The 57,671-nt window shown below is 56.4% G+C and carries 49 protein-coding genes and 1 other RNA gene (1 of these 50 running past the window's edge); 20 read left to right on the top strand and 30 right to left on the bottom strand.

The genetic code is table 11. From position 1 onward, the window contains the following. The 4 genes from HY298_08795 to ggt all read left to right on the top strand — a co-directional run. Positions 1 to 396, top strand: the 3' portion of a protein-coding gene (locus HY298_08795) for a Re/Si-specific NAD(P)(+) transhydrogenase subunit alpha (protein MBI3850371.1). It extends 735 nt beyond the left edge of the window; the window shows 396 of its 1,131 coding nt (coding positions 736-1,131); its start codon lies off the left edge, out of view; its stop codon occupies positions 394 to 396. 146 nt (positions 397 to 542) lie between these two features. Next, complete coding sequence (locus tag HY298_08790; protein ID MBI3850370.1) at positions 543 to 950, top strand: NAD(P) transhydrogenase subunit alpha; 408 nt, start codon at positions 543 to 545, stop codon at positions 948 to 950. Further along, positions 947 to 2,326 (top strand): NAD(P)(+) transhydrogenase (Re/Si-specific) subunit beta, encoded by a 1,380-nt coding sequence (locus HY298_08785; GenBank protein ID MBI3850369.1) that lies wholly within the window; start codon positions 947 to 949, stop codon positions 2,324 to 2,326. The genes HY298_08790 and HY298_08785 overlap by 4 nt, the downstream gene beginning before the upstream one ends. A 154-nt stretch (positions 2,327 to 2,480) precedes the next feature. After that, positions 2,481 to 4,130 (top strand): gamma-glutamyltransferase, encoded by a 1,650-nt coding sequence (gene ggt / locus HY298_08780; GenBank protein ID MBI3850368.1) that lies wholly within the window; start codon positions 2,481 to 2,483, stop codon positions 4,128 to 4,130. Between the two features lie 60 nt (positions 4,131 to 4,190). Here the strand turns inward: ggt and HY298_08775 are convergent, their stop codons facing one another. Then, the gene (locus tag HY298_08775) at positions 4,191 to 4,556 is read right to left on the bottom strand and encodes a response regulator (GenBank protein MBI3850367.1); all 366 of its coding nucleotides are present in this window, start codon (positions 4,554 to 4,556) and stop codon (positions 4,191 to 4,193) included. A gap of 208 nt (positions 4,557 to 4,764) precedes the next feature. On the opposite strand from HY298_08775, the gene HY298_08770 reads away from it, so the two are divergent. The 7 genes from HY298_08770 to HY298_08740 all read left to right on the top strand — a co-directional run bounded on the left by HY298_08770 (position 4,765) and on the right by HY298_08740 (position 15,390). Then, a complete protein-coding gene (locus HY298_08770; GenBank protein MBI3850366.1) occupies positions 4,765 to 7,335 on the top strand; it encodes a long-chain-fatty-acid--CoA ligase in 2,571 nt (856 codons plus the stop codon). Positions 7,336 to 7,500: 165 nt separating this feature from the next. Continuing rightward, positions 7,501 to 9,921 (top strand): bifunctional YncE family protein/alkaline phosphatase family protein, encoded by a 2,421-nt coding sequence (locus HY298_08765; GenBank protein MBI3850365.1) that lies wholly within the window; start codon positions 7,501 to 7,503, stop codon positions 9,919 to 9,921. Position 9,922: 1 nt separating this feature from the next. Then, positions 9,923 to 11,206, top strand: coding sequence for a Gfo/Idh/MocA family oxidoreductase (locus HY298_08760; protein MBI3850364.1), 1,284 nt, complete (start codon positions 9,923 to 9,925; stop codon positions 11,204 to 11,206). Beyond that, positions 11,203 to 11,886 carry a DUF1080 domain-containing protein gene (locus tag HY298_08755; GenBank protein ID MBI3850363.1) on the top strand — a complete coding sequence of 228 codons (684 nt, stop codon included), beginning with the start codon at positions 11,203 to 11,205 and terminating at the stop codon, positions 11,884 to 11,886. Before HY298_08760 ends, HY298_08755 begins: the two co-directional genes overlap by 4 nt. 23 nt (positions 11,887 to 11,909) lie before the next feature. Further along, positions 11,910 to 13,340 (top strand): hypothetical protein, encoded by a 1,431-nt coding sequence (locus HY298_08750; protein ID MBI3850362.1) that lies wholly within the window; start codon positions 11,910 to 11,912, stop codon positions 13,338 to 13,340. Continuing rightward, positions 13,337 to 14,410: a Gfo/Idh/MocA family oxidoreductase gene (locus tag HY298_08745; GenBank protein ID MBI3850361.1), complete on the top strand. Its 1,074-nt coding sequence runs from the start codon at positions 13,337 to 13,339 to the stop codon at positions 14,408 to 14,410. The genes HY298_08750 and HY298_08745 overlap by 4 nt, the downstream gene beginning before the upstream one ends. Then, positions 14,410 to 15,390, top strand: coding sequence for a sugar phosphate isomerase/epimerase (locus HY298_08740; protein ID MBI3850360.1), 981 nt, complete (start codon positions 14,410 to 14,412; stop codon positions 15,388 to 15,390). Before HY298_08745 ends, HY298_08740 begins: the two co-directional genes overlap by 1 nt. Positions 15,391 to 15,994: 604 nt before the next feature. Here the strand turns inward: HY298_08740 and HY298_08735 are convergent. After that, positions 15,995 to 16,507 carry a type II toxin-antitoxin system VapC family toxin gene (locus HY298_08735; GenBank protein MBI3850359.1) on the bottom strand — a complete coding sequence of 171 codons (513 nt, stop codon included), beginning with the start codon at positions 16,505 to 16,507 and terminating at the stop codon, positions 15,995 to 15,997. A gap of 449 nt (positions 16,508 to 16,956) precedes the next feature. On the opposite strand from HY298_08735, the gene HY298_08730 reads away from it, so the two are divergent. The 4 genes from HY298_08730 to HY298_08715 all read left to right on the top strand — a co-directional run bounded on the left by HY298_08730 (position 16,957) and on the right by HY298_08715 (position 20,935). After that, positions 16,957 to 17,760 (top strand): alpha/beta hydrolase, encoded by an 804-nt coding sequence (locus tag HY298_08730; protein ID MBI3850358.1) that lies wholly within the window; start codon positions 16,957 to 16,959, stop codon positions 17,758 to 17,760. Between the two features lie 265 nt (positions 17,761 to 18,025). Next, the gene (locus tag HY298_08725) at positions 18,026 to 18,667 is read left to right on the top strand and encodes a ribulose-phosphate 3-epimerase (protein ID MBI3850357.1); all 642 of its coding nucleotides are present in this window, start codon (positions 18,026 to 18,028) and stop codon (positions 18,665 to 18,667) included. Between the two features lie 7 nt (positions 18,668 to 18,674). Then, positions 18,675 to 19,595 carry a permease gene (locus HY298_08720; GenBank protein MBI3850356.1) on the top strand — a complete coding sequence of 307 codons (921 nt, stop codon included), beginning with the start codon at positions 18,675 to 18,677 and terminating at the stop codon, positions 19,593 to 19,595. Continuing rightward, entirely contained in the window at positions 19,592 to 20,935 is a 1,344-nt protein-coding gene (locus HY298_08715; protein ID MBI3850355.1) for a hypothetical protein, read from the top strand. The genes HY298_08720 and HY298_08715 overlap by 4 nt, the downstream gene beginning before the upstream one ends. 75 nt (positions 20,936 to 21,010) lie before the next feature. Here the strand turns inward: HY298_08715 and HY298_08710 are convergent, their stop codons facing one another. The 4 genes from HY298_08710 to HY298_08695 all read right to left on the bottom strand — a co-directional run bounded on the left by HY298_08710 (position 21,011) and on the right by HY298_08695 (position 26,433). Continuing rightward, positions 21,011 to 21,337, bottom strand: coding sequence for a cytochrome c (locus HY298_08710; protein ID MBI3850354.1), 327 nt, complete (start codon positions 21,335 to 21,337; stop codon positions 21,011 to 21,013). 262 nt (positions 21,338 to 21,599) lie between these two features. Further along, positions 21,600 to 23,720: a hypothetical protein gene (locus tag HY298_08705; GenBank protein MBI3850353.1), complete on the bottom strand. Its 2,121-nt coding sequence runs from the start codon at positions 23,718 to 23,720 to the stop codon at positions 21,600 to 21,602. A 17-nt stretch (positions 23,721 to 23,737) separates the two neighbouring features. After that, on the bottom strand, positions 23,738 to 24,364 hold the full coding sequence (locus HY298_08700; protein ID MBI3850352.1) for a hypothetical protein: 627 nt from the start codon (positions 24,362 to 24,364) through the stop codon (positions 23,738 to 23,740). A gap of 257 nt (positions 24,365 to 24,621) precedes the next feature. Continuing rightward, positions 24,622 to 26,433 (bottom strand): hypothetical protein, encoded by a 1,812-nt coding sequence (locus HY298_08695; GenBank protein ID MBI3850351.1) that lies wholly within the window; start codon positions 26,431 to 26,433, stop codon positions 24,622 to 24,624. A gap of 187 nt (positions 26,434 to 26,620) precedes the next feature. On the opposite strand from HY298_08695, the gene HY298_08690 reads away from it, so the two are divergent. Further along, on the top strand, positions 26,621 to 27,568 hold the full coding sequence (locus tag HY298_08690) for a Gldg family protein (protein MBI3850350.1): 948 nt from the start codon (positions 26,621 to 26,623) through the stop codon (positions 27,566 to 27,568). 273 nt (positions 27,569 to 27,841) lie between these two features. On the opposite strand, the gene HY298_08685 is transcribed toward HY298_08690, so the two are convergent. From HY298_08685 to HY298_08590, 20 genes are all read right to left on the bottom strand, one after another. Then, positions 27,842 to 30,229, bottom strand: a complete 2,388-nt coding sequence (locus tag HY298_08685; GenBank protein MBI3850349.1) for a hypothetical protein — start codon at positions 30,227 to 30,229, stop codon at positions 27,842 to 27,844. Positions 30,230 to 30,643: 414 nt separating this feature from the next. Next, the gene (gene ccsB, locus HY298_08680; GenBank protein MBI3850348.1) at positions 30,644 to 31,441 is read right to left on the bottom strand and encodes a c-type cytochrome biogenesis protein CcsB; all 798 of its coding nucleotides are present in this window, start codon (positions 31,439 to 31,441) and stop codon (positions 30,644 to 30,646) included. Beyond that, a complete protein-coding gene (locus tag HY298_08675) occupies positions 31,377 to 32,525 on the bottom strand; it encodes a glutamyl-tRNA reductase (protein MBI3850347.1) in 1,149 nt (382 codons plus the stop codon). Before HY298_08675 ends, ccsB begins: the two co-directional genes overlap by 65 nt. Beyond that, a complete protein-coding gene (locus tag HY298_08670) occupies positions 32,522 to 33,766 on the bottom strand; it encodes a cytochrome c biogenesis protein ResB (GenBank protein ID MBI3850346.1) in 1,245 nt (414 codons plus the stop codon). The genes HY298_08675 and HY298_08670 overlap by 4 nt, the downstream gene beginning before the upstream one ends. Then, on the bottom strand, positions 33,763 to 33,984 hold the full coding sequence (locus HY298_08665; GenBank protein MBI3850345.1) for a hypothetical protein: 222 nt from the start codon (positions 33,982 to 33,984) through the stop codon (positions 33,763 to 33,765). Before HY298_08665 ends, HY298_08670 begins: the two co-directional genes overlap by 4 nt. A gap of 309 nt (positions 33,985 to 34,293) precedes the next feature. Then, the gene (locus HY298_08660) at positions 34,294 to 35,634 is read right to left on the bottom strand and encodes a hypothetical protein (protein MBI3850344.1); all 1,341 of its coding nucleotides are present in this window, start codon (positions 35,632 to 35,634) and stop codon (positions 34,294 to 34,296) included. 5 nt (positions 35,635 to 35,639) lie between these two features. Next, a complete protein-coding gene (locus tag HY298_08655; protein ID MBI3850343.1) occupies positions 35,640 to 35,957 on the bottom strand; it encodes a hypothetical protein in 318 nt (105 codons plus the stop codon). Continuing rightward, positions 35,911 to 36,129: a hypothetical protein gene (locus HY298_08650; GenBank protein MBI3850342.1), complete on the bottom strand. Its 219-nt coding sequence runs from the start codon at positions 36,127 to 36,129 to the stop codon at positions 35,911 to 35,913. The genes HY298_08655 and HY298_08650 overlap by 47 nt, the downstream gene beginning before the upstream one ends. A gap of 39 nt (positions 36,130 to 36,168) precedes the next feature. After that, positions 36,169 to 36,378 (bottom strand): hypothetical protein, encoded by a 210-nt coding sequence (locus HY298_08645; GenBank protein ID MBI3850341.1) that lies wholly within the window; start codon positions 36,376 to 36,378, stop codon positions 36,169 to 36,171. 38 nt (positions 36,379 to 36,416) lie between these two features. Next, a complete protein-coding gene (locus tag HY298_08640; GenBank protein MBI3850340.1) occupies positions 36,417 to 37,781 on the bottom strand; it encodes a glutamate-5-semialdehyde dehydrogenase in 1,365 nt (454 codons plus the stop codon). After that, complete coding sequence (locus HY298_08635) at positions 37,762 to 40,164, bottom strand: hypothetical protein (GenBank protein ID MBI3850339.1); 2,403 nt, start codon at positions 40,162 to 40,164, stop codon at positions 37,762 to 37,764. Before HY298_08635 ends, HY298_08640 begins: the two co-directional genes overlap by 20 nt. Positions 40,165 to 40,294: 130 nt before the next feature. After that, entirely contained in the window at positions 40,295 to 40,849 is a 555-nt protein-coding gene (locus HY298_08630; protein MBI3850338.1) for a L,D-transpeptidase, read from the bottom strand. Next, entirely contained in the window at positions 40,846 to 41,505 is a 660-nt protein-coding gene (locus HY298_08625) for a class I SAM-dependent methyltransferase (GenBank protein ID MBI3850337.1), read from the bottom strand. Before HY298_08625 ends, HY298_08630 begins: the two co-directional genes overlap by 4 nt. A gap of 2 nt (positions 41,506 to 41,507) precedes the next feature. Then, positions 41,508 to 42,785, bottom strand: coding sequence for an amino-acid N-acetyltransferase (gene argA, locus HY298_08620; GenBank protein ID MBI3850336.1), 1,278 nt, complete (start codon positions 42,783 to 42,785; stop codon positions 41,508 to 41,510). A 299-nt stretch (positions 42,786 to 43,084) separates the two neighbouring features. Next, entirely contained in the window at positions 43,085 to 43,261 is a 177-nt protein-coding gene (locus tag HY298_08615) for a DUF5615 family PIN-like protein (protein ID MBI3850335.1), read from the bottom strand. Continuing rightward, the gene (locus HY298_08610) at positions 43,258 to 43,515 is read right to left on the bottom strand and encodes a DUF433 domain-containing protein (protein ID MBI3850334.1); all 258 of its coding nucleotides are present in this window, start codon (positions 43,513 to 43,515) and stop codon (positions 43,258 to 43,260) included. The genes HY298_08615 and HY298_08610 overlap by 4 nt, the downstream gene beginning before the upstream one ends. A gap of 70 nt (positions 43,516 to 43,585) precedes the next feature. After that, the gene (locus HY298_08605; protein MBI3850333.1) at positions 43,586 to 44,689 is read right to left on the bottom strand and encodes a histidinol-phosphate transaminase; all 1,104 of its coding nucleotides are present in this window, start codon (positions 44,687 to 44,689) and stop codon (positions 43,586 to 43,588) included. A gap of 30 nt (positions 44,690 to 44,719) precedes the next feature. Further along, positions 44,720 to 45,814 carry an AAA family ATPase gene (locus HY298_08600; protein ID MBI3850332.1) on the bottom strand — a complete coding sequence of 365 codons (1,095 nt, stop codon included), beginning with the start codon at positions 45,812 to 45,814 and terminating at the stop codon, positions 44,720 to 44,722. A 57-nt stretch (positions 45,815 to 45,871) separates the two neighbouring features. Continuing rightward, complete coding sequence (locus tag HY298_08595) at positions 45,872 to 46,930, bottom strand: phosphotransacetylase (GenBank protein ID MBI3850331.1); 1,059 nt, start codon at positions 46,928 to 46,930, stop codon at positions 45,872 to 45,874. Between the two features lie 131 nt (positions 46,931 to 47,061). After that, the gene (locus HY298_08590; protein MBI3850330.1) at positions 47,062 to 48,516 is read right to left on the bottom strand and encodes a trypsin-like peptidase domain-containing protein; all 1,455 of its coding nucleotides are present in this window, start codon (positions 48,514 to 48,516) and stop codon (positions 47,062 to 47,064) included. Between the two features lie 224 nt (positions 48,517 to 48,740). Here HY298_08590 and HY298_08585 point away from each other — a divergent pair, with 224 nt between their 5' ends. After that, a complete protein-coding gene (locus HY298_08585; GenBank protein ID MBI3850329.1) occupies positions 48,741 to 49,469 on the top strand; it encodes a hypothetical protein in 729 nt (242 codons plus the stop codon). Positions 49,470 to 49,611: 142 nt separating this feature from the next. Then, positions 49,612 to 50,035, top strand: an RNA gene (gene rnpB, locus HY298_08580) — RNase P RNA component class A. An 18-nt stretch (positions 50,036 to 50,053) separates the two neighbouring features. Here the strand turns inward: rnpB and HY298_08575 are convergent. Beyond that, on the bottom strand, positions 50,054 to 51,523 hold the full coding sequence (locus tag HY298_08575) for a family 10 glycosylhydrolase (GenBank protein MBI3850328.1): 1,470 nt from the start codon (positions 51,521 to 51,523) through the stop codon (positions 50,054 to 50,056). Between the two features lie 318 nt (positions 51,524 to 51,841). Between HY298_08575 and smc the strand changes: the two genes are divergently transcribed. Further along, positions 51,842 to 55,633, top strand: a complete 3,792-nt coding sequence (smc, locus tag HY298_08570; protein ID MBI3850327.1) for a chromosome segregation protein SMC — start codon at positions 51,842 to 51,844, stop codon at positions 55,631 to 55,633. 16 nt (positions 55,634 to 55,649) lie between these two features. Here the strand turns inward: smc and HY298_08565 are convergent, their stop codons facing one another. Both HY298_08565 and HY298_08560 read right to left on the bottom strand, forming a co-directional pair. Further along, complete coding sequence (locus HY298_08565; GenBank protein MBI3850326.1) at positions 55,650 to 56,042, bottom strand: type II toxin-antitoxin system VapC family toxin; 393 nt, start codon at positions 56,040 to 56,042, stop codon at positions 55,650 to 55,652. Next, positions 56,039 to 56,266 (bottom strand): AbrB/MazE/SpoVT family DNA-binding domain-containing protein, encoded by a 228-nt coding sequence (locus tag HY298_08560; GenBank protein MBI3850325.1) that lies wholly within the window; start codon positions 56,264 to 56,266, stop codon positions 56,039 to 56,041. Before HY298_08560 ends, HY298_08565 begins: the two co-directional genes overlap by 4 nt. Before the next feature lie 18 nt (positions 56,267 to 56,284). Here HY298_08560 and HY298_08555 point away from each other — a divergent pair, with 18 nt between their 5' ends. After that, positions 56,285 to 56,578, top strand: coding sequence for a hypothetical protein (locus HY298_08555; GenBank protein ID MBI3850324.1), 294 nt, complete (start codon positions 56,285 to 56,287; stop codon positions 56,576 to 56,578). 221 nt (positions 56,579 to 56,799) lie between these two features. Here the strand turns inward: HY298_08555 and HY298_08550 are convergent, their stop codons facing one another. Next, on the bottom strand, positions 56,800 to 57,633 hold the full coding sequence (locus HY298_08550) for a hypothetical protein (GenBank protein MBI3850323.1): 834 nt from the start codon (positions 57,631 to 57,633) through the stop codon (positions 56,800 to 56,802). Between the last annotated feature and the right edge of the window lie 38 nt (positions 57,634 to 57,671).

The raw sequence follows: 57,671 nt of genomic DNA, 5'->3' as shown, positions 1-57,671 counted from the left end.
AAGTTTTGCGCCGATGCGGATGTCGTCATCACGACAGCACAGGTCTTCGGTCGTAAAGCGCCGGTGATTGTGACCGCCGACATGGTGGCGGCCATGAAACCGGGCAGCGTGATCGTTGACCTCGCCATCGAAAGCGGCGGTAATGTCGAAGGCGCGGCTTTGGGCGAAGTCGCCGACCGCCATGGAGTGAAGATTGTAGGGCTGCCGAATCTGCCGGGCCGTGTTCCCGCGCACGCTAGTCAGGTTTATTCCACGAACCTGACCAATCTGATCGAGGAGTTTTGGGACAAGGTCACGAAACAATTTGTGCTCAAGCTCGACGATGAAATCATTCAAGGCTGCCTCGTCACGCACGCGGGAGAAATCTGCAACCCCAAACTCAAGGAGAAGTTGTGAGTGCAAATCGTCTGGCAAAGAAACCTCAGTGCTTTGGTAGCCGCCGACATGAGGAGGCGGAATTGCGCGAAAAGCGAAATGTGATGCCCGCCTCCTCCCGCCGGCGGCTGCTGCTGGAACTCGCCACCCCGGTGGTCAGGAGCAGCATGGCCGGTTGCGTGGTGCTGTTCGCCGTTCTCCTGACGTTCGGGCAATCCCTCGCCGCAGCGGCGGCGCCGGTTGCGAAACCGCCACAGGCGACACACGCCAGTGGAACGAACTTCGACAGCGTTTCCGCGCTGTTCGTGTTCATGCTGGCGACGTTCGTCGGTATCGAGGTCATCCGGCGGGTCTCGCGACTATTACACACACCGCTCATGTCGTTGACCAATGCGATCTCAGCCATTGCCGTCGTGGGCGCGATCCTCGTCGCCGGGCCGCAACATCCCACGTTCATCCATGTGCTGGGCCTGATTGCGGTCGTGGCGTCAGTGACGAACATCGTGAGCGGATTCCTGATCACCGACCGCATGTTGAAAATGTTCAGGAAGAAAGACGACCCGAAACCGAAGTGAACTATTCGATTCAATTCGCGTATTTGATTGCGACGGCGCTGTTCGTCTTTGCGTTGAAGTGGATGAACAAACCGGAGACCGCCCGCCGCGGGGTGCTGGCCGGAGTGACGGCCATGTTGCTGGCGGTTATCGGCACGCTGGAGACGCCCGGCATTGTGAACTTCGGTCACATGGCCATTGCGGTCGTGATTGGCACGGCGATTGGCATCCCGCTTTCGCGCGTGCCGTTGACGGCTGTGCCGCAACGAACGGCCCTTTCCCACGCGTTCGGCGGATTGGCCGCCGGGTTGGTCGGCACGGCGAAATATTATCTCTGGCTCGGAGAAGGCGGAGGAGAACTGACGCCGCTCCGGATCATCGCCATCAGCGCCGAAGTCCTGCTGGGATTCCTGACGTTCACCGGCAGTCTGATGGCGGCGGGCAAGCTGCAGGAAATTCTTCCGACGCGACCCGTCACGTATCGGAATCAAAACGTGTTGAACCTCTCATTGCTCGGCGTCGCGGTCGCCTGCGCAGTCGTGTTGGTGCTGAATCCGGCCTGGCAATGGCTTTTCCCGATCATCATCGCTCTTGCGCTGACGTTCGGCGTGCTGTTGATCCTGCCCATCGGCGGCGCGGACATGCCGACGGTCATTTCGCTGCTCAACTCGTATGCCGGACTCTCGGCGGTCGCGATGGGTTTCGTGCTCGACAACAAACTGCTCATCACGGCCGGCGCGCTCGATGGGTCATCGGGTTTCATTCTCTCCGTCATCATGTGCCGCGCCATGAACCGCAGTTTCACCAACGTCCTCTTTGGCGCATTTGGCACTGTTGCCGCCAAGTCCGCACAAAAGGTGGAAGGTGAACTCAAACCGATCACGGCTGAAGAAAGCTTTGCGATTCTGGAAGGCGCGCGTTCCGTCGTGTTTGTGCCTGGCTACGGCCTGGCGGTGGCGCAGGCGCAACATGCCGTGCGCGAGCTGGCCGAGTTGTTGGAAAAAAACGGCGCCGAGATTCGTTACGCCATTCATCCGGTGGCCGGTCGCATGCCGGGCCACATGAACGTGCTGCTGGCCGAAGCCAACGTGCCGTACGACCAACTCTACGATATGGAAGCCGTCAACCGTATCATCGACACCGTGGATGTGTGCGTGGTGATTGGTGCGAACGACGTGGTGAATCCGGCCGCGCGCGAACAAAAAGACAGCCCGATCTACGGCATGCCGATCGTTGAAGTCGATCGCGCGCGAACGGTGATTGTGCTCAAGCGCTCCATGGCGCCGGGTTTCGCTGGCATCGAGAATCTCCTGTTCTACAAGGAGAACACGCGGATGCTCTTTGGCGATGCCAAGGCGACCTTGCAGGCGCTGGTGGCGGAGTTCAAGGCAACGTAGATCAACGCAGCGCCATCCAAATCCAGAATGTCTATGAATAAGAACATTTGGTCTGCACGGATTTTTTGTTTTTTTTCCATTAGCGAATGCAGTAGAGTGTGCACTCGTGAACCCGTCAGCCAAATCACACTGGATTCTCGTCATCATCGTGACCATGCAAAGCCTCATCGCCGAACCAACCGAAGCGCAGGATCGCACCCAGGCGCGCTCGATGGCCGTGTCGCGCGGCGGCATCGTCGCATCAGAGCATCCGTTGGCGTCGCAGGCCGGCGCCACCATACTCGCGGAGGGCGGCAATGCCATTGATGCGGCCATTGCTGCCAACGCCACGATGGGCGTCGTGGCGCCGATGATGTGCGGCATTGGCGGTGACTTGTTCGCAATCGTGTATGAGGCGAAGAGTGGAAAGGTTTACGGCTTGAACGCGAGCGGCTGGGCGGCGCAAGGATTGAGCATCGAGTTTTTGAAGAGCAAGGGTTTTGCAGCGATGCCGTCGAAGGGAATTCATTCGGTGACGGTGCCAGGCGCGGTGGAAGGTTTGGAAAAGTTGAACCGTCGCTTTGGCAAAAAGAAACTGGCGGACGTGCTCGCGCCGGCCATCCACTTTGCGGAAAAGGGTTTTCCGGTCACTGAACTGGACGCGGAATACTGGGCCGGTGGCGAAAGTTTGTTGCGCAAGGATGAAAACGCGACGCGCACCTACTTGCCGAATGGCCGCCCGCCGCGGCTGGGCGAAATCTATCGCAATGAGGACCTGGCTAAGTCTTACCGACGGATCGCGGCGAAGGGTCGCGATGGGTTTTACCAAGGCGAGACCGCCCGGCACCTGGTCGAGTATTCAATACGCCAGGGGGGAACAATTGACGCCGACGACCTCGCTAAATATTCATGTGAATGGGTCGAACCGATTTCCACCACCTACCACGGCTGGACAGTTTATGAAATACCGCCGAACGGCCAGGGGATCGCCGCCCTCACGATGCTGAACCTGATGGAAAATTTTCCGCTCGCCGAATATGGACACAACTCCGTCACGGATTTGCACGTGATGATTGAAGCCAAGAAACTGGCCTATGCCGACATGCTGCGCTACGTGGCCGATCCGAAGTTCAGCAAAATTCCTGTCGCGGGCATTCTATCCAAGGAGTACGGCCGGCAGCGCGCTAAACTCATCGACATGGACAAAGCGAATTGCCACGTCGAGGCGGGAACTCCGCCCGCAGCGGGCAACGAAACAACTTACCTCTGCGCAGTGGATCGGGACGGGAACATTGTTTCGCTGATCCAAAGCAATTACGGTTCGTTCGGTTCAGGTCTCGTGCCGGATCAATGCGGCTTTGTGCTGCAAAACCGGGGTGGCCTGTTCTCGCTCGATCCCAAAAGTCCGAATCATCTCGTCGGACACAAACGGCCGTTGCACACAATTATTCCGGCAATGATGGCGAAGGGCGACCTGCGCATCGCGTTCGGCATCATGGGAGGATGGAATCAATCACAGGCCCACGCGCAGTTTGTTTCCAACGTGGCGGACCACAAGATGAACCTTCAGTCGGCGTTGGAAGCGCCCCGCTTCAGCAAAGGTTCGTTCGAGGGTTGTGACGTTGCCGTGGAGTCGCGTATTCTGGCGAGAGTCATCGAAGCGCTGACGGCCAAAGGGCATCAGGTTCAGGTGAAAGGCAGCTTCAGCCAGACGGTGGGCGGCGGCCAGGCGGTGATGCGGGATTTTTCAGCGGGCGTGAATTATGGCGCTTCCGATCCGCGCAAAGACGGAGCGGCCATTCCCGAACCGTTGTTGAAAAAGTGAACGGGGAAAAACGTCTGCCTTGGAATTCGCCGAAGACGCCCCCGACTTGAAGACGACCGTTCAGCTCTGGAGCGCCCGTTGCACTTCGGCGAGCATCTCCGTGAGGGGTTGGGTTTTGTGAATGTAACCGGTCGCCCCTTTTTGGCGCGCCAGCGCCAACGATTCTTCATCCAGACCGATACCCGAAAAGATGATGATCGGAATCTGAGGATGGGCCTTTTGAATCGGCGCCAGCAGGTCCAGGCCGTTGGAATCGCCGAGGTTGAGATCGAGAATCACGAGCTGCAGCGGCATTTCGTTGACGAGGCGCAGGGTGTCCTCGGCGGTGCTGGCCGTGCTCACATCGTAGCCGCGCTTTTTGAAGTAGAGGGAAAGTAATTCGCGGGTGGGCGCTTCATCGTCCACCACCAAGATACGTTGATTCATAAATCATTTATCGAGCCGCAGCTCAAACTGCATACAGACCAGTCGGCGTTGAAAAACCGGACTATAGATTCTTGGAGACAGGAGTCTAGCCGTCCAGAAACTCGATTGCCAATGTTGTTTTTCGTCAATTTTCGAGACCCTCCAAGTCGGCGAACTCAGCGTGATGAAGCTTGTTTGTTGACCGGAATTCTGAAATGCTTTCCTGCACATGGAACTCTACCAGTTACGTTACTTCGTCGAAGTGGCGCGGGAACAAAGTTTTACGCGCGCCGCCCGCCGGTTGAATCTGGCCACCCCTGCACTCAGTTTGCAAATCCAGAACCTGGAAAAAGAATTCGGCACGAACTTGTTGATCCGTGGCCAGCGGCAAACGGTTCTGACCCCCGCCGGCGAAATTCTCTTTGAGAAGGCGCAAGCCCTGCTCGGCATGGCGGAGTCGATGAAACAATCCGTTGTAGAAGTGTCTGAGTTGCGCGCCGGAAAATTGACCATCGCTTTTATTCCCGCACTCGGCACTTATTGGTTGGCGGATATTTTTCGAAGCTTTCGCCGCGAATACCCGTGCGTCAATCTGGTGTTGCAGGAGGAAACTTCGCTCGGCGTGGCGGCCTTGGTGGAGGACTCCAGCACCGAGCTGGGCTTCTTGCAGCTTCCCTGCAACAACCAACTCTTCGAAGCGCGGGAAATCTGGAACGAACCGTTCTTTGCCGTTTTGCCAGGCGAGCATTCATTGGCGGATAAGAAGAGCCTGGAGTTGCGTCAGCTTCAACGCGACCAGTTCGTCGTCATTCGTGGCGTGCATCAGGAACGCACCAATGCTTTCTGCCGGGTTGCCGGGTTCGAGCCACAAATTGTCTGTGAATGCAGCGAGCAGGAAACCGCCATCTCTTTGGTGCAGGCCGGCTTGGGCGTCATGCTGCTCCCGCAACTGGTGGCCTGCGTCCTGCGGGACAACGTGGTGGCGGTGCCGGTCCGCGAACCAAAATTGTTTCGCGAGATTGGCTTGATTTCGCGACGCGGAAAAGAACTGTCGGCGGCGGCACGGGCATTTGTCGATCTGGTCAAGAAAGCTCCCTTCCCGGCGTCGGCGAGTCAGCGCGCACCATCGGAGCGCGCTCGCAACAACGTGGTCACTCACTCTGCTGAGACGTCCTTGGCGCATCCGAATAACGACCACAGTGCGCCGCAAGGCTTGCTCACGCCGTTGAAATTCCTGGAACGCAGCGCGCTGGTGTACCGCGACAAGATGGCCGTCAAATATAACGCGCAATCCTGGACCTACGGCGATTTGCAGCAACGAGTAAACCGGCTGGCGTCCGCCTTGCGCAATGCCGACCTCGAACCGGGAGACCGGGTGGCTTTCATTTGTTCCAACGTGCCTGCCATGTTGGAAGCTCACTTCGGAGTGCCGCTGGCCGGTGGTGTATTGGTGCCGATCAATTTCCGACTCGGTTCGGGAGAAATCGCATACATTCTCGGCCATTCGGGCAGCAAGTTTCTATTTGTCGATTCGGAGTTCAGCAATACCGTGCGGCCCATTCTAAGCAATCTGGAAAAGTTCAAGCAGGTGGTGGACATCATCGACACACGCGGCGCCAAACCGCTCGGTGAAATTGAATACGAAGAATTTCTTCGCCGGGGGAATCCCAAGCCACTGGCGTGGCTTCTCAAGGATGAAGACGAACTCATCAGCCTGAACTACACCAGTGGCACGACCGGCAAGCCCAAAGGCGTGATGGTGGTGCATCGGGGGGCTTACTTGCACGCGTTGGGCGAAATCATCGAGGACGGCCTTACGCCGCAGACAAAGTATCTTTGGACCCTGCCGATGTTTCATTGCAATGGATGGTGTTTTACGTGGGCGGTGTCGGCCATTGGCGGCACGCATATTTGCCAGCGCAGATTTGACGCTGGCCGGGCCTGGCAGCTGATCCTCAATGAAGGAGTGACCCATTTGTCCGGCGCCCCCAACGTCATGGCCGCGTTGATCAATCACGCCGATCGCCCGAAAACTTTACGTCAGCCGTTGACGGTGGTGATCGGCGGCGCGCAACCTTCTCCCAGCCTCATCCAACACTTGCAAGAACTGGGTGCTCGCGTCATCCACGGTTACGGGCTGACCGAGACTTACGGAGCTTACACGGTCTGCGAAGCTCAGGCTCACTGGAAAGAGCACTCGGTTTCCCAACAGGCGAATCTTTTGTCCCGCCAGGGCGTTCCGCGCGTCATCGGCGATCCGGTGCGCGTGGTGGACGAAAACCTGCGCGACGTACGATCCGACGGTCAAACCATCGGTGAAGTTATCATGCGCGGGGCTACCGTGATGAAGGGTTACTACAAAGAACCCGAGGCCACTGCCAAGGATTTCCGGGGTGGCTGGTTTCACAGCGGCGATCTGGCCGTGGTGCATCCTGATGGTTACATCGAGCTTCACGACCGGTTGCGCGATATCATCATCACAGGCGGCGAGAATGTTTCCTCCAACGAGATTGAGCAAACGCTCTATACCCATCCGGCGGTGGCGGAAGTGGCCGTGGTTGGCGTGCCGCATCAAAAATTGGGGGAAACGGCCAAGGCTTTTGTCGTAATCAAAGACGGCGTCAAGGCCAGCGAACGGGAATTAATCAAATTCTGCCGCGGCAAACTCGCCAGCTTCAAAATCCCAACGGCCATTGAGTTTCGTCCCTCGTTGCCGCGAACCAGTTCGGGCAAAATCCAGAAGTTCCTGCTGCGCGAAAAGGAATGGGCCGGACACGAAAAGCGAATTCAGGGAGTTTGAACCAGAACTCACCTGACCCTCCCTTCTGATTCAAGCCTGCTCCCTTGCGGCTTGACGCGCGTTTGCAACTCGCTACAACAGTGACAGTGCCCATTTAATTGCCGACAAAATGTTCCTATTATGAAACAAACATCACTCATACTCGCCGTTTCGCTGTCTATCACCATGATTGCGCTTAACACTCAAGGGCAATCGAACACACGCAAGGCGAACGAGGACGTCAACAGCGCCGACTTGCGGCAGCGGCCCGGTCTGAAACCAGACGAGAATCTTTTGTTCAATGGCTGGGGCGTGTCGCCAGCGGGCAAGCATGTCCTGTTGGGCGACATGCCACTCAAAATGATGATCTCGCCCGACCAGAAAATGCTCGTGGCAGTGAGCGCCGGTTTCATCAACGTTGGCTTGACGCTGATCGATCTTGAAGGCAAACGCGTGGCGCAATTTGTGCCGTTGCCGGTGGCGTGGAATGGTCTGGCCTTCAGCAAGGATGGCAAACGGATTTTCGTGTCGGGTGGAGATTCCGGTAGTATTCACGCCTTCAAATACGCAGACGGCAAAGCCACCACGAACATGACGGTGAAACCATCGCCCGATGCGGTGGGAACTTTTCTTGGCTCCATCGCTGTCCATCCCTCGACTGGCAAACTCTATGTGTGCAATCAGGGCAATCACGAAATCTGGGTGGTCAATCCCGACACGCTCGCGTTGGAGATGACGATTCCCGTCGGCCAATACCCACACTCGTGCGCGATGGGTGCCGACAAGCGTTACCTTTACGTGAGCAACTGGGGAAGTCGGAGCTTGAGCATTATTGACACGGAAAAGAACCGGCGCGAGCGCGACATCACCGTCGGTCTCCGACCCAACGACATGACGCTGGCGCCGGACGGCCGATTGTTCGTCGCCTGCGCCGGCGACAACACGGTGCACGTCATCATGACAAAAGCATTGGAAAACCCCGGCCTTCCGGCCAGCCCGGCGCGCCCGTTGTGGGCCGGGACGCGCGAAATCATTTCCACTTCGCTCTACCCGCAATCGCCGGAAGGCAGCACGCCGTCCGCCGTCGCCGTTTCGCCGGATGGCAAGACTTTGTTCATCGCCAATTCGGACAACAACAACGTGATGGTTGTCAATATCACCGACGAAAAAACGTCAGTCGCCGATGGCTTCATTCCCGTCGGCTGGTATCCGAGCGCACTCGCCGTCAGTCCGGACAATCGCACACTTCTGGTCGCGAACGGCAAAGGGCTGAAGTCGCGCGCCAACGTGCCAGCCCGGACGAAAGAACCCGACCGCCTGCACAAACCACCGGCGTTTGATTATATCGGCGACACGTTTGAAGGCTCCATTTCGTTCATCGCCAAACCCGGTTCGGCGCAAATGGCGACTTATACGGAACAGGTCCGACGCAATTCACCTTACACACCCGAGGCGTTGCATCGCGCGCCGATGCGGAGTCACAGTGTCATTCCCACCCAGGTTGGTGAACCCTGTCCCATCAAATACGTCCTCTACATCATCAAAGAGAACCGCACCTACGATCAGGTCTTTGGCGATTTCAAGGACAGCGACGGCAAACCCGCCGGCAACGGCGATCCCAAGCTCACCATGTATGGCGAGAATGTGACCCCGAACCATCATCAACTCGCGCGCGATTACGTCTTGCTCGACAATTTTTATTGCAATGGCGAGGTCAGCGTGGACGGACACAGTTGGTGCGACGCCGCCATCGCCACAGATTACAATCAGCGGTCCTGGATTCTCTCCTACTCCAAGCACGGTCGCATGCATGGCAACGAAGAAATGGAAAATCCCGCCGCCGGTTATCTCTGGGACTTGTGCCGCCGCCACGGGGTGAGTTTCAAAAACTACGGTGAAGGCGCGCAACGTGTTCCCTCAATCAATCGTGGGACTTGGGGTCCTGGACGCGACAAGGACCGGGTGGACTGGTGGATCAAGGATTTGCAGGCCGCGGAAAAGAGCGGCGATCTGCCGCGCTTCATGATCATGTCCCTGGGCGAAAACCATACGCGCGGCACTCGACCCGGCGAGTTTACACCGGACGCCTGCGTGGCGAGCAACGACATTGGGCTCGGCAAGATCGTGGAAGCGGCGACGCGCAGCAAATTCTGGAAGGAGATGGCCATCTTCGTCACTGAGGACGATGCGCAGAATGGTCCCGATCACGTGGACGCGCATCGTACCGTCGGTCTGGTCATCAGTCCATATTGCAAGCGGCACATTGTCGATAGCACGCTCTACACGACCGCCAGCATGATCCGCACGATGGAATTGATCCTCGGTCTGCCGCCGTTGACGCAGTACGACGCGGGCGCGACCCCAATGTTCAATTGCTTTCGTCCCGCGCCCATAGCGACTCCCTACACCATGTTGACGCCCAAGGTCGATTTGTATGCAAAGAACACGGCGAAATCTCCCTTCGCGAAAGAATCCAGTCGGATGAACTTCAGCGAATATGATCTCGCGCCGGAAGATGAACTCAACCGCATTCTTTGGTACGTGGCCAAAGGGCCGCATGTGCCTTACCCCGCGCCGGTTCATCGCGCACTGTTTACCCAACCGTGAAATGAGTGCCAGCAACCTTACTCGACGCGATTTTCTGAAAACTTCCGCAGCTTCCGCCGGGGTTCTGGTGATCGGCGGTTTGACGCCCCAGACTGTATTAGGTGCGAATGACCGTCTCGGCTTCGGTGTCATTGGCTGTGGTGGTCAAGGCACGGGGCACGTGAACAGCCTCGTGAAACGGAGCGAGCCGGACAATATCAAGGTGCTGGCGGTCTCCGATGTTTACCAGCGTCGGGTCACGCGGGCCAAAAGCATTTGCGTAGGCGACGGCTATCTCGATTACCGGAAACTTCTGGAACGAAAAGATATTGACGCGGTGCTCATCGCCACACCCGATCATTGGCACGCGAAGATTTCCATCGATGCGATGGAAGCCGGCAAGCACGTCTATGTCGAAAAGCCGATGACCCATACCGTCGCGCAGGCGATTGAATTGCGCGAAGCCGTGAAGCGCACCAAGAAAATCCTGCAAGTCGGCCCAAACGGAACGGCCAACGACAGTTTCTGGCAGGCGCGTGAAGCGATCCAGGCCGGGCGCATCGGCAAAGTGACGTGGGCACACGGCAGCTACAATCGCAACGCGCGCGTCTGCCTGTTCAACACACATCAAACGATTGATTCGTCCGCCGGCCCGCATAAAACCGGCGAGGATTACATTGATTGGGACATGTGGCTCGGTCACAAGTGGGGACTCGCACCGAAGATTCCGTGGAATCCCGAACACTTTTTTCGCTTTCGCAAATACTGGCCCTACAACGGCGGCGTCGCCACGGATTTGCTTTATCACAAGCTTGCGCCGTTGCTCATCGCAATCGCCGGGCCGGACGGCGAATATCCGCGCCGCGTCAACGCCAGCGGCGGCCTCTACATCGAGAAGGACGGCCGCGACATTCCCGACACGTTCCTGATGACCGCGGATTATCCGAGCGAGTGGTCGCTCTTCCTGGTCAGCACGCTCACCAATGACGCCGGCATTCCTGACCGCATCTACGGGAAGTACGGCACGATGGAACTCGGCGGCGAACCATTCCTGCGTTTCAACGGCGATTTCGGCGCAGAGTTCAAAGCGAAGAACGACGGCAAGGAAGAAGTCCGCATCCCGCTCAAACCGCGCCGCGACTTGGAAGGCAACTTCATTGATGTGCTGCGCGGCAACGGCACGCTCCATTGCAATGTGGATCTCGGCGCATCCACGATGGTGGCGATAAAACTCGCCGTGGAATCGTATCGTCAGAACAAGACGATGCTTTGGGATGCGAAAAAGGAAGAAGTCGTGGCGGCATGAGAACATCAACCGTTGCAATCCTCCTTGCGCTTGCCTCAACCCTATTTGGCGCTGACAACGAATTGACGGACCACGAAAAACGCGCAGGTTGGATTCTACTTTTTGATGGCAAGACACAATCCGGTTGGATGAACAGCAACCGTACGCCACCCCGCACACCGGTCGAAGAGGGCGCGCTCAATCCGCACAAGGCCGGACATTACATGCTGGTGCACACGCAACAGTGGGAGATCTTTGTTCTCTCGCTCGACTTCAAGATCAGCAAAGGCTGCAACAGTGGAATCTTTGTTCACACGTTTTCGCTCACGCCCTTGCCCGGCAAGGACGTTGGTTGGAACGGAATGGAAGTCGCCATCGACGACACATCCGGTGCGGGCTATCACGACACCGGCGCGATTTATGATCTCGTGAAGCCGACGAAGAACGCGATGAAGCCGGTCGGCGAGTGGAATCATATCGAGATCACCTGCAACAAGAGCCTGATCGACGTTGTGTTGAACGGCGAGCACGTCACGCACATGAATATGGACGAGTTCACGCAACCCAACCGGCGTCCCGACGGCCGCGAGCACAAGTTCGACATCGCCTACAAGAACCATCCGCGCAAAGGTTACATCGGTTTGCAGGACCACGGCAGCCCGTGTTGGTTCAAGAACATCAAGCTGCGGCCGTTGAAGTAAGATTGCCGACGGTGTTATTTTCAATGAGCGCCATTGACTCAGCGACTCTCAACTCACTCTGGCACGATGCCGACGCTCGCGAAGTGCTCTTGCGGGCAATAATCACCGAACGGTTGGCCGCCAAACCACCGCCGATGGATGTTGACTTCATCGTCACAACTTATTTCTTCGCGCTTCGGAGTTGGAGTCTTGATCACGCGGCCAAGGAAATCAGTTACCACGCGACGAGTGGAACGAAGCACATCCCGCCCGGTTCATTGTTGGAGCAATGCACCGCCAAAACTGTCGGCGTCGATGCGTTTGATGCCACGGGGCGCCTCGGTTTGTTGCACATCGCCTTTCCGTTGAAAATGTTGTTGCAGCCGGATGGTCATCTGACGTCATGCGACATTCTTCACACCATCGCCGGGGCGATCATCTTTGATGTGTACGAGGTTCAGGACGTGCGCTTGGTCGCGTTGCAAATTCCGGAGAAAGTCATCCGCACATTTCCCGGCCCGGCTTATGGGCCTCAAGGCGTTCGCAAGCTGACCGGTTTTGCTCCCGCAGAACCTGCGTTCGGCACCATTCTCAAGCCAACGGCTGGCATCACGCCGGAGGAGGTTGGCGTGTTGGTCGAAGAGGCAGCGGCGTGTCCGCTGTTTTTGTTTGTGAAGGAGGACGAGAATCTTTATCCCCGGCTCGATTACTCACCGGCGAAGGAACGCACGCGTCAGGCTGTGGCAGCCATTCAACGTGCGCGTGACAAACGGGGCGGACGCGGACTCATCTTCGCTCCGCACATCAGCGGGGCGCCGAATGAAATTCTCGAAACCGTCCATGCCGTGATTGAAGCGGGCGCGACTGGTGTGATGTTCAGCGAAACGTTCGCCGGCGGCACCGTGCGCATGGTGCGCGAGGCCACCAGACACATGAAGAATCCGCCTGCGATCTACGGTCACAACGCGGGCATCGGCGTCAAGACGCGTGGCGGCATCTGGCGCGAGGTGATTGATCTGCTGGCGCGGCTCGACGGCATTGACTTTCGCCAGACCGCACCCGTGAAGCCGGGTGAACCGTTTCTCAAGCCTTACGGTCTCGAATGGGAAGCGTCCGAGGCGACACTCACGCGCCCGTTGCCCGGCATCAAACCGACAATGATCGCCCGCGCCGGCGGATTGGACCAGGGCAACATCGGCATCAACCTCGCCGACGTGGAAAAGCGCGGCATGGCGGAGAATGTTTTGTTCCTCGCCGGTTCGGCGATCAACTCGATCAAAAACGCCGCCGGCAAAACCGATCCGAAACTTGGCGCGGAAGCGATGATGCAGGCCCTTGAAGTCCATCGCTCCGGTGAATTGCGCGACGTGCCAATGGAGGAGCATCTTCCGGCCTTGATTGCGCTGGCCGAACGGAAGCAACTCAAAACATTGCGCGAAGCGTTGCGCCAACGGTATCCTGCAGAAGCGCGATGAAAAAAGAATCTCGTCTCCTGCGGGTCGGTGTCCTCGGCTGCGGCCCCATTTCACAGATTGCCCATTTTGACGCCATTCGCAAAGCGCGCAATGCGGAGTTGTACGCCGTATGCGATCTGGCCGATGACTTGCGCGAGAAGATGACGGCCATTCACGAACCGCGCGTGGCATACTCCAAGTTTGATGAGATGCTGGCCGACCCACAAGTGGAGGCGGTCGTCATCGCGGTTGCCGATCAATTCCACGTGCCGCTCAGTCTTCAGGCGATTGCCGTGGGCAAACACGTCCTCGTGGAGAAACCTTTGGGCGTGGCGATTGAAGAGTGTGAATCGTTGCGGCAGGGTTTGCGTGAAACCAAACTGGTTTTTCAAATCGGGAACAATCGACGCTTCGATCCCGGCATCGCCTTCGCTCAGCGCTTCATTCGAGAGGAACTCGGTCAGATGATGGCGTTCAAGGCGTGGTATTGCGATTCCACCTATCGCTACACCATGACCGACAATCTCCAGCCAATTCCGTTGACCAGTTCGCAAGCGCGGCGGCCCGAAGGAAATCCCAAAGCGGACAAGCGGCGTTATTTCATTCTCACGCACGCCAGCCATCTCGTGGACACAGCGCGTCTTCTGGGTGGCGAACTGGTCAGCGTTCGAGCGCGGCTGGCGGAAAAGTTCGGCGCGTTTTGCTGGTTTGTGGAAGTGGAATTCGCGAACGGAGCGCTGGGGCATCTCGATTTAACCATTCCGGTGCGCGGCGATTTTGAAGAAGGCTTCCAGGTTTATGGAGAACAAGGCAGCGTGAACGGCAAGATCTATCTGCCTTGGTTTCACAAATCGAGTGTCGTGGAATGTTTTTCCGCAAAGGACGGGCAGTATCATCGTCCGCTAGGCGAGGATGCGCACACTTACAAGCGACAGATCGAAGGGTTTGCCGACACGATTCTGCACAGCGCCCCGCAACACGGCGCGAACATCGACGACGGCGTCGCCGCAATGCGGGCGATGGTTGCCATCGCCCGTTCAGTCGAAATCGGCAAGAGCGTTCAACTGGCCCATGTGACCGGAGGCGTCTGATGCAGCTTGGAATCTTCGCCAAGACTTTTGTTCGACCGACGCTCGGTGAAACGCTGGACGCCGTGGTCCACCACGGCCTTGACTGCATCCAATTCAACTTCTCCTGTGTCGGCCTGCCCACGTTGCCGGAGCAGATTGATGCCGCGCTTACGGATCAAATCCGTCGCGAGCTGGCAACCCGCCGGCTGACGATGTCCGCCGTCTCCGGCACATGCAACCTCATCCATCCTGATCTCCAAAAGCGACGCGATGGGCTGCGGCGATTGAAGGTGTTGATCACGGCGGCGCGCCAATTGGGCACGTCGAGTCCGTCGCGGATGGAAATCAGCAAAGAGATAAACCAACCCCTCACCCGACCTCCGGTCACCCTCTCCCCCTCCGAGGGGGAGAGGGGCGGGGTGAGGGGGCGTTCGGTTGGTTGGAAAGAGAGCCACAGTCAACAGTCGCCGGTTATCACGCTCTGCACCGGCACCCGCGACCCTGAGGACATGTGGCGTCGGCATCCCGACAACGATTCACCGGAAGCCTGGCGCGAGTTGCTTGCGAGCTTGAGCGACGTGCTGCCGGTGGCCCAAACCAACGACGTCACGCTGGCGTTCGAACCGGAAGTCAGCAACGTGGTGGATTCGGCGCGCAAGGGACGCCAGTTGCTCGACGAACTGAAATCGCCGAATCTGAAAGTTGTGATGGACGGCGCCAACCTGTTCCACGCCGGTGAACTGCCGCGCATGAAGGGGATTTTGACCGAGGCGTTCGATTTTCTAGGCCCGAACATCGTCATCGCCCACGCCAAAGACTTGAGTCGCGATGGTGAAATGGGAAACGTGGCGGCGGGCAAAGGCTTATTGGACTACGACCTCTATCTCTCACTCCTCGACGGCGTTGGATTCAGCGGCCCTTTGATCTTGCACGGGATGGAGGAAAAGGAAGTGCCAGAGGGGGTCGCGTTTCTACGTGGCAAAACGGAGATCATGAAATGAAAATGCGAATATTTTTGTCGATGCGAATGCCTCTTGCGCATTCATGTCAGTTGATATATTTACCGGCGGCGGGATCATCAATGTTTAGGCTGCGCGAGACACTATGTTCAAATTACGCCCCAAGACCGAAATGATATGGGCAGCCTCTGGTCTGGCATTTATGTCCTTGGCGTTACTCTTATCTCTGATAGGCACGATACCTCCATACCTGAAATTCCGGAAAATGGCAGGCGACCAGATCGTATTTTCAGCCGACGGCTACGCCAGATTGCTGGAGGCTTATCGGGCTCTCATGTTTATGCTACTGCCAGCACTGGCGGTTCTCTCTGGAGTCGGAGCGTGGGTTGTGTTTAAGAACTTGAAGCGGATTAGAGATGATACGCCAAACGCAGACTAAAACCACCAAAGCCATCCCGTAAAAGCCAACGGCAGATGGTGTTGTCTTGCCCCGCCTCAGGCACGGTTGTTTTGCTAACATCAAGCATGGCTGTTCTTGAACACGAAGGTTTGAGTTTCCACTTCCTCGACAAAGGCAGTGGCACGCCGTTCTTTTTTCAGCATGGATGGGGCGGCGATGTGAACCAGACATTTGAATTGGCTGCGTTCAAAAGAACTTGGCGGTAATTTCGCGGGGCGTGGCGATTACTGGCATATCCACGTCGAACGCCTTCAACTCCAAGGCCGCGCGTTGAAAATCCAATCCTCGCAAGTGAGCGTCGCCACTCAGAAGAATGGCGCATCCCAACAAAGCCGCCTCAGCCAGAATGAGTCCATCGTTATACTCTTCGGCAGGCAGCAGCCTCGAATCCTGGAATTTGTCAGCAATCCGTTCGACGATGCCATGTTCGACCGGAACGAGATTGACCAATTCGAGTCCCCATCCACTCAAACCCAGCAAGGCCCGCGTAGCCTGGTCAGCGTCGGTGGTAGCGTCACATTCTTCGGCGAGATACACCAGTTCTTGAAAAACAGTAGGAGTGACCAACATGCGTCCTGGCTTCAGCCGTCGGCGGAGAACCTCCAGCGCATCAAGAATGTGCTCCTTGCGATCGGCAAGGTCGAGAGGGACGTTCGTGTCAACCGCGATGAGTGGCCTTCGCAGCGGAGGAGTTGCCATAAATAATCCGAAGCCCGCGGGCCATGAGCTTCTGACGTTCCGCATCAGTCAAGCGGCTCATGCGTGGACGATGTTTTTCCACCAACTTCATTCCCGAAGATTTTTGTTGCGCTTCGGACGTTGCGAGCTTGCTTGTTTTCACAGCGCGAATATGGCACTGGTCAATGAATGCGTCAATCACATGCTTGCTGGTTTTACCCAAGCCGAGCGCGTGTGGGGCGTCCGTTTTGTCGTGTGAGGCAGTCGCGCGGAGCGTCTCTTCCATCCAGCTTGCCCCGTGGGAAAGGGAAACCGTTTGATCCCATGTTTCCCATTCTGCCCGCGAAATGCCGCTGGGTTCGACAGGCCGCAGGTTTTCCACGGGTTGGATTGAACCCACGCTTAAAAGCTAACGGCAGATGGTTTTGTCTTGCCCCGCCTCAGACGCGGTTGGTTTGCTAACCTGAAGCATGGCAATTTTTGAACACGACGGTTTGAATTTCCACTACCTTGACATAGGCAACGGCACGCCGTTCTTTTTTCAGCATGGGCTGGGCGGCGATGTGAACCAGACTTTCGGACTGTTTCACCCGCCTCCCGGCATTCGATTGATCACACTTGATTGCCGCGCGCACGGTGAAACATGGCCAGTGGGCGATCCGGAAAAGATCAGCATCGCCACGTTCGCTAATGACCTGCGCGCGCTGATGGATCATCTGCAAATCCAACACGCCATCGTCGGCGGCATTTCGATGGGCGCAGCCGTCGCGCAGAATTTTGTTCTGCGATTTCCAGAGCGGGTGATGGGTTTGATTCTGTCGCGTCCGGCGTGGGTGGATCGTCCGAACCCGGAGAACGTCGCCGTCTTTTCCCAAATCGCGCAGTTAATTCGCGCGCACGGCGCTAAACGAGGGCACGAAATGTTCGTCCAGACAGAGACGTATCAAAATATTCGGAGCAGGTTTCCCGACACGGCCAATTCTCTGTTGACCCAGTTTAATCATCCGCGCGCCGAGGAAACCGTGGTGAAGCTGGAGCGTATCCCGAATGACGCGCCAAGTCGTGATGTTGGTGAGTTGGGAAAGATTCGTGTGCCGACGCTGGTTCTCGCGAACCGACAAGACCCGATTCATCCTTTCGAGTATGGTGAAATCCTCGCGCGGGCGATCCCCAACGCGGAGTTCAAGGAACTGACATCGAAGTCCATGAGTTTGGAACGTCACGAGCTGGAGGTGCAGCAATACATTGAAGGGTTTTTGAAAATGCATTTTTAAAGCAGTCGTCCTCCCTCACCCTGACCCTCTCCCGCTGGGAGAGGGGACAGCCATCGCACGCCTTGTTTATTCGAATGCGCAGCCGGCAAATCCAGCGGGCCGATCTTTTTGTGAAGCCGGATACAATTCTCCCTCTCCCGACGGGAGAGGGCCGGGGTGAGGGGGAAAGCTCCTTTATTTGAGTGACCTCGATTTCGCTGCGACCGCATGAGTGTCCCTTAAAATCTGATTTCCTCCGCACGATGTCTGTGGCTAACTAACCGCCATGCTGAAATGTTCCACTTCCCTCTGGTCTGCCGACCTCGGAAATCTGACCGCAGACATGAAACGCGTCGAGCCGTTCTCCGAGCGGTTTCACATCGACGTGGCCGACGGTCATTACGTGAACAACCTGCTGTTCTTTCCCGACCTGGTGAAACAACTCCGGCCTCATACCCGATTGCCGTTTGAAGTTCATCTCATGGTCACCGAGCCTTTGGAATGGGTTGATCCATTTATCGAAGCGGGCGCGGATGTTGTGATCTGTTGTTTTGATTCAGCGAAGAATCCCGGGGAAGTGTTGAAGGCCATCAAATTGAAAGGCAAGCAAGCCGGCGTGTCATTGCTCATCAACGAACCAATCGAACTGCTCGAAACATATTGGAGCGAACTGGACATCGTGACCATCGTCGGTACCGCGATGGGCATCAAAGGGGCTTCAATGGACGCCACGGTGCCTGGTAAAATCCGTAAGGCTCGCGAGATCATCACGACGCGAAAACTGAACACAGTGATCGAAGCCGACGGCGGGATTCGGCGCGAGACGGTGCCGTTGCTCAAGGCTGTCGGAGCGGATTTTATTGTGCCCGGCTCACTGATGTTCAAGGAAGACCCGGCGGCAATGCGACAATGGCTGGCCGGTCTTTGATCTTCACGTGAAATCGCGAATCGACATCCTGGGTCTGGGCTGCACGGCCGTGGACGAAGTGCTTTACGTGCCCGCCTGGCCGCCGGCGGATGTGAAGACGCGCGTGCTGCAGCGCGAGCGGCATTGCGGCGGGTTGACGGCGACGGCGCTGGTGGCCGCGTCGCGGCTGGGCGCGCGGTGCGTTTATGCCGGAGTTCTGGGTGATGACGAGAACTCGCGATACGTCCTCGACTGCCTGAGTCGGGAAGGGGTCGATGTGAGCCAGGCAATTCGACGAAAGGTCGCCCGGCCGGTTCAGTCAGTCATCGTCGTGGATGAGCGGCGGAAGACGAGAAATATTTTTTTTCAAACTGACGGCGTTGCTGGCGCTAGTGATAAGTCTCCGTCCAGAGGTGTTATTCTTTCGGCGCGGGTTTTGTTCGTGGACAATTTTGGAATCCAAGGAATGATTCGCGCCGCGCGCATCGCCCGCGCTGCCGGGATTCCGGTTGTGGCCGACTTTGAACATGCCGATGCGCCGCGATTTGGCGAACTGCTCGCGTTGGTGGATCACTTGATTCTGTCAGAAGCTTTTGCCTGCAAATTCACCGGAACTGTCAGCCCCGCCGTCGCCGTTTCGCGATTGTGGAACGAACGGCGGCGGGTCGTGAGCGTCACGTGCGGAGTGAAGGGGTGCTTTTATCTGGATCAATCAGGTGAACTTCCCAAACATGCGCCGGCATTCCAAGTCAAAGCGCAAGACACGACTGGTTGCGGCGATGTGTTTCACGGCGCTTACGCGATGGCGCTGGCGCGAGGAATGGAGTTGAGCGAGCGGATTCGGTTTGCTTCAGCCGCAGCGGCGCTGAAAGCAACTGGGCGCGGCGGCCAAGACGGCATTCCCACGTTGACGTTGGTGAAGAGATTTCTGAAACAACAATCACAATGAACATCCGAAGCTCGACGCGCGAATTGGAGGAAGCACTCGCCGGAATTCCCATGCTTGACATCCACACGCATCTGGTCGGCGGCAGGCTGGGCGCGCGCGGACTACACGATGTGCTGCTCTATCACATGGTGGTGAGCGATCTCTACGCGGCGGGCTGTCCCAGCGGCGCGCGGTTGACGCAGTTTCCGCGATGGCCGGCTGAGGCCGAAGCGCATGAGCGGATTCGGGAAGCACTACCTTTTCTTCCGCTCATCCGAAACACCAGTTCTTTCTGGGTGGTGCGCTTGATTCTCGCCGACCTTTACAATTGGCGCGATCCGATCACCGCTGATAACTGGCGAAAGCTCGACGACTTGATTCGTGAGCGGGCGGATGACCGTGCCTGGCATCACGCCATTCTGGATCGATTGAACATCCGGCGAACGGGAACGGAGATTGCGCGGCGCGGGGCAGGGGAGGATGACGACCATTTGCAGTATGCGCTCGAATGGGGGTTTTTCACGCGCTGCCAATGGGGTGAGTTCGACACGGCGCTTTACGAATTGGAACGTTGCTGGGGCCGGACGCCAAACAATCCCTCGCCGATCAGCGCGGGCTCGCGTCCACCGACAGAACGCATGATTCGTTCGCTCGACGACGTTCGCGCCGCGGTGAAACATTACGTGAGCGTCATCCCTTACTCGCAGATCATCGCCACCGCCACGCACCTTTCCACGGACATTGACTACGAAATGATGAGCGATGCGGAAATGGCATCTGCGCTGGCGCGACGCAGTCAGGCCGGCCCGGCCGAACGCGACGTTTATGCCTCTTACATCAACGAAGCATTCCTCACCGAACTGGAAAAACACGGCGACAAAATTGTTTTCCAGTTCAGTCTGGGTGCGGAGCCATTGCCGTTCGAAACGGGCAGCAGGCTTTCGCAACGGACCATCAGTCAACTGGCTGCGATCATCGGTCGCCATCCAAAATTGCGCTTTCAATGTTTTCTTTCCAGCCGCCACGCGAATCAATCGCTCTGCACCTTGGCGCGCGAGTTACCAAACTTCAGCCTCGCGGGTTATTGGTGGCACAACTTCTTTCCGGACGTGATTCGACAGGTGATGGCCGAGCGGTTAGACATGCTGCCGCTGAATAAACAGATCGGATTCTTTTCGGATGCCTACTGTGTGGAGTGGTGTTATGGCAAGGCGCTACTGGTGCGCAAGCAACTGGCGGGCGTGCTGGCTGAGAAGATCGAGCAAGGACAATATTCGCGTGACGACTCACTGACGATTGCGCGGGCGATTCTCTTTGAAACTCCGCAAACGCTGCTCCAAATGAAGCCGCGCCAACAGTGAACAGTTTCTCTCCTGTTGGCGCGGGAGCCGGCTCACTGTCTCGTGAGCTGGTGAGTTGGTCACGGTCAGTTCAGATCATTTCTTGAAAGTCCGCACATAGGCAACCAGGGCCTTTATGTCATCGTCGTTGATGCCTTCGGCCGGTTTCATCCTGGTTTTGTCGCCGTCTTTGATTCCTTCCTTGATCGACTTGAAGGCCAAGTCATCCTTGAGTTCGGCCTGCACTTTCGCATCGGTGAGGTCCTTAATGGAGAGTTTCTGCCCCATTTTGGTCTGGCCTTTGCCATCCGGGCCGTGGCACTTGGCGCAAGCCTTCTCCCAGTTTTCTTTCACTTCTGCACCGCGCGCACACATGAGCGCGCCAGCCAGAATCGTCAAGGTCAGTAGCATGGTTTTTTTCATTGTTCGTATTCAGTATCTGTTGGTTGAGCACTTTGTATTCGGAAGGAACAGGCAGCAAAGGCGGTTGGCGAACAGAAGGTCTCCTCCTCTACCCGCGCTCCTGCATGACACTGTTCCTTCCATAATCTTCCGGTTTAAGAATGGAAGCTCCGGCAGGTTGAGGCTCCACAGAATTTGCCGATTGCTTGCCATATTTTGGCGTCAGCAACGCGCGAATTGTGGATAGTGGAAAACCGAAACTGTCTTTCCCAGTACGGCCGGGTCAAAAGCGATATTGCAAACTCGAAAACACCAGATGTGCGTCGTAATTCATGTTGCCGTTGGATGGCTCGTCTTTGTAACGGAAGTATCCGTACCTCAGATTCAGGCGAAGGTTCTTGGTAAGCTGTCGCATGAGCGTCGCGGTAATGCCATGTTCTTCCGCTCCGGCGCCGTAAGGTACACCGACACTCGAATTATCGTGGTAGTTGTCTGCCCGGTAATAGAAATAGCTGGCGTTCAGTGTGGTCTTGTCGTCCAAGACCAACCCGGAAGAAAAGTTCAGTGTCCAATAGTTGTTCTGGGCGTTGAGAATCGCCTGGGTGAATTTCGATACGGGCGTTCTTGTTTCGCTCAAGACATAGTTGAGACCGGCCTGGAGGTATAAGCGGGACCAGGGTGACCAACTGATATTCTGCGCGAAAATGTGACTGGTCATCTCCGAGGATTCAACCTCGCCAAGGCCTGAAGTAGAATCCGGTTTGGTATGGATGGTGGACGACTGGAACTCGTAGCGGCTGATCATGGTTACGTTCTGCCAGGGCCTCAGGGTGAGCCGCAGGTTGCCGTCGTAGGTCTCGAAGTTTTGCATCACCAGATAGGCCGGGTAGCGATTGGGGCTGTTGTTGGGCGTGTCATCCACCAGATGATCGTAATCGTAATGGTTGATCTTGTAGTAGCCGCCGGCGTCCAAAGTGATTTGCCGGGCCGCATACCAGGTGGCACCGAGACTGTATTTCTGGAAGAAACGGCTATCCTCGGTCTCACGTTGGATTGGCGCCACACCCACGCCATTGACGGGACCGAAGCCGCCATTCTCCTTCAAATTCCCGTCCCCTTGCGTCCATTCCCCGCGGCCGTAGAACACCCAGTTCGTGACGCCGGTGTAACGCAAATCCAGTCGTTCCCGCACATCGATAAGATCGCGCTCGCTGTTGCCACTGAAGGGCGTGGCGGGATTGTCGCCCAAGGTCTCAAACCCGCGGACGTCCGCATCCACATCCTCCTTCTGCACACGCAAGGACAACGCGCTGGAAAAATTCGGCAACGGGATGGCCAGGAGGTTCAGATTCATCACGTATTCCTGCATCCGTGCTCCGCCGTTCAAGCCGAAGTAACCGGCGCCATTGGCGGCGTTGGGCGCGTAGCTGACGTCGAAGTCCGAACCATAAATGCGGCTGCCGGAAAAATCATTGTCCAGGTCTGAGAAGGAGAAACCCGAAGAGAAGAATAGGTTCTTCTTGATCCAGGTTTCCGTAAAAGCGTGGGCATTGAACAGGTCGTAGCTGGTGCCGGTCCGATCCGTGATCTTTCGGTCGATGGGTTCACCCGGCGATTGATCTATCTTCAGCGCGTCGTCCAGTTTGCCGGACTCATAACGCAGTCCCACACCGAAATCGGTTTTCAGGATTCGATGGGCGACGTCGAGTTGAAAGATATCGCTGTGCTCGTTGATATCATAAAATGACGGACTGAGTCCTCGTGCCGGACCACCTCCTGGATGGGTGGTACCCCAGATGGTGGAACTCTTGTCGCCATCGCGAAACGTGTGAGTGTATTTGAAAGTCACCGTCGGCACTTTTTCCAGCGTCAGTCCACCTGCGAATGAGATTTCGCCGCGATCCAGCGCCAGGGCATTTCCCGACAACGGATACCACATGTTCGAGGGCGGGTCGAAGCCGCCATCGCCGTTGTACCAGGTGCGGAATTCGTTGTAGGAGAACCGCAGGTAGCCGAGTTTCTCACGCGTCAAGTCCAGCTTTAGCTTGTAATCGTCATTGTCGAATAGTGCCCGTCCATCCACGGACAGAGTGGTGTTGGTGGCCACGGTGGCTTGGTAATGGAAATCCTCGATGCCGCCGAATGGTCCACCCCAAGCTCGGTGCCGTTGCTGGAACTGGGCCTTGTCGCCGCTGGTAAAGAACCCGCCGGCGGACAATTCGATCCAATTGTTGTACGTTTCCTTCCCTCCCTCAAAGATTTCCTGTGGGGTTAGCGGCGGCGCCGCTTTGGCCGGCGCGTTTGTTTCCGCAGCGGTAAGGCGAGAGACGACGACCCACGCAACGAGCAAGGGGGGCCACAGCCACCGAACTCTCATATTGGCGATTAGCGTAGTCGTTTTCATTGGGCTGTAGTTGGTGGTTAGAAGCGCAAAGACGAACTCACCCTTGAACCGTGAACCGCTTCGTGACATCCCGCCGACCAGCAAGTGGCTTGTTGAACCCGCAACGTGTGGTCGGAGCCGCCGATCAAAATCTTCCCGCCACTCACCTGTTGAAAATGGCATTTCATGCAGAGGTTCGCGTCACGCACGGTCAACATCTTCGCGTTGACGGAGCCATGGGCGGTGTGACAGATGGTGCAGCCCTCGCGCAGGGCTTCGTGCTCGAACACATGGAGACCACCTTGGGCGGCATGGCAGCGCAGGCAACTTTCGTTTTCCGAAAGTTTTGCGGTGCCGCCACCGAAGTGAATGGATCCTTTGTGCGGCGAATGACAGTCGCGGCAACTCAACTTGCCCTCCGGCACGGGATGGTGACTGGGGAGATTAAACTGGCCGCGCACATCGGCGTGGCATTGGAAGCAAACCGTTTCAGTCGCGCGCGCAGTCGGTACGGCGAGGCGCGCCCCGTAACTGCTCGCCTGGGGCCGTCCCGGAGTGAAACTGTAGGGCGGTTTGACTTCGCCGCCGGATTCCGAGTGCAGACTGGCCGGCCCGTGGCAGGATTCACACCCGGCGTTGATTGCATTCGGCCCTTGAGCGATCAGCCGCGAGTGGTCGGCGGTGGCAAACCCCCGGTAAATTTCCTCGTGGCACTGCTCGCATTCCTTCGAGCCAATGTATTTTGCGCCGGGAACATTGGGTAGCACTACCACGGCGCGGTTCACGGTGCGGCAGGAAATCACTCCGAGGAGCAGCACCATCGAGCCAGCCATGATTAATATCGCCGGTCCCCATTCTTTGGAGAGCTTTCCAAGTGCGTGTATTCTACGATTGATCATTCAGTCTGTAGTTGTCGTTCAAATCATTTGTTCAACTCCTGCTCAACCCAGTTGCTGGCGGCCTCCAATAGATTAAAGGTATGCGGGCCGTTGTGAACGCCGTAACTGCCGTCGTACTTCACGAGATACAGATTGAAACGCGCCTTCATAATGTTGGTTGCAATCAGGCTTTGCAGGTTGGCGGGCGGGCTGTTGGTGCCCACCGACAAGTCACCCGGAACGCTGTATTCCCACGACAGCACACCGTAATTGGTCCGCAGGACATCCGGCGCCTTGTTCAACGCCCAATAATCCAGTCTGGCCTTCACCTGCTGGATCTGGCTCGAGACAAATCCCCTGACAAGAGTAACCAACCCCTGGGCATTAGCATCACTTCCGTGGCAACCAGCGCAGGCGTCATAGGAAGTCACATTAAACTTGTGGCCGCTGACGGCCGCGACTTGCGGTGGACCGGATTGGAATTCCTTTCTTTGCATGTGACACGTGACACATTGGTTGGTGACGAGGAACATCCGGCCCGACTCATCCTCAACGAATTCAGTTCCGGCATGCGCTGCAGGTCCGCCGCTGACACCGTCTGGCAGCACGCCCACCGTCCCGAGCAACATGTTATACTGCGGCGAGTGATGCGGGGCGCGGCTGGAACTTGTCCAGGAAGCGCCGCGGTGATTGTGGCACTGGGCGCATAGATTGATGTTCGGATCGTACTTGTTCGTGAAATTGTCCGAGGTTGTCAGGAAGAAATCATTGGTCGAGGACAACGCCTCACGAAGCTGGTTGGTGTAAACGATGCCGGCGATCACGTTCGTCCAGACGTGGCTCTCGTGCGGCTCGTGGCAGGTGGCGCAGGCAATTCCAACTGCACTGGCCTCATGAGCGGCGGGCAGGGGTTGATTCTCCAGGAGCGTTTCCCGGACGGTCCCGGAGTGGCAGCGACCGCAACTCGGGATGAAAACGGATTGGCCAAGGCCGCCCGCAAAATCTTCCTTCAACTCATCCAACACGGCGCGATGGCCCGAGGTGTTCCAATCTTCGTAGTAGGGAGGATGTGATGCTGCCGCTGTAGCAGGAACAAAACGCGCATTATGACATCCACCGCACATGGTGGCGGCCAGTTCGACGCGCGGTCGGGTGACCGGATCGTCTGGATTGGCGGCGTGGTTGGCGGCCGGACCGTGACAGCTTTCGCATTGAACGCCGGCAAGCTGCGGAGTCGCCATCTCGTTGGTGAATCCACTCGGCAACTGGTAACCCACAGTGTGACACGGCAGGCAACTGGAATTCTTGTCCTCATGGGCCTGTTTGAGCGTCTCGAAGGCGCGCGCATGCCGCGTATTGATCACCGTGTCGTGGACTTCTCCGTGGCATTCCGTGCAAGTCTCCGCGCCGGCGTATTTCGGCGATGGGCCCAAGACCCGGAAGAAAGCATTGCTGGAAGTGCTGGCGACAATGGCGCTTCTAATCAGGTTGGTGCGCCCGTCGAGCGGCTGCCACGTTGCATCTTTCAACTTCAGTTTCTGGAACAGTTGGTAATAACCGGAAGGGCCATCCCAGGTTACACGCACGCCGTTGGTGACGAGTTCAATCCCCGTCATGATCGGCAGCCCCGGCAACCCCCCCGGCTGGATGATGCTCAAATGTTGAACATCTTGTGCGCCTGCCGATAGGCTGGTCACTAACAAACCCGCTGCCGCGAGAACCAAACAAAGTAACTGATTGGCCAGCGCCGATTGCGGGCATCGGCTGAGCCGTCGGTTTACCGCGACAGCCGGGGGGTCTGTCAACGGCACTGGCACTGTAGCGGCGCGCTTTCCGAACTGGACTCGGATGACCATAAATTTAATGCAAAGGCTACATCGCGATAGCATGAGGGCTATACCGATATTGTCGTAATTTCAACCTTGCTTGCTTTATCCGAAGCAAGGGAAACGCAGCGTCGAGTTGGCCGGACAAAGTTTTCCTCGTCGGCACCATTAAACTGTGACAAACTGAACCGGAAGGCTAGACAAAAATGGAAGGCAGATGATGACACAAGCAACAACAAAAGCGTTGGGTTGCACGCCGGAAGCGCACGCAAGGGAACACGGCAGCGCTAGGATCATTATTCTCGTGCTGGTTTTCTGTTTGATCGGTTTGGTGGTTGGCGCGGTTTGGTTTTATTATCGCACCACAAAACGGGACGCTGCGGACGCCAGTGGCGAGGCAGGCGGTCAACAAACTATTGCGCTGTCCTACAGTACCAAGAGCGTTCTGAAGCGATTGGAATCTCCCGTCGAAATCCGGTTCTACGCTTTGCTGGATCCCGCGAGCGTATCTGCTGCCGTGCAGGCTTTCGCGGGAAGGCTGGATCAATTGCTGTTCGCGTACGAGCGAGAGGCTGACGGCAAGCTTGACGTGATCCGCTATAACTCCCGGTCGGAGATCAGTGCAGCCGCAGTAGCGGCTGCGGCGGATGGCTTTAAACCTTTTAACCTGGACAAAGGTGACGCTTGTTACTTTGGACTCGCCGTCGCCCAGGAGGGTCGAAAGGAATCGCTACCCGAACTGGCCCCGGAGTGGGAACAAGCTCTCGAATTCGATTTGACCCGCGCCATTGAACACGTCGCCAGAGCGAAACAAGCGGCGCCACCTCCCGCGAACACGCCTCCAACCGATGCCGCCGCCATCGAGGAGGTCAAGCGGACAATCCCCAATTTCGCTGCCGTGTCGCTGGAGGAAGGGACTCGGATTCTCCGTACGGCGTCGGTGAATGATTTCAAGTCGGCGGTGGCAGCCATGGAGATTCAGGTCAAGGAGGCCCAAGAGCGCCTCAGCCAGGCGCAGAACGGTGGCTCGGAAGCCGAGCGACAAGCCGCACTGAAACACCTTCAGCAGGTTCAGTCCGAGCAAACGGCAAAGCTCAAGCAGATTGCGGCCAGGTCCGCGGCTCAAATCGAGGCGTTCCGGCAACTCAAGGAAGCGGGCCGTTGACATCGACCCACTGAACCGGCGCACGAAACTGTTTGCCAACATTATTCCGGATAGCCCCGCACCCTTCCTCCTCCCGATCCGATCGGGAGACGGTGGACGTAGGTCGGGAACGGGTCTTGCGTATTCCTATCCAGATCGTTTCTTGGGAATCGCCCCATCCATCCTTCTGATCGCGAGCATCCAGTTGATCCTTCACACCAAACAAAAACCCCTCCGCGCAATCGCGGAGGGGTTGACTGAACTTGGCAATCAAGTTTCTAGCTCACACGCAGACTACGGTGTGTGCACCACGCGGAAGAACTGCTGCGGAACTTGCCGCGTCGGGGTCACATAGCTGATCGACCCACCGGTGCCTGCGATCGAGCCGCCCACGTTTTGCCAGGTGTCGCCTAGTGACGCAATGGACTGAATCTGGTAGGTCGTGCCTACCACCGTGTTAAACGTCACTTCAGCGGCCGTGTAGATTTCGACGGTGTTGGTGCCTTGCGGATTTGTCAGGCTCGGTCCCCAGACAAACCCACCGGGAATGGTGGCACCGGGTATCAACGGATTCAGGCCCAGGTTATATTTCAGCCAGTTGGGCAGGCCGTCGGAAGACGCAACGGCATAGGGCGAGGCAAGCGAGTTGGTAGTCGAGCCAAAGTATTGGATCTGCCACCAATCGGCCAAACCGTCATTGTTGGCGTCGCCCGTCAGATCGCCAATGGAGGCCATGAGCAGACCGGTGGCGTAGGGCGCGTTGTGGACGCCCTTGCTCAAGTCATTGTTGACGAACTGGAAGTTCCAAGCGGCTTGCAGGAATTTCGCCGGCCAGTTTGTTTTGACCGATGGACTCTTTACCAGGCCATCCGCGACGTAATTCCCATCCGCCCGGTAAGTCGAACTCGGCAACAGCGTGGAGAGTTTGTTGAGCAGTTTCTGAACTTCGGTCTGGACGCCCTCGATGACGCCGTCGTTATTGTAATCCTGCCGCACCATATCGAACGAGGTGATCGGACCGTGGCATTTGACGCACACGTCCACCTTATCCAAGGTGTTCGTCACACCGCCGGTGAGGACCTCGTAGGTCATGCTGAAGGTATGGCCACCCGCTTGCAGGAAGGCCGGATCGGTCGAGGCCACGGTTTGCATGTGGCAGCCGACGCAAGTGTTGGTGACCGCATAGCGGTGGGCGGCACTGGGAATGGCTTTGCCATAAGTGTAGCCGTTGACCCCCTCGAGCATGTCAGCCGCCGGATTGTCGTGCGGACCAAAGCTGCTGGAGCCCCCGGCAAAAGTGGGTTGGCCCAACGGATATTTTACCAAGCTGTTGGTCACCGAACCCGTGCGGCTCTGATGGCAGTTCATGCAGAAGCCACCCAAGCCGGCATTCGTGACCGAAGCGCCGTTTCCGAGCGTGATATTTTGGCCGGCGCGCAATTGATGCGGGTTGGTAACATCGTGCGGATCGTGGCACGTCGCGCAAGTAATCGCGGTGTAATCTGTGTTGGCGATGTCGGTGCCGGTCCAGACGTTGGTGGTGCCCAAAGTGTCTGTGTAACTAGCAAAGCCTTGGCCGGTGTGGCAGCGGGCGCAGGCTGCGCGGGTTGGGCCGGAAGGGGTGCGCGTCGCGACAGCGTGTTTGGAATTGTTCCATTCGGCGACCTTGACATGGTTGTTCTTGCTGTCGTGGCACTGGCCGCAATTGCCCGCGATGAAGCTGCGTCCGATTCTTGGCCAGTTTGAAACATTCTTATTGCCGAGGGCCTTCGCGTGCTCGCTGCCCGGCCCGTGGCAGTTCTCGCATTGGATATTGGCTAGGTTGGCAACATCCGGATAATTGGTCTGCATGCTCGCCCAATTACCGGCCACCAGATTGGTCGGGAACGTCCATCCCTCCTGCGCAGCAATGTCGTCAAACCCACCGTTGACCGCGTTGGTGTTGTCATCATAGCCGACGGTGTGACACTTGATGCAGTTCTTGCTGTAATGGTCGCTCTTCAGGCCATCAATGGCTTTGGTGAAAAATGTGGCATGAAGAGTTTCCGACCAGGGATGGTACTTATCAGGCGCGATTACGCCGCCACTATGGCAAAGGGCGCACGTGTTGACACCCATATACGTACCGGCCGTGATATTCTGCGTTAGATTTGTGCTCCCGCTGTTGCCAGTCTGGATGGTGACGGTCACGGTGTATTGCCCCGCGACGTCGGGGAGAAGCAGCGTGCGTCCAGCCACTTTATACACGGAAGCGCCTGAACTGTTGAAACGATCTGCCATCCTGTAGGTCGGCACGTTGGTGCCAAGTGGGCTGGCGGTGAGCGCTGCCGCAGACCCACCCGGTTTACCAGTTAAAACCCAGGAGACGTTGGTGATGTCTGCGTCGGGTACGCCGTTAAGGAAGACGTTGGTTACGCCGGCGGTCACAATTGTGGTTTTGCTGCCGTTCACCAAGGCTTCGAGATAAGCCGGCTGGCCCACGCCCACGGCGGACAAACCGCTCGCGCCCTGCGCATTTGTCAGCCCGTAGTCTTTGACATCTTGGGGAGTGAGCGGGCGCAAGGTCACCTGGCCTTGGAGGGCCGGTCCCGCCGCGCGCACAGTAGTGACGGCGCCCACGGCCATCAGCACAACTGCCATCAGGCAGGTTGGCGCAATTTTGATCGCAGTATTTATTTTCATATTCTTGGACGGTTGAGGGTTTGAGGGTTCATCCTGCTCGTAATTAGCCACACATGTTTGCATTTCTTCTAATTAGTTAAAATGTTGTCCCTGCTCATCATTGGCTGAACATTAGAATAAATGGATTTCAAGTCTCTCCGCCTATTGCTTAAAGCAAACCATTTTTTGCCGTACCACTCCCGCCAAATCCGGTCGCAATACCTTGACCATCGTTTGCAGAATCCCGGCCACAACGCGCGGTTGGAGCCGGTGTGGTTTTCAAAGACCAACACGTGCTTGTTACTTCGTTGATCTGTTATTGTTCTTCCCGCATCGCCTCCAAGACGCGGTTCGCTCCGGGCAAAAGAACCATCGGTTTCTGACGACGCTTCAAACGAGAAGTGCGCTTCCCTCGACGCAGTTATGACGGTTGTGTCAATTCGCATAACTGTGGAGGCCGCTGAGCAGGTAGTTCACGCCGAAATAGGTGAACACGATCGAGGCGAACCCGATGACTGATATCCAGGCCGCTCGTTTACCACGCCAACCGCGCATGAATCGGCAATGCAAAAACACGGCGTAAATGAACCAGGTGATGAGCGACCACGTTTCCTTCGGGTCCCAGCTCCAATAAGTTCCCCAAGCGGAGTTGGCCCAGACGGCGCCGGAAATGATTCCCACTGTGATGAACAAAAAGCCGAAAGAGATTGTTTTCTCCGTGACCAACTCCAGCGCTTGCGCGATTTGCGGCCGCGCGGTGCTGCCGTTTCGGGTCACAATCAAATAGACGAGGCTCGAGAGAAAAGCCAGAGCCACGCCACCGTAACCCAGGAAACAAGTGAACACATGCACCGTAAGCCAGTTGCTTCGGAGTGCGGGCATCAGCGGGTCGATTTTCATTTCAAAGGTGCTCGCGTAAGCCAGGGTCAGCACCGCCAGCAACGCCGTGGTCGCGCCGAGCACGGGGATTTTATGACGCATCTGCAAGGCGAGATAGATCACGACCACTGCCCAGACGAACAGCACCAGCGACTCGAACATGTTGCTGAACGGCGCGCGCCCGGCGGCGACCCAGCGCAGCACCAGGTACGTTGTCTGCGCGATTGCGCCCGCGGTTAAAACCCAGGTTGCAGCGGTCGCGAACCGGCGCTGCTCTCTGGTAAACAGGTTAGCTGCGGCAAGCAGCAGCGCCGTAAAATACCCAATGAGGGTCAGGTTGAATGCATGGTTCATAAAATTCCTTCTCGCCCCGTGGAGTAAAACAACCCGCTCCTGAGCCACGCCCAGTGCCAACTACTCCACGGGGCGAGACCGGTAAAAGCTTTGACATGACGGCAGCGGTTTCTTTCTCGATGATGGCGCGGCAGTGGACGAATTCCTTTTCGCGATGCTTCACGTTTTCGCGCACGATGGCGTCCAGATCGTCGATGTTGTAGAGATAAACGTTCGGGATAAGCTGCACGTCCGGGTCAATGTCCCGCGGCACGGCAATGTCAATCAGGACCAGTGGTCGATTGCGGCGCAGTGGCATCACTTTCTCGACGTCCTCCCGATTCAAGATCGTTTGCGGGCATCCCGTGGAACTCACGACAATGTCGGCTTCCGCCAACGCTTGAAGTTTTTCGTCCAGCGGGATCGCGCGCCCGCCAAATTCCGCCGCCAGAGTTTGCGCGCGCTCGAATGACCGGTTCGACACCAGCACTGAACGCGCGCCCTTCTTGGCCAGGTGTCGAACACAAGCCTCACCCATCTTGCCTGCGCCGATGATCATCACTGTCCGTTCGGAGAGATTCCGATCGAAGATTTTTTCCGCCAATTCCACCGCAACGCTGCCCACCGAAGTTGCCCCGCGGCCGATGCTGGTGCGCGAGCGAATTTCCTTGGCCGTTTGCAGCGCCTTTTGGAACAGGCGGTTCATCACGCGTCCGGTGAGCTTCGCTTCGTGCGCGGTTTGGTAGGCATTCTTGACCTGACCGGTGATCTCCGTTTCACCGAGCACCATCGAATCCATGCCACTGGAAACTGAGAACAAGTGGCGGATGGCATCCGCGCCCTCGCGCACATAGAGATAGGGAACGACATCGAGTTCGCGCGCCGCCAGATGACGGAAGAGCGGCGCAATGTTGCCGTTGACTTTCTCGCTGACGCCGTAGATTTCCACCCGGTTGCAAGTTGAAAGCACGACCGTCTCGGTCAGCGCGCCGCCGATTTTCAAACGACAGCCGGCGCAGCGCAGCCGGGAGGGCGTCACTGCCAGTTGCTCGCGTAATTCGACCGGCGCGGTTTTGTAACTTATGCCCGCGACAAAGATCTTCATGCAGTCCTCCTCGCTTCGATCCATGGGTTGAGATAGAAGACGATGAACAGGCCGCTGATCAGGAACACGAACCCCGCATACACCACGGGCACGCCCGGATCACGCACCACCTGAAACGACGACCACGATAAATCCTGCGGGTTGTAACCGGTCTGATAAAAGCTGTAGCCCTTGAATTTCAGCGGCTGGTTGACCGCCACCGTTCTGGTTTGAGAATTCTTTCCATTTTCGATCAAGTTCAGCGTGCTCTTAAAATTCTTGACCGCTCCTTGCGGTAGACGTGGTGCGGCTGTGGCCTTAGCCAAATAAACCAAACGCAGTGGGCTGGGTTTGTTGTCACCCTGCGTGTGCATCGTGAAATCCGGAAACTTAGCGAACACCCACGCGTGGTTTTGATAACCCGGTCCATTCACCGCCACGAGAATCGCCGGGTTGTTCGCTTCAGTGGAGCGACTGGTCACCTCGCGGGTGGCGGTGTCGCTGGCGAAGTCGGGAATATATTTGAGAACGGTGACGCGAAAGGTGTTGTTCGGCGTTGCCGGCTCGTCGGGCGGAGCCACCGCATGCTCAACATTGAGTTGCGTTGGAACGCTCACGGCCAACTTGCGCTCCGGCCATTCCACGACAAGCTGGCCGCCGTCATCCAACGCTGGATGTCTCGAGTCGCGTGAAGCAATTGCGACCCGTGGCTGATCGGTTTCGATTTCGAAGTTTGCCAACGTGACGGCGAACGGCAGTATGTGAAATCCTTTTTCAATCTCAAATTGCGCGGCCGTTTCACCTTCACGCAGAGCCAGGTAACCTTTTTCACCCCAGACTCCGCGAATCACGCCACCCGCGAGAATGAGCAGGATGCTGATGTGAGTGAGCATTGAGCCGAGCGCCCGGCGTTGCGCGAATCCGTTCGTTCGCCGCACCGTGGCGAATCTGCGAGTGCTGCAGACGGCGACCGATGATGCCAGGAGGCACAATAAGGCGATGAACCACCAGGAATAAAAGACGTGCGTCAAACCCAGTCTTGACAGCCATTGCATCCGCGCCGCGGCAGACGGATTCTTCTGCAGGTAAGCTGCTGCCTCGGTCCCTTGCGGCAGGAAGGTGGCCACCCCGCAAACGATGGCAATCACGATCACCACGGCCACAGCGAACTTCACGGATGCCAGCAGGTCAAACAGCGCTGCAGCCGGCGACTTGCGCGTGGGCGGCTGAACTGGCGGAAGCGATGGTGTTGTCTCAGTCATACTGATGCCGACGGCAAGGCGTTTTCCAGGGGACTGAAACTCCAAACGGCGGTTACGATCGCCGCATCGCTGCTCTCCACCGGCACGATCCATCGCGGCAGCAGAGCGGAGAGCGCCACCTCAGCCGTACCTGGCTTCAGTTGGGGGGCGGTTTGCTCGAACTCCAACAGCGAAGTGCCGGAGAGTTTGATGAACCCCACTAGAGTTTCTTTATGCACGCCGGCAGCTTATCGCACAAACCATGCAGTGCTCCGCGTAGATTGTCTTTTAATGGACATTTTTTGGCTCGCCTCGTTAAGCCATTTCGTTTCCGTCCCATCCTCGCCCACATCCTCGTGACGTCGAGCGTCCCGCCTGACGTATTGGGCAGCATCCTGCCGTCCGGATGAAGGTTTGAATTCTGGAAGACGCAGGAGACGGCCAAGCGCGATGTGAGCTCCGCGCTTGATGTCCGGCCGGCGAGATGCCCCGACTTTACGGCAGGCGTGGAGGCCGACCGCAACCGCCCGTTGGAGTATTCAAACGCTCTAATTCGAACAAGGCGCAAAAATCGCTTCCGTCATGCCGTGGATGATCTTTTTGTCCGCCGGGCAGATGGTCGCCAGCACGCCGCCCAGGGTGGCCCGTGCCGCGTCGCCGTCACCGGAGACAAAGTAGTAGGGACAAAGTCGCGCGCGTCCTTGCATAGGGATCAATTGCGTCTGGTTGAAATCATACCACTGGGCATCGACGAGTTTTGGCTTGTGGTAGCGTTGCAGGATATACGGCGAATGGTCGAAATGTTCGAGCGCCCGGTCCACAGCGGCCGCCCATTCAGCCTGCGAGAGGTCGTTGCCCAGATAAACGCCGCGCGCGCCCCAGGCGTGCGCGGAAAAACCGGACACCTTCAGAATCAATTCCCGTTCCCGTTGCGAAAGGGTTTTGAGTTGCTGCCAGTCAGTGAGGTTGAGTTCCGGGATGGCGGCGTGCGGGGGCAGGGGAGCGGGATCAACAATCCACGTGTAGGGAACCAGTCGGAGGAGTCGGTTGAAGAAACCCTCGCCCAACTCCTGCCGCCAAAAGCCGCGCAGGTTTCGATTCCACAACAAGGCGAACAACATCTTTTCTTCAAACAGCGGTTTGGGTGGCGGCGTAAGCCGGATTCTTTTCTGTTCCGCCAGTTCAAAAAGCTTTGTGGAACTCGGAACATTCTGCAGGTCGAAAAGTTCAAAGAAGCGATACACCGCGTCGCCGGTTGAAAAATCCGTGAACTGTGAATTTTGAATTTTGAATTTTGAATTGCCAAGCTGTCCAGCCAGCCATTCCATTTCGGGCCGATACGTCGCGGCTTCCTCGGAAACGATAATGTGGACCTTGGGCGCGTCGCCAAAGATGCTCGCAAAGCCTTTCAACATTCCATCCGGGCCGCCTAGGGTCTCGGATTTCGGATTTCGGATTTCGGATTTGGAATACGTCTGATTCAGCCACGCCGTGAGTCCAATGCCGCCCGGCACACTGTCCAGTTCAGTGACGCTGACGCCGGTATCGGTGATCAGCAGATCGGGACGGATGACACGCGGCAGTTCATTTCTCATTGCCGCGGAGCGTTGCAAAGCTATCAGTTCGCTGGGTTTGCCCTGATCGAGCAGGGTTGCAATCCAGCCGGGTTGTTTGCCCTCGACACTGTGACGATAGAGCAGATTCACCGCACGATTGAATTGCAACAAGACACGGCCGAGCGTCTGTAAATCCTTCGCCAGTTCCGGTCCGAGTGAAAATGGGGCAGGGGAGATACGCCACTCGTGGCCGGCGAACAGACCGCTCGGCGGCAACGAATCGCGGATGAGACGGCCATGATTGGCAGAGATGCCGGAGGAGTCAGCGGTCACGGAAATCAAATCGTTTCAATGGGATGAACGGTCAGCCAAATGTCAATTTGTCGAAAGCGAGTCTTCAGCTTGCCTTTGTATTGCTTGAAGAACGCGCGGTTGGAGCGGTTGCCCTCGGTATCCACAAAATTTCTCACCAATTCGTCATGGTAGGTCATTCCTTCATGCCGCCAACTGCCATGCAAGACCTGGGTTTCCCAAGTTGCAGCGCCGAATTGGTTTTCCAGTTCGCCGATCGTCTCCGCGATAAGTTTGCGCGGAACGACGCTGCCGTCATTAAACCGCAGCGGCAGCAATATCTCGAAGCGACACCAGACGCTCATAGGTGGCCGGTCCTTCTACCTTGAATTGAAAACCCTCCGCGGCCAGCTCCGCCAAAGCCTCATTTGGAACTGCGACTTCACCCGTTGCCCAGGTTTTGCCAGGGAAACGACCGACCAGAAAGCCAATGGCCCTTTTTTTGGTTTTGGCATCTGAAAACCGGATGACGATCATGGTCTTAGCGTAGATTCAGTCTGTCGATGATGCAAGCACTCAAAATTGCGGACGCATGCGCTCGCGGGTTTCGATGTCCTTCGCCAGTTCCTCGCCGCGCGGAAACGGGGCAGGGGAGATGCGCCACTCGTGGCCGGCGAACAGGCCGGTTTCGGGCATCTGGCGGCGAACGAAATCCGCGCACGCGCTGGCTCGATCATTTTCGAGCGGTTCAACTGACGTAATACCGATTGAATCTTTGGAAATCATTTTGAGTTTAGTAAGAGCCTCCTTTTGCCGGCTCCTTCTTAAGTTCGGATTTGGCCGTTGCCGATACCGATCCATTTATAGCTGGTCAGCTCTTCCAGTCCCATTGGACCGCGCGCACCGATCTTGTCTGTGCTTATGCCAATCTCAGCACCCATACCGAACTCGCCGCCGTCGGTGAAGCGCGTCGAAGCGTTCCAATAGACCGTGGCTGAATCGACTTCAGCGAGAAATTGTTTCGCGCGCGATTCGTTGCGGGTGACGATGCTGTCGGAGTGCGCCGAACCGTAGTGGGTGATGTGCTCAATGGCCTGATCTACGCCATCCACGACTCGCACGTTGAGGATGTAATCGTTGTATTCGGTGAACCAGTCTTGCTCAGTGGCAGGCTTGATACGGGGTTGAGAGTTGAGAGTTGAGAGTTGAGAGTTCAAAACTCTCTGCGTCGCGTCATCGATACGAAGCTCAACATTTTTCTCTGCCAGCTTGCGAGTGATGGCAGGCAGAAACGTTTGCGCGATGACTTCATCGACTAACAGAGTCTCCATCGCGTTGCAAACCGCAGGGCGCTGCACTTTCGCGTTCATCACGATTTCCTCGGCCATTTTCAAATCAGCGTCGCGGTCAACATAGACATGGCAGACGCCCTTGTAATGTTTGATGACGGGGACTTTCGAGCATTCAGCGACGGCGCGGATCAAACTCTCCCCGCCGCGCGGCATGCACAAGTCCACGTATTGGGTGAGCGAAAGCAATTCTTTGATCGCTTCACGATCAGTCGTCGGAACGACCTGAATGGCGTGCGCCGGGAATTCTGCGAGCGTTTGTTTGCCGGCGGCAATCATGAGATTAGCGATGCCCTGATTGGAGTGAATTGCTTCCTTGCCGCCGCGCAGAATCGTCGCATTGCCAGACTTGAAACATAGGCTTGCGGCATCTGCTGTCACGTTGGGTCGTGATTCGTAGATGATGACGACAACCCCGATGGGCGTGGTGACTTTTTGGAGTTTGAGACCATTGGGGCGGACGCGTTCATCGAGAATTCTTCCAACGGGATCAGGTAATGCCGCAACCTCGCGGAGACTCTTGGCCATGCCGGCGACGCGTTTGTCATCAAGCTTGAGGCGGTCGAGCATGGCGGAGGAAAGGCCGCTTTGCGCGCCGAAGTCCATGTCTTTCGCATTCGCGTCTTTGATTGATTGACGGTTTTTCTCCAAGGCGTCGGCCATCGCCAGCAGGCAGGAGTTCTTCTCCGCCGTGGTCAGCCGGGCCAGTTCACGCGACGCGGCTTTGGCCTGCCTGGCCAATTCCGTCATTTGCTCGGTCAACGTCATGGCAGGAAAATAAGCCAAAACTCGAAAGTTAAAAGGGCGAAATGCCTGCCCATTACTGCTTGAGGAGGCGATAGTAGGTTTCGCCCAGACCAATGGGTTCACTAAAATTGCTTAAGCCAAGGGTGCCTGGCACATTTTGCCAAAGCGGGTTTGACAAACTCGTCGCCTTTTGCAGACGGCTGACGATTTCCCCGTTCCAGGAAATGCTGATGTCATTTCCCGATCTGGCGATGCCCGTGATCCGGGGTGACTGGTCGGTGATACTGTAAATTCCGAAGTCGTCGATGCCCCAATACCAACTGTCGGTACCAGCCTGCGCGAAGCGAAATCGGACCTTGGGTTGATTGTCTGCGGCGGCCAACCGGAATAATTCGACGCGCTTGGATTCCGCCTGATCGTCATTCACGCGGGAACTGATGAACGGAGCGAGCGCCTGGGCAATCGGAGCAGCGATGAAAGCGCCGTAGTTCCCGCCTACGTTCTGGCCAGGACTCGGGTCAAAATAAACCGCGACATCGGAGTAAACGTTCGTGAGGGTTTTGACGGCGTTGACGGTCCCATTTGTATTCAAGATGACGTCCGGCCCGTCGAGCATGTAAACGACGGGCAGCCAGGTGGTGCCGCCGTCGATAGAATATTCCAAGGCGCCAATGCTATCCTGGTTCTGCGTGTAAATGCTGTGATACGAAATCCAGATATCGGATTGGCCGGTCAGATTAAAATCCGGCGAGAAGAGGTATTGAATCTGGCTGTTGGTGCGCGGATCGGACGCGGCGTAGATGAAATTAGTGTGGATGAGGCCGTCAAGCACCTGGCCATTCACAACATTGAGCGCACCCGGAATGCGCCGGTCGGCAGGAAACTGCGTCACCAATCTGGCGAGGGTGATGACGACCCAATCCTTGTAGGCGTCCGAATGATCGCTGGCCAGGTTATATCCTGCGACGTCAGTGTCCGTGTGATTTGTGACCGACCAGCCCGCGGGCAATGCGCCTTCCGCCACGAAGTCGAACGTTTCCAGATAAAGCGGAGGTGGCAGATACTTGTTCAACCACCCCCCGATGGTGAACGTGGCGATGTTGGTTTGATATGTCGGGGTGCTGCCATTATCGGCAAAGATCAATTTGGTCGTGTGCGCGGACAACGGGTCGAGGAGACCAGCGCGGGTGTAAGCGATGGTGGTCCAGCCGGCATTTTGCGTGATCAGCGGCACGACGAGGATATCGTCATAAAATAATTGCACCGTGTTCGTCGCCACCTGGCTTGTTCCGTCCACGATGATGGCCGTCGTCGTGTTAGCGGGAGAAACGCCGGTGGCGCCGTTGGTCGGCGAGAGGGAAGCCAGTTGGGGCTTCGTCGTGTCCGGGATCGTGAAAGGGACCTGCGTCACGTTGTTGCTGTAGTTGGACTCGTCCAGAATGCGATCGGGGTTGATTTCGAGTTCCAAAGTATAATCTCCTGCGGGCACGCCTGTGATGTCCACCCATTGCCCGTCGAGCGAAGACCGGTAAATGTCGCCCCAACCTTTCTGAATACCTTGATTGCCACAGTTGTAAATGGCGCTTCCATTTGCGTTCGTGTCCCAGCGAATCGAATCGAGCAGGCAGTGCCCGACCTTCAAACCGACGGCGACGACGGTACTGTCGCTTTTCAAGCGGTGCGCCACGTAATCATGGAAATGGTAATGACCGTGACAGGCGCTGTATTCGAAAAGCGGGTTGCCGGTGGGATTGCCGAGCACGAGATCGGCGCTGCCGTAGTTTCTGGATTCGGTTGCGAACCTGATCAATTTGCGCGTACCGGGCTGGATCAACCCCTCGACCACCGCGCACGACGACGTGGAGAAAGTTTCGATGCTGATGACTGGATTGAGCGAAGGTCCCCAAACGAGCATGTCCGGCACACCGGCGCGTTGCACCCAGTGGAGATAAACGTTTCCGCTGTCGCCATTGTAACCATCGACCGCGATCCAATATGTCGTGCCGGACACCGGCGTGAATTTCGCGCGACTCCATCGATTGGTACCGAAAATGTCGTTGTTGCTGACGACCTCCGTGAGGTTGCTGACGGTCGAGCCGGTATAAATCGCCAGCAGCGTATCAAAGCTGCTACCGATGGTTTCAAACGTCACGGGCGTGGCATTAGTCGCGTCCCACCGAAACCAGACGGAGTGCCCGCCTGCATTGCCAGCGTGATGCGGCTCACCAACTTCCTTGGTGGCGTTCGTGTTTGAGACAGAAGCCGCGCCGGAACTGCCCGCAATCAAAGTCGCGCTTCCAAAGTTGTCGTTGGGTTGCGCAACTGCTGTTCGCATCAACATCATCGTCCCAGCGAGTGCCAGCCAGATCGCGCGCTTCAACAAGTCGGCACGCGGCCACCTGAGTGAAGAGTGCTGACCAGATTTGAGAAGGCAGAACTGCATGAACGTGGAAAGGAGAGAGATCTGTGTGTTCATGCTTTACGCCAACAATGCACAACGAGGTTGGCATTTAACCGGGTTTATTCAAGCTGATTCCCTGGCGATTGGCCGTGCACAACATGACCAGAATGCTGAGTCTCCCAACATCTGCCGATCGAAAACGATTTCAGCGCGTGATCCAAACCAGCGTGCCAACTGGCATCTTGTCGAACAACGGCAGCAAATCTTGTGCAGCCAGATGAATGCAACCGTGGGAAGCGGGCCGGCCCAGGGTTGGCTCTTCACCGGTGCCGTGGATGTAAATATACCGGGAGTGTGAATCCACATTGCCGCCGCGATTAAACCCAGTCTCCAAACCCTCCAACCACAAAATCCGATTGGTGATCTTCGCCAGCGGCAATCCGCGCCAGGTGAATCCGACGGCTTTGCGGCTGCGAAAAACGGTGCCGACCGGCCAGCCGCCGCCGATTTTCTCCGCGACGCGATGCAGACCCAGTGGTGTGCAATTTGTATCAGCAACCTGGCCGATGCCAAAACGCGAGGTGGAGCAGGGGAATGACTTTAGGAGTTTGTACTTGGTTGCTCGCGGAAGGAGGGACAAGCCACAGAATTTGTCGAAGAATGAAACAGTTTGTTTTGCGACACTCACAACCAGTATGAAGCGGGTCGAAACAATGCCGTTCCGTTTGCACGCCTGTAAGAATTCCGGCGGGGCATTCATGGTTTCGTCCGATAGGTTAAAAACCAATAATATTGCAGCTCGACCCAGCGAACTTCGCACGCCAGACCGGTCAAAGCCGTTCGCACTTCTTTCTCATTCGGAAAATTCTTGAGCACTTCGTATTCAGTGCCGTCCGTCAGCCGCCGACATTGATAAGTATTGCCGTCGCGATCCGTTCGGCTGATGGGCGTGCTGCTCCCGGAAACAAACCGGTTGTCCATGAAGATCGCCAATGCTCCAGGAGCCAAAGTGGCGTGAAACTGTTCGAGAAAGTTTCTGATGTCCGCCTTTCGCAGATGCGACCACCACGCAAATGCCATTCCCGCTGTGAACCGGCTGTTGGTGAGTTGAGAGAGCTGAAAGGCGTCAAGGTTCTGAAACGAAACCTTGCAGTCGAAGTAATCTTTCGTGCGGGCAAGCGCAAGCACCTCCTCGTTGATGTCCGTGGCCACGATTGATACGGCAGTGCTTGCGGCTACCCGGGTCCAGTAGCCAGTTCCGCAAACGACTTCAAGCACATCGTGCCCGCGCACAGTCTGTCGTGTGAGATTCCGCAAAGCTTCCAGATCGGGCTGCCGTTCGGGTTTGTCGTAGATTCTTTCGTACTCCCGAACCCGTTTGGCGTAATAATCAACCTGCAAAGCATCGCTTGGCACAATCAGATTTTCAGTTTTTTCAGCAGTACTTTGGATTTTCTTCCGCTCTGCTCGTACTTCTCGCGCCGGGCCGCTGGCAAATCTTCCGGTGTGCCTTCAATGAATCCTCCCTTCGATTGAAAATAGGTGAACGCCTGGGTGGAAAGCGTGAGCAGTTCGCTCAAGCCGCTCTCCCGCGCCTTGTTCTCGACAAACTGAATCAGTTTGCGACCAATACCTTGATTCTCGTGCGAAGGGTTGACGTAAAGGTAGGCCAATTCGCCCTTGTTTTGTTCGGGATAAATGTGCAGCGCGACGCAGGCGACGGGATTCTTGTCGATTTCAAAAATGTAGTAATCGTTCAATTGTTTCTCGAGGGCGGCGCGGGTGCGCTTCACTAATTCGTCGGTAGCGACCGAATTTTTCGTCAGCAGCAAAATGCTGCGTATGTCTTTCTTCAACGCTCGGCGAATCTGTTGATATTCGTTGGCGTAGATCAGCGTGCCGATGCCTTCGTTGGAAAAAACCTCCGCGAGCAGCCCTTCATCCACGCGTCCATTGATGATATGGACCCGTTGAATGCCGAGATTGCACGCGGCGGCGGCATGCCGCGCTTTGGAAACCATCTCCGGTGCAAAATGATTTTTCTTGAGCAGTTCATTCAAGTCGGCCACCAACATCTGCCGGATGAGCTGGCCTTGATAGAGAATGCCGTCCTGGGTCGTGATGAAAATCAACTTGGTGGCTTTCAAGGCATCCGCGACGGCGACCGCCACACTGTCTGAATTCACTCGGTAAGTCTTCCCGTCCCCATCAAATCCCAGAGGCGGGACGATGGGAATAATTCCCTGCGCCAACAGCGTTTGAAGCAATTCAACGTCAACGCGCTCGACCTTGCCGGTGAACAAATGATCAACACCCTGAAGAATCCCCATCGGGTGAGCGATGATGGCGTTGGTGCAGGCCGCGCGCAGATCGTTGGCCGAGAGACCTTCAAGTAACTCGTGTGTCAAACGATTCGCGGCGGTCAACGCCAGTTTCAACGTTTCCGCGTCAGTAACGCCGCTGCCGTCCAGGTCGGAGGGTGTGATCTTTTGCTGCTCGGCGAGCGACTTGATCTGGGCGGAAGCGCCGTGGACCAGCACGACGCGGATGTTCAACGAGCGTAGCACCGCCACATCGAGCAGGATGTTGGCGAAGTTTTCGTCGGTGACAATGGCGCCATCGACGCTGATGATGAACGTCTTTTCGCGGAAGCGCGGGATGTATTGCAGGATGCCTCGCAGATCAGTTGGTTTCACGTTGGTTTACTGATAAATGTTTACCGTCGCCAGAATAAGTATTCAGTTCTCGGTGTATTTCAATCCAATAATTCAGCGGCGGATAGCGATTGGAGTTGAGCTTCGCTGCCGGACGGCGTTTATGAGTTGAGCGCTGGTAGCGCGGATAAATTCAAGCGAAATTGATGTTATTGGAGATGCCGGTCTCGCCTGCTTTGTCGAGGAAGCGGATCAAGGCAGTGCGTTCAGCCACGCGGCTTTTTCTCCGGATCAAAATGATGAGTCCGCAATGCGGTCGAGATTTCGCCAACGCGAGATAATCATCGCGATTGCATGTAATGACGATCCTTCCTTCCTTCCTCTTGCGCGTGAGCGAAAACCTCGGCGTCGCTGGCGTCCACTGGGAGCGCATCACGCAGGAGCTCTATTTGATGACCGAGTTTCTGGAGGGAATAAACTATGTTGTCGGGTGTGTCATGATCGAGCAGGAAGTTCATACATCCGGCGACGCCATCTGTCTGGCCACTAACAAATCAATCTCCCCCCGATGATCCTCGTAGTAAGCGAGACATTCATAGACCTGCGCCTTGGTCAAATCGGGGAAACAATTCACAACAATGCTGTCCACGGTCTCTCCATTCTGGAGAAGTCCAACGACGTCATGAACGCCAATCCGCGTGCCTTCGACAATTGCGTGTCCGGAACGCACACCCGGTTTCGCAGTAATGTAACGATAGGTTTCCTTCAACATGATTTTAGAGTAATCCTTCTTCGGGAGCGGTCAATGGATTTACGGCGTCGCTCTGGCAGTGCGGGCGGTTTCAGTTTGATTTTAAGGCCCTATTCAATGCCGCCAGGCAACGGACGTTTTCCTCAGCCGTGCCGATGGAAATGCGAACCCACTCTGGCAGTTGATAGCCGCCCATCGGACGGACAATCACACCCTGCTGCTGCAATTCATTGAAAACTCGTTGGCCGTCGCCCACGCGCACGAGAATGAAGTTGGCAGCCGACGGCACAGATTCGAGTTTCATTTCCTGAAACGCCTTCTCGAAGAATTTGAGTCCGGTCTGGTTGTTGAGCCGCGTTGCGCGCAGATGCTGGGTATCATCAAGGGCCGCAATCGCGGCGGCTTGCGCGAGCGAATTAAGGTTGAACGGCTGACGGATTTTTTCGAGCGCGGCCATCAATTCCGGATGACCGATGCCGTAACCAATCCGCAGTCCGGCCAGCCCGTAAATCTTGGAGAAAGTCCGCATCAGAATCAGATTCGGCTTTTTACCTCCCCGAATCATCGGCAACAAATCCAAGGGTTCTTCCAGGAAATCAATATACGCTTCGTCCAGCACCACCAGAACATCCTCCGGCACTTCGTTGATGAAGCTCATGATCTCGTCCGAGGGTGCGAGGGTGCCGGTGGGGTTGTTCGGATTCGCCACAAAGATGACCCTGGTCCGCGGTGTGATGGCCGCTTGCATGGCGCGCAAGTCGTGACCGTAGTCGCGAGCGGGAACAGTAATCAAATTTGCGCCAAAGAGGAAGGTGACGATGGGATAAACCGCAAAACAATATTGCGAGACGATCACGTCCACGCCCGGTTTCATCAACGCGTGACCGATGAACTCGATGATCTCGTTTGAACCTGTGCCGAGGATGAGATTCTTCGGCTCGACTGCCAGCTTGGCCGCCAGTTTTTGCTTCAGGTAAAAAGCATTGCCGTCCGGATAGAGATTGATTTGGGTCAGCGCCTTTTGCATTGCCGCCAGCGCCAGAGGAGATGGTCCAAGAGGATTTTCGTTGGAAGCCAGTTTGATAATGTCGGCGGCTGGCAGCCCCAACTCGCGAGCGACCTCTTCAATGGGCCGGCCCGGTTGGTACACCGGGAGCGTCTTGAGTGAAGGATTTAGGGAAGCAAGGATCGACATGGCAGAGTCACAGTTTCTTTCGTATAGGAGCTAGAGCGCGCTCAGGATTCGATCCACGTCCACGTTTTGCGCAACGATATCGCGAATCAGTGAGATTTTTTCGGAATCGCCCGGTCGTGTCTTCACGGTGAGGTCGTGAACTTTCGACGCAACTTCGTAACTGTCCTCCTTCGCCAACAGCACGGGGAAGGGCATTTCGCGAATGGCTTTAAGAACGCTGTGCCCGGGACGGAGATTGCCGGTCAACACCACGCCGGCCATCTTTTCGTCGCTTTGGTTGATGAGGTTGGTGGCGACCGCCAGCATGATGTCCTCGCGATCTCCAGGAGTGATGAGTAACACGCCGCGCTTGAAGAAACGCAGCGCGTTGTAAACTCCCATCGCGCCGACCACGACATCGTCCACGAGATTATGAAGCTGATCGGAATCATTCAGCATTTCCGCGTGCAATTCTTCGAGGATCAGGTCGAGCGTGGGGCTGCACAGGATCCGTTGATGCGGGATAACGCCGAGCAACTCCAGTCCCTTGCGTTTCAAACCGCGTCGGACGAAGTCGCCGACTGAATCCACTTTGTTGGGCAAAACCTTGTTGCAAATGACGCCGATGATTTCGACGCCTTCCTTCTCGAAGAGCGCCTGGTTAAGGCAGACTTCGTCAATTGGTTTGCCGATGCCACCTTGCGAAACAATGATGACTTTCGCCCCCAGAATTTTGGCGACGCGCGCATTGGACAAGTCAAACACCGATCCAACTCCGGCGTGGCCGGAGCCTTCGCAGAGCACGAAATCTTTTTCCCAGGCGACGCGGTCGAAGGCTTTCTGAATTCTTTTCACCAGCACATCATAATTGGCGGATTCGAGATATTTGCGGGTGAAATCCGGCTCGACGGCAATAGGGCTCATGTCCACCAACGGGCAGTTGAGACGGAAGACCCTGTCCATCAGCACCGAGTCTTCATCAATTTTCTGTTCGTCGATTTCGACGAACCGCTGGCCAACCGGTTTGATATAGCCGATCCGCGGATAAACCTTTTGCATCGCGGCCAAAAGACCGATTGAGGTGGTGGTCTTGCCGTCGTTCTGGCGAGTGGCGGCAATGAAGACGCGCGGGGTGACGGAGTTCATTGCATCACAAATTAAAAACCAAAAGAGGATAACAATGGGCGAGTGCCTTCACGTCATTCATGAGTTCTCGCCCGGCAGATTCTGGCCGGCATGGGGATAGAGCTTGTTGTAGTCGATGGCCTGCAAACCGACAATCGCCGCCACGCCGAGGATATCGTGGGCGTTGGAGCCGCGCGAAACGTCGGCCGCCGGCCGGTCCAACCCCAGCAGAATCTGGCCGTAGGCGTTGGCCCGGGCGACGTGTTGCACGAGCTTGCTGGCGATGTTGCCGGAATTCAGGTCGGGGAAGATGAGGATGTTCGCGCGACCGGCTACGAGGCTTTCGGGGAGCTTGCGCGCCGCGATTTCCGGAATCAACGCGGCGTCCACTTGCAGTTCGCCATCGAAATCGGCTTCCAGCATTTTTTGTTGCGCCTTTTGGCGGGCGAGTGCGGTCGCGGCCTGCACTTTGCCGATCGTCGGATGCGTCGCGCTGCCTTTGGTGGAAAAGGACAACAAGGCAACCCGCGGCCGGATGTCGAGCAACTGCCTCGCGAGTTGCGCTGTTGAAACCGCGATGTCCGCGAGTTGATCAACGGTTGGTTCAGGAATGACGCCACAATCCGCCAGGAACAGAGTCCCCTTTTCGCCGAACCGTGTGTCTTCTACCTCCATCACCATGCAACTGGACGCGGTGGTGGCTTGCGGAGCGACTTTGATAATTTGGAAGAGCGGGCGAAGCACGCTGCCCGTAAATTCGTTCGTGCCAGAAACCAATCCATCCACTTGATGCATCGCTACCATCATCGCCCCATAGTAATTGGGTAGGAGCATGGCTTCGCGCGCCTCTTGTGCCTTGAGGCCCTTGTTGCGTCGCAATTTCTCAAAACGGCGCGCAAAATTATCCAGGTCTTCGCTTTCGGCCGGATTGATGATGCGAAGGCCTTCCAGGGAAACGTTCAGTTTTTCCGCGGCCTCCTTGATGGTCGTGCGGTCGCCCAGGAGAATCGGCGCGCCGAGCCGCAGCGAATAAAACTGACGGGCGGCCTGCAGAACGCGCGGTTCAGTGCCTTCCGGAAAAACGATGCGTTTGGGGTGACGTTGTAGTTTTTCGATGACGCTGCCGATGAATCGCATGGCTGTTAAGTAACCGAGTGAGATTCAAACTGCAACTGGCAAACTGGCGCGTTGACAGAGTGTGAGCGAACCGGTACACAAAAATGCGCCAGTCGAACAGACCTGGCGCACTCTCTCGGATGGCGGGGAGGCTAATCGCCACTATCCTTGAGAATCTCGAAACGGCGGCCTTCTTCGCCGACCAAACTGACGGTGACGCCCTTCTTCACGTCCGCCGTTTTCATCGCCTCGCGGAATTCCTTGGGGCTGGTGACCTTTTTGCGATCCACTTTGGTGATGACGTCACCCTGCTTGATTCCGTGTTTGGCAGCCAGACTGCCGGTTTCAACTTCGGTCACCACCACGCCCTCGATTTTCTCCACGCCAAATTCTTTGGCGGCTTCGCTCGTGAGTGATTTGACGCTGATACCGAGACGGTTGGCTGTCTCGCCATTACCCGACTTGGAACCGCGATTGGCCGCAAATCGATCTTCCGGATATTCCTCAGGCTGCACCTTGACCTTGATGTTCCGGCCGTCGCGAACCACATCCAGATTTACGGACTGGCCGATTTTCTTGATGCGGATTTCGTTCTTCAAATCCTGCGCGGTTGACACGGCTTTGCCATCGACGGCCGTAACCACGTCCTCAGGTTCGAGTGCGGATTTGGCCGCCGGCCCTCGCGCATCGATCGCTTTGATGACGACGCCATCCGCCACGCCTTTGATCCTGTCCTTCAACTCCTGACTTTCGCGCAAAGTTTCGATGTAAACGCCCAGCCAGCCGCGCGTGAATTTGCCTTCGCTGATAAGCTTGTCTGCAACCTCTTTCGCCAGGTTCATTGGAACGGCGAAACCAATTCCGGTTTGCATCCCGCGAATCATGCTGTTGATGCCCATGACCTCGCCTTCGATGTTCACGAGTGGTCCGCCGCTGTTGCCCGGGTTGATGCTGGCGTCGGTCTGGATGAAATCCTGATCCATCATGATGCGGTCGGACAAAACCTTGCGACCTTTGGCACTGACGTGGCCGAACGTGACGCTGTAATCGAGTTCAAACGGCGCGCCGATGGCGATGGCGAATTCACCGACCCGAGTTTTCGACGAATCGGCCAGTCGGGCCACGGGCAACCCTTTGGCATCAATCTTAATAACGGCGATGTCCGATTGTGGATCCACCCCGCGAACCTCCGCCTTGAACACGCGGCCATCCTTCAATCGGACCTCAATTTTCTCCGTGTCGTCCACCACGTGACGATTGGTGAGAATGAAACCGTCTTCACGAATGATCACACCCGAGCCTTGGCCGTAGCTTTTCTCCGGCGGCTCTTCCATGCGGTGACGAAAATAGCGGCGCATTTCGGGCGGCAAAAGATCGAGTGGATTTCTTTCCTCATCGTCGAACTTAAAGGATTCGGGCTTTTGGGTGACTGTCACCACCACCACGGCTGGCGAGACTTTCTCCGCGACCTCGATGAAGGCGTGATTTAATTCTCGGGCCAAATCGAGTCCGGTGGGAGAGTCTTTGGCGGACAGAGTTAATGGGAGCAAAACCAGCAGGCACCCAAGCGCCCAAGCTGTCCGCCCGCAGAAAATGTTTTTCTTCATATTGATATGTTAACTGCCCCACCGTCGTGACTTCTCGATTTGGTGACTTCTCGATTTGATTGGTTTCTACGCTAAACGTTCAATCGCAATGTGGAGGCAGCCACGCCGGGTTTCAAGGGATAATTCTGCAAGGATTGTCGCGCTGGAAAGATTGCCGTTCCAGCGCATTGACTTGAAAGGAAAGGGTCGGTAACGTTTCCCAAGAAAAACGAAACGACGTCACCATGCTTGAAACGATCGAAAAACTGCTCATCCTTCAGAACCGCGACCTCAAAATCATTCGCCTGAAAAACGAGCTGGCCCGCCTCGAACCGGAGCGTCAAAGCCTGAATGCCCGGGCAGCCTCTGCGCAATCCGGTTTGGAAGCCGCCAAACTGCGTGGAAAACTGATTGATACCGAACGCAAAAAACTGGAACTGGAGGTTGATGCGCGAAAGCAATTGATCGAGAAATATTCCCTCCAACAATTTCAAACCAAGAAGAACGACGAGTTCAAGGCGTTGGCGCACGAGATTGAAATGTGCAGGAAGGACATTACCAAGCTTGAAGATCAACAACTTGATTTGATGGAGCAGGGTGAAGCGGCGCAAAACGGAGTGACGGCGGCATCGCAGAAAGGAAACGAAACAAAAAAGTTGGTTGATGCGCAAATAATCGCTCTGTCAGCGCGCGAGGAATCGTTGCGCAAGGAACTGGCGGAAGTGGAGTCCGGTCGCGCCGAACTTGTGGCGGCGATTGATGACATCGCCAGAGCACGCTACGAGCGGTTGCTCAAACATCGCGGCGAAAACGTGGTGGTTGGAGTGCAACACGGAGTCTGCGGCGGTTGCCACATGAAACTGCCTGCCCAGGTGCTCGTGTCCTGTCAGGCGGAGCAGGAAATCGTGACCTGTATCAATTGCGGTCGGATTCTTTACTACACGCGCGATATGGAACTGGCTGCGGCGGAGTAATTCTTTCCGCTTCTTGCTCTTAATCCCGCCGGGCAGAGCCGAAGATCAAGAGAGATTAAGGTTAAGACGCGAAACCGTTAGACTTTCGTGATCCAACTGCTGCTTGTTTTCCTTCAACTTAGCGGTTAACATTCTCTCGGTTTTGGAAGGGCGGAGAATCGCTTCCGGCGCAAGCCGGGGGAGGAAAGTCCGAACACCGCAGGGCGCGATGCCGCGTAACCCTTGCCGCAGGGCAGGGGATACACGCGGGCGGACCGCGACAGAATTGTCGGGGTTCGACGGAAAGTGCCACAGAAACTTAGACCGCCGACTTTGAAATTTGAGATTTCAAATCTGAGATTTCAGAGGGTAAGGGTGAAAAGGTGCGGTAAGAGCGCACCGCTCCAAGCGTAAGCGCGGAGGCACGGAAAACCCCATCGGGTGCAAGGCCAAATAGGAAACCGAGGAGCGGCCCGCTCCGCGTCCCGCTTTGGCGGAACAGGTTTCGGGTATCGGCTGCTGAGACAAATGATTCTCTCCGCTCGTAAGGGCGAAGACAAAATTCGGCTTATAGCCCTTCCAAAATCACTTTCAACTGGTCGTGCTCATTTGGCCGGGTTGACCTTGCGCTCCAACACACTCGCGTAGCTGAGGTTGCCGTAACGATTGACGGCGGAAACGGCGATCATCTCCGTTGACGCTCGATCGAGCGAGCGCGAAGTCTGGTTACCCGGCAAAACAACGGTGCTCCAGGAGCCGCCTTTTCTGGTCTGCACGACCCACAACCAAACTTTATTCGTGGTCGCGTCTGCCCAGGTGAGTGCTGCCGCGCCAGTGCTGCCGTGGTTGGCGATGTAAAGTTTCGGTTTCCCGGGCCGCTGTCTGTCCAGCCAGGGCGAGGCCGGGACAAGCGCCGGCTGCGCAAACAAATCATTTTCGAGCGTGCTGGCAAGCCGTCCGCGATTCTCCATGAGACTCTTCATGTCCCAGAATATCTCCCCCGAGGCCCTGGTTTGTTTGCGCGTCAACCGAACTTGCTTGACGATTTCCTCAGCCGTCCACTTGCCACCGACCTTCGTTGCATCCATGCCCGGCCAAAGATGTCGCCCTTTGGGGTTCTGTTCGGCCCACCACTTCAAGAGCACGGGGTAACTCTGCTCCGGCGGCTGAATCGCCCAGTAAAGTTGCGGCGCGAAATAATCCACCCAACCGTTGGCCAGCCACTTGCGCGAGTCGGCGTAAAGCTCGGCATAAGCATCCTTGCCGCGAATTTGAGCAGGATTCTTTGGCCGCCAAATTCCAAAAGGGCTGATGCCGAACTTCACCCAAGGCTTCGTTGCCTTGGTGGATTGATACACGCGCTGGATGAACGTGTTGACATTTTCACGCCGCCAATCTTCCCGACTCAACCTCCCTCCGGTGCCAAAGCGTCTCCAACTTCTGTCGTCTGGAAAATCTGAGTCCCCGGCTGTCGAACCGCGCTCCGGGTAAAAATAATCGTCGAAGTGCACGCCGTCGATGTCGTATCGCTTCACCACATCCATCACAACGCGTAGCGAGTGATCCTGCACTTCGCGTTCGCCCGGATCGAGCCAGAGAAGTTTTCCATACTGGCGGACGAGTTCGGGACGCGTCCGGCTGATGTGCTTCGCTGAGACAAGGGACTTGGCTCCGGACTGGCGCGCTCGAAAAGGATTGAACCAGGCGTGCAATTCCAATCCGCGCTTGTGTGCTTCCGCCACCGCAAAGTCCAGCGGATCATAATAAGGCGACGGCGGCCTGCCCATGGTGCCGGTGAGATATTCCGACCACGGTTCCAGTTGAGACGAGTAAAGCGCGTCGCACGCTGGCCGCACCTGGAGGATGATCGCATTCAAATGCAACTGAGCCGCCCGATTCAAGATGGCGACCAGCTCGGCCTTCTGTTGCGCCGTGGACAATCCGGGTTGAGAAGGCCAGTCAATGTTCGACACGCTGGCGACCCAGGCGCCACGAAATTCGCGGTTGGGTTTCGGCGGCAACACGGTTGACGTCGCGTAGTTCACAACCGCTGCTGGCGAGCCAATGCCAGGCATCAAGCATGGAAGCACCGCCAAGAGAGTTTTAATTTTTCTTAAATTCACACTAGCGCTCGGACAAAGGCTGTGATAAGAATGGCTCGACATAACCTTTGTAAAGTTTTTCCGTGAGGCGTATGGGAAACAGGAAACTCAGACAAAGGTCGTTCTCAGACAGAATTGCAGGCTGGTAGCGTAGAACGGTGGGCACAAATCAAATCTCGGTTCCTCACCAATTACTTGTGCTCCGACGGTGGCATGCCCCTTTATATTGTGGTTTTTTCGCTTTACAGAGGGGGGCGTTTTTGGTCATTTAATCAAAATTCGGGTTAAATCATGTATCTAAAGAACCTAACGGTATTGGGATTCAAGTCCTTTGCGGACAAGACTTCCCTCAACTTCCAACCGGGCGTGACCGCGATTGTCGGTCCAAACGGGTGCGGCAAATCGAATGTGTCCGACGCCATTCGCTGGGTTTTGGGCGAGCAATCGGCCAAAGCGCTGCGCGGCGGCGAGATGGCTGACGTGATCTTCAACGGCACGGATGGACGCAAACCGCTCGGCATGGCGGAGGTGTCGCTCACGATTGGCGGCGTCGATGCGGAAAACCTGGTCGCCGCCGGCGTCGAGCTGGCCTACAACGAAGTGACGTTAACCCGGCGCGTCTTTCGTGATGGTGGCAGTGAATACTTCATCAACAAAACGCCGTGCCGGCTGAAAGACGTCCAGCAACTGTTCATGGGTACGGGAGTGGGACGCACCAGTTACAGCATCATGGCGCAAGGGAACATCACACAGATTCTGTCCAGCAAGCCCGAAGATCGCCGGATGATCTTTGAAGAAGCCGCGGGCATCACCAAATTCAAATCCCAAAAAAGGGAAGCGCTGCGCAAACTCGAATACACCGATCAAAATCTCTTGCGCATTGCCGACCTCATCCGCGAAGTGAAGCGGCAGATCGGTTCGCTGCAACGGCAGGCGGGCAAGGCGCGCCGTTACAAGCAACTCAACCTCGAGTTGCAACATCTCGACACGCAACTGGCGCGGCATCATTTCGACGTGTTGCAAGCGGAGATCAACGAGCGGCAGTCAGCGGTGGAAAAATTGCGCCTAGAAACTGAAACCTGTTCCGAAAATGTGCTGCGCGGCGAAAACGAGATCGCGCAATTGCGCGAACAACTGGCGACGTTGGAACACGAAATCAGCCAATCCCAACAGCACGGGCTGGAATTGAAGAGCCAGATTGAAAAGCACGAAGGCCGGATTCAGTTTAATCAGGAGCGCCTTCACGAATTCGAGTCGCAAAACGCCAAAGCGTTGAGTGATATTTCTCAGGCGGAGGAACGGTGTTCGGCGGCGGAACAGGAATTAGCCTCCGTCTCAGAGCGCTTGACAGCTTCCGCCGCAACGCTCGAAAGTCACCGAGCAACACTGGAAGCAAAACAGGAGGCGTTGCAGGCCTTGGAAAAAGATTTGCGAGCGCACCAGGAACAATTACGGAAATTGCAGTCGGACTCTTTCGCCGCCGCTCAACAATTGACCCGCGTTCGCAATGAAATCAATGCGCTCGATCTGCAAAAGCAGGGCAACGTCGTCCGACTGGAGAAACTTTCGTCGGAGAAAATTCAATTGGAAGAGGAGCGCACCCGATTGGAAATCCGCCTGCATGAATTCGCCGTGAATGTGGAGGCGGAAAAAATGGGCGTCCAAACGCAGCGCGGCACGGTGGAAGAACGCCAGAAGCGATTGCGCGAAATTGAGGAGGAACTCAAAGCAGCCACGCAACAACTGGATGATCTTCTCCAACAACAGGCCGAGAAACGCTCGCATCTGAAAGTTCTCGATCAGTTGCGAGAAACCCACGAAGGATTCAGCGCCGGGGCGCTGGCCGCACTCAAGCAGTCGCAGTCGGTGCTCGGTTCGCTGGCGGACAAGATCCGCGTTCCGGACCAATTCGTCACCGCTGTTGAAACGGCGCTGGGCCATCATTTGCAATTGGTGCTTACCGAGCAAACGGACGCTGCCAGACAGATTATTGCCGAGCTTACCGCCAACAATAAGGGACGGGCCAGCATCGCGCCGTTGGAGTTGCTGAGGAATGGGGATCACGGCGCCGATTCGCCAGTCCCGGAAGCGAAACCACCGTCCTTCGACTTGATGGCGAATGGGTCACACCCCATCCCGGCGATCAACGTGGTAGAAGCCGACCGGCCGCTCCAGCCGCTTTTGGAACGACTGCTCGGGGTGACGCGGATTGTTCGCGATCTGGGCGCCGCCACGACTGCCTGGCGTGAGACCAAGGGCGAATTTCACTATGTCACGCTGAATGGCGAGCTGTTGAGTAGTCACGGAGTGTTTACCGGCGGTTCCAGCAACGGTACTGTCAAAACTCCGGCATCGATTCTCGGACGTAAAAACCAAATCGCCGAGCTGCAATCGCACCTTTCACAACTGCAGGAACAGATTAACGAAGCCAGCCGCAACAAAGGAACCTTGTTGAGCGAACAGACACAGTTGCAGGCGAGTTTACAACAGGAGCAAACGGAACTGCGCACCCAGGAAGTCGCGATTGCCACGCACCAGGGCGAATTCAACGCGTTGCAAAATTCCCAACGCGTCTTGCACCAGAAAATCGACACGGTCGTTTACGAGATTCAAAGTCTGTCGGAACACGAGCGGGAAGGGACGCAAAAGCGCGCCACCCTCGCAACGCAAATTGGTGAACACGAATCCCGCGAACACGCGCTGCAACAGCAACTGACGGATTTGAATGCCGGGTTGGAGCGTTTGCGTCAACAGCGGGAAGCGGCCAATGCCGCGCTGACGGAGGCGCGTGTGGCACTGGCTACGGAGGAACAGTTGTGTGCCTCGTTCCGTTCTCAGCAACAACCCCTCGAACAACGCATTGCCGAGTTGAAACAGTTGGTGGAACAACGACGCAGCGAGATTTCCTCCTTCATTAACCGTAAGACACAAGCCGAAGTTGAGATGGCGGATTCGCGTCAAAGAATAGTGGCGTTGCAACACGAGCGGGAACAAGTGAACGCGCAGGTGGCGGAGCTTATTGGCCGTCGCGATGTGCAAGAGAGCGGGGTCTCAACCCACGAAGAGAATTTGCGCGAACAACGACGGCGTTTGACGGAACTCCAGCAGAAGCGCGGGGCGCTTGACGTGGAGTTGGCGCAGAAAAACATGTCGGTGCAGAATCTCCGCGACCGCATCCAGCAGCAATACCATGTCAAGCTGGACGATGTGCGCAGTGAGTGTATCACCATCACGTTTGCGGACGAAGGCCCGGCCAAGGTGCAAACCCTCACGCCGGAAGAAATGGCCGCCAGCGGCGCTTCGACCGATTGGAATGCCGTGGCAGAGCAGGTCACCAAGTTGCAACAGCGGATCGAGGAAATCGGGCCGGTAAATCTGGTTGCCATTGAGGAGTATGAAGAAACTGAACAGCGTTACCAATTCCTTACCAAACAAAACGATGATTTGGTTGCAGCCAAAGCGCAACTATTGGAAGTGATCAACCGGATCAACCTGCAGACGCAGGAAATGTTCACGGACACCTTCCACAAAATCCGGGACAATTTTCGCGCGATGTTCACCGAGGTGTTCGGCGGCGGGAAGGCGGACCTGATTCTGGTGGACGAAGGAGATGTGCTGGAAAGCGGCATCGACATTGTGGCGCGACCGCCCGGCAAGCAGTTGCAGACGATCTCGCTTCTTTCCGGCGGAGAGCAGACCATGACGGCGGTGGCGCTCTTGTTCGCCATTTACCAGGTCAAACCGAGTCCGTTTTGCGTGCTCGACGAATTGGATGCGCCGTTGGATGAATCCAACATCAACCGTTTCATCCGCGTGCTGCAACGTTTTCTGGTTCATTCGCAGTTCGTCATCATTACTCACAACAAACGGACCATCGGCATGGCCGACGTGCTCTATGGCGTAACGATGGAAGAGCAGGGGATCAGCAAAATTGTCAGCGTTAAATTCCATAAGACTGAGGAAGCGGTCCTCGACCACACGCCGGAACTGTTGGAACAACCGGCACCCCGACCCTCCATTGAGGAGGAAGAAGATGCACCGCACCGGCCGGCGGAAACCCTCGAAATGGTGATGGCGAAGTAAGTGATCCGTGCCGACGTTACGGCGTAATAAGCCGCACCGAAGGAAAGAAGCTGCGGACGCGCCGCGGGTTGCGGGTGAGCAGCGGCACATGCGCGACGTAGGCGTGTGCGCCGATGAAGAAATCGGGCAAGGGGAGCGCTTTCTTGCCACCCGCGCGTCGATATTTCTCAAATGCCTTGGCAGCCTGAAACGCCGCCTTCAGTGACAGAGGCAGACAGGTGAAGGCAGAGAGCCGGTGCTCCAATTCCTTTTGCGTGTCGAATTTGACCGCCAGTTCAGCGAAGATGATTGCGTTGTAACAGACCGGCCCTTGATTTGCCCACCTCTCCAACTGCTTGCTCGACCAGTCGAACCAATCGGGGTCCTTTGTAAGAATGTCGGCGATGACGCTGGTGTCCACCAAGATCATGCCGTTCCCCGCGTCAGGCGAAGCCAATCTTGCGTGCGCCCTTTGATTCGGCCGCCCGCAAGCAATCTGGCCAGGACGCGCCTGCCAGTCGAGACCCGGCCGGCTTTGATCAGCAGCACGCCGTTGGGTTGGTCCACAAACTCCACGTTGCGCCTCGGCAGCAATCCATGTTTTCGACGCATGTTCGACGGAATCGTGACCTGACCTTTCCTCGATATCTTCATGGAGGAACTCTTGTCGATATGGCCACGAAAGTCAACCAATGGCAATTCGTTCTGATGGATGGAAGGCTTCACTACAATTTTTTGGAAACGGACGGAGACTTGCTCGGTTTGGCCGACGTGCTCTATGGCGTGACGATGGAAGAGCAGGGGATCAGCAAAATTGTCAGCGTAAAATTCCACAAGTCAGAGGAAGCGGTCCTCGACCACACCCCTGAACTATTGAAACATCCGTCACCCGGCCCATCCATCGAGGATGAAGAAGCTGCGCCCCACCGGCAGGAGGAAACCCTCGAAATGGTGATGGCGAAGTAGGCTCCGGATTGTGCGCGACGCCGCTTTAGCTGGGGCTCGTCCGCACTGCCGTGGAACCACGGCGCCGATGAATCGAGCGTGTTTATGGAATTCTGACCACGTTAACAACACGTTAGCTAAGAGTCTGAAGCGAGCGATTGCAGGGTTGATGTGTAGTTGGGACACGACGCGTGAGGGCGTTGCTTTCAAAATAATGACTTCGGTGATCTGTCGTGATCGAATTAGTCCACACGCACACGGTAAAACCGCTGTGGCATTGTGGCTGAAGGATCAGTCAGAGTTAGTAGGCACCCTCCGCAAGAGACGGTCATTATCGGCTTCCACGTCAGCTCACTCAAAGAGTCCTTGTACTCCAACGTGTAAGACTTCCCAGCGGTTGCCACCACATTGAGGCTGAAAGCGTCCCCGCTCCAACTAAATTCGGTAATCTGGAGCGGAGGAGGAGGAAGAATTGGCACACCAACGGAGAACCAGCCTGTGTTATTGGCATTACAACTCGCCTGTTCCAATACTCCCACGAAAAGCCTCGTCGCGCCTTGGGGGACGACGAAACCTTTCGTGCTTCCCAAACTCGTTCCGCCCGATCCGATATAGAAGACTTGGCGAAGGACAGGGCTTAGGACAAGAATGTCCCTATTGGCCTGCGTCGAGAAGTCCAGAGCCGGCGGAGCCGTCCCGCTCGGAATCAAATCATTCAGGAAGACACCCACCAGTGCCCCGCTTGGCCCCGTAACGCTCGATAGACCAAATTCCGATGTAGTCGTATCCATGTTCGATAAGTTCCCATCGGGTAGCGTATCCGGAATTCCTCCAGCCAAACTCACCATGCCCGTGACATTGGTAAATTGAATGGCCTGTCCCGCCAAGCCGCTCAGATTGAAGCCCAAATTAACCGGCGAATTGAGTGTTCCATTGTCGTAGGCGTAATTACACGCCGAAGACCCGCGAGAACTCGCCACCGCCAATTGTCCCGCCAACACGATGTTCGCTATCCCATACACCGTCACTTGCCCCGGTGGTGGAGACGGTGGAGCCACAGTAATGATCGCGTTCACGGTGAACGCCCCAGTGTTGTTGGCGTTACAACTCGAAG

It is taken from the genome of Verrucomicrobiota bacterium, from assembly GCA_016200005.1.
Lineage (GTDB): Bacteria > Verrucomicrobiota > Verrucomicrobiia > Limisphaerales > PALSA-1396 > PALSA-1396.
This window is presented reverse-complemented; position numbering and strand designations above follow the sequence as displayed.

Coding starts and splice junctions, on each gene's coding strand:
- HY298_08790 (MBI3850370.1), top strand. CDS start 543: ATGGCCGGTTGCGTGGTGCTGTTCGCCGTTCTCCTGACGTTCGGGCAA.
- ggt (MBI3850368.1), top strand. CDS start 2,481: ATGCAAAGCCTCATCGCCGAACCAACCGAAGCGCAGGATCGCACCCAG.
- HY298_08775 (MBI3850367.1), bottom strand. CDS start 4,556: ATGAATCAACGTATCTTGGTGGTGGACGATGAAGCGCCCACCCGCGAA.
- HY298_08770 (MBI3850366.1), top strand. CDS start 4,765: ATGGAACTCTACCAGTTACGTTACTTCGTCGAAGTGGCGCGGGAACAA.
- HY298_08765 (MBI3850365.1), top strand. CDS start 7,501: ATGATTGCGCTTAACACTCAAGGGCAATCGAACACACGCAAGGCGAAC.
- HY298_08760 (MBI3850364.1), top strand. CDS start 9,923: ATGAGTGCCAGCAACCTTACTCGACGCGATTTTCTGAAAACTTCCGCA.
- HY298_08755 (MBI3850363.1), top strand. CDS start 11,203: ATGAGAACATCAACCGTTGCAATCCTCCTTGCGCTTGCCTCAACCCTA.
- HY298_08750 (MBI3850362.1), top strand. CDS start 11,910: ATGAGCGCCATTGACTCAGCGACTCTCAACTCACTCTGGCACGATGCC.
- HY298_08745 (MBI3850361.1), top strand. CDS start 13,337: ATGAAAAAAGAATCTCGTCTCCTGCGGGTCGGTGTCCTCGGCTGCGGC.
- HY298_08740 (MBI3850360.1), top strand. CDS start 14,410: ATGCAGCTTGGAATCTTCGCCAAGACTTTTGTTCGACCGACGCTCGGT.
- HY298_08735 (MBI3850359.1), bottom strand. CDS start 16,507: ATGGCAACTCCTCCGCTGCGAAGGCCACTCATCGCGGTTGACACGAAC.
- HY298_08730 (MBI3850358.1), top strand. CDS start 16,957: ATGGCAATTTTTGAACACGACGGTTTGAATTTCCACTACCTTGACATA.
- HY298_08725 (MBI3850357.1), top strand. CDS start 18,026: ATGCTGAAATGTTCCACTTCCCTCTGGTCTGCCGACCTCGGAAATCTG.
- HY298_08715 (MBI3850355.1), top strand. CDS start 19,592: ATGAACATCCGAAGCTCGACGCGCGAATTGGAGGAAGCACTCGCCGGA.
- HY298_08710 (MBI3850354.1), bottom strand. CDS start 21,337: ATGAAAAAAACCATGCTACTGACCTTGACGATTCTGGCTGGCGCGCTC.
- HY298_08705 (MBI3850353.1), bottom strand. CDS start 23,720: ATGAAAACGACTACGCTAATCGCCAATATGAGAGTTCGGTGGCTGTGG.
- HY298_08695 (MBI3850351.1), bottom strand. CDS start 26,433: ATGGTCATCCGAGTCCAGTTCGGAAAGCGCGCCGCTACAGTGCCAGTG.
- HY298_08690 (MBI3850350.1), top strand. CDS start 26,621: ATGATGACACAAGCAACAACAAAAGCGTTGGGTTGCACGCCGGAAGCG.
- HY298_08685 (MBI3850349.1), bottom strand. CDS start 30,229: ATGAAAATAAATACTGCGATCAAAATTGCGCCAACCTGCCTGATGGCA.
- ccsB (MBI3850348.1), bottom strand. CDS start 31,441: ATGAACCATGCATTCAACCTGACCCTCATTGGGTATTTTACGGCGCTG.
- HY298_08675 (MBI3850347.1), bottom strand. CDS start 32,525: ATGAAGATCTTTGTCGCGGGCATAAGTTACAAAACCGCGCCGGTCGAA.
- HY298_08670 (MBI3850346.1), bottom strand. CDS start 33,766: ATGACTGAGACAACACCATCGCTTCCGCCAGTTCAGCCGCCCACGCGC.
- HY298_08655 (MBI3850343.1), bottom strand. CDS start 35,957: ATGAGCGTCTGGTGTCGCTTCGAGATATTGCTGCCGCTGCGGTTTAAT.
- HY298_08650 (MBI3850342.1), bottom strand. CDS start 36,129: ATGATCGTCATCCGGTTTTCAGATGCCAAAACCAAAAAAAGGGCCATT.
- HY298_08645 (MBI3850341.1), bottom strand. CDS start 36,378: ATGATTTCCAAAGATTCAATCGGTATTACGTCAGTTGAACCGCTCGAA.
- HY298_08635 (MBI3850339.1), bottom strand. CDS start 40,164: ATGAACACACAGATCTCTCTCCTTTCCACGTTCATGCAGTTCTGCCTT.
- HY298_08630 (MBI3850338.1), bottom strand. CDS start 40,849: ATGAATGCCCCGCCGGAATTCTTACAGGCGTGCAAACGGAACGGCATT.
- HY298_08615 (MBI3850335.1), bottom strand. CDS start 43,261: ATGAACTTCCTGCTCGATCATGACACACCCGACAACATAGTTTATTCC.
- HY298_08610 (MBI3850334.1), bottom strand. CDS start 43,515: ATGTTGAAGGAAACCTATCGTTACATTACTGCGAAACCGGGTGTGCGT.
- HY298_08605 (MBI3850333.1), bottom strand. CDS start 44,689: ATGTCGATCCTTGCTTCCCTAAATCCTTCACTCAAGACGCTCCCGGTG.
- HY298_08600 (MBI3850332.1), bottom strand. CDS start 45,814: ATGAACTCCGTCACCCCGCGCGTCTTCATTGCCGCCACTCGCCAGAAC.
- HY298_08595 (MBI3850331.1), bottom strand. CDS start 46,930: ATGCGATTCATCGGCAGCGTCATCGAAAAACTACAACGTCACCCCAAA.
- HY298_08590 (MBI3850330.1), bottom strand. CDS start 48,516: ATGAAGAAAAACATTTTCTGCGGGCGGACAGCTTGGGCGCTTGGGTGC.
- HY298_08585 (MBI3850329.1), top strand. CDS start 48,741: ATGCTTGAAACGATCGAAAAACTGCTCATCCTTCAGAACCGCGACCTC.
- HY298_08575 (MBI3850328.1), bottom strand. CDS start 51,523: ATGCCTGGCATTGGCTCGCCAGCAGCGGTTGTGAACTACGCGACGTCA.
- smc (MBI3850327.1), top strand. CDS start 51,842: ATGTATCTAAAGAACCTAACGGTATTGGGATTCAAGTCCTTTGCGGAC.
- HY298_08565 (MBI3850326.1), bottom strand. CDS start 56,042: ATGATCTTGGTGGACACCAGCGTCATCGCCGACATTCTTACAAAGGAC.
- HY298_08560 (MBI3850325.1), bottom strand. CDS start 56,266: ATGAAGATATCGAGGAAAGGTCAGGTCACGATTCCGTCGAACATGCGT.
- HY298_08555 (MBI3850324.1), top strand. CDS start 56,285: ATGGCCACGAAAGTCAACCAATGGCAATTCGTTCTGATGGATGGAAGG.